The sequence below is a fragment of the Brevundimonas sp. A19_0 genome (genome assembly GCF_017744255.1).
Taxonomy (GTDB): Bacteria; Pseudomonadota; Alphaproteobacteria; order Caulobacterales; family Caulobacteraceae; genus Brevundimonas.
On record NZ_JAGHQP010000006.1, the window covers coordinates 54,108 to 108,973 of the forward strand.

Annotated in this window: 59 protein-coding genes and 1 pseudogene (2 of these 60 cut by a window edge); 23 read left to right on the forward strand and 37 right to left on the reverse strand. The window is 67.9% G+C overall.

From position 1 onward, the window contains the following. The 10 genes in view from J7346_RS07845 to J7346_RS07890 are tightly spaced (at most 11 nt apart) and all read left to right on the forward strand, a layout consistent with a single transcriptional unit that may run on beyond the window. Positions 1-517 carry the 3' portion of a type IV secretion system protein gene (locus J7346_RS07845; protein ID WP_209119354.1) on the forward strand. 209 nt of this gene lie to the left of the window's left edge, so only the last 517 of its 726 coding nucleotides appear in the window; its start codon lies off the left edge, out of view; its stop codon occupies positions 515-517. Further along, positions 514-726, forward strand: coding sequence for a hypothetical protein (locus tag J7346_RS07850; RefSeq protein WP_209119355.1), 213 nt, complete (start codon positions 514-516; stop codon positions 724-726). The genes J7346_RS07845 and J7346_RS07850 overlap by 4 nt, the downstream gene beginning before the upstream one ends. Positions 727-737: 11 nt before the next feature. Then, positions 738-1,661 (forward strand): type IV secretion system protein, encoded by a 924-nt coding sequence (locus tag J7346_RS07855; RefSeq protein ID WP_209119356.1) that lies wholly within the window; start codon positions 738-740, stop codon positions 1,659-1,661. After that, positions 1,661-1,885 carry a hypothetical protein gene (locus J7346_RS07860; protein WP_209119357.1) on the forward strand — a complete coding sequence of 75 codons (225 nt, stop codon included), beginning with the start codon at positions 1,661-1,663 and terminating at the stop codon, positions 1,883-1,885. The genes J7346_RS07855 and J7346_RS07860 overlap by 1 nt, the downstream gene beginning before the upstream one ends. Beyond that, positions 1,882-2,565, forward strand: coding sequence for a virB8 family protein (locus J7346_RS07865; protein ID WP_209119358.1), 684 nt, complete (start codon positions 1,882-1,884; stop codon positions 2,563-2,565). Before J7346_RS07860 ends, J7346_RS07865 begins: the two co-directional genes overlap by 4 nt. Next, on the forward strand, positions 2,562-3,389 hold the full coding sequence (locus J7346_RS07870) for a TrbG/VirB9 family P-type conjugative transfer protein (protein WP_209119359.1): 828 nt from the start codon (positions 2,562-2,564) through the stop codon (positions 3,387-3,389). Before J7346_RS07865 ends, J7346_RS07870 begins: the two co-directional genes overlap by 4 nt. Further along, positions 3,386-4,504: a type IV secretion system protein VirB10 gene (gene virB10, locus J7346_RS07875; RefSeq protein ID WP_209119360.1), complete on the forward strand. Its 1,119-nt coding sequence runs from the start codon at positions 3,386-3,388 to the stop codon at positions 4,502-4,504. The genes J7346_RS07870 and virB10 overlap by 4 nt, the downstream gene beginning before the upstream one ends. Beyond that, a complete protein-coding gene (gene virB11 / locus J7346_RS07880; protein ID WP_209119361.1) occupies positions 4,504-5,511 on the forward strand; it encodes a P-type DNA transfer ATPase VirB11 in 1,008 nt (335 codons plus the stop codon). Before virB10 ends, virB11 begins: the two co-directional genes overlap by 1 nt. Further along, on the forward strand, positions 5,477-7,339 hold the full coding sequence (locus tag J7346_RS07885; protein WP_209119362.1) for a type IV secretory system conjugative DNA transfer family protein: 1,863 nt from the start codon (positions 5,477-5,479) through the stop codon (positions 7,337-7,339). The genes virB11 and J7346_RS07885 overlap by 35 nt, the downstream gene beginning before the upstream one ends. Further along, complete coding sequence (locus tag J7346_RS07890; protein ID WP_209119363.1) at positions 7,336-8,013, forward strand: LPD7 domain-containing protein; 678 nt, start codon at positions 7,336-7,338, stop codon at positions 8,011-8,013. The genes J7346_RS07885 and J7346_RS07890 overlap by 4 nt, the downstream gene beginning before the upstream one ends. 4 nt (positions 8,014-8,017) lie before the next feature. Here the strand turns inward: J7346_RS07890 and J7346_RS07895 are convergent, their stop codons facing one another. From J7346_RS07895 to J7346_RS07920, 6 genes are all read right to left on the reverse strand, one after another. Further along, a complete protein-coding gene (locus J7346_RS07895; RefSeq protein ID WP_209119364.1) occupies positions 8,018-9,043 on the reverse strand; it encodes a nucleotidyl transferase AbiEii/AbiGii toxin family protein in 1,026 nt (341 codons plus the stop codon). Beyond that, positions 9,036-9,632, reverse strand: coding sequence for a DUF6088 family protein (locus tag J7346_RS07900; RefSeq protein ID WP_209119365.1), 597 nt, complete (start codon positions 9,630-9,632; stop codon positions 9,036-9,038). Before J7346_RS07900 ends, J7346_RS07895 begins: the two co-directional genes overlap by 8 nt. A gap of 68 nt (positions 9,633-9,700) precedes the next feature. Further along, a complete protein-coding gene (locus tag J7346_RS07905) occupies positions 9,701-10,717 on the reverse strand; it encodes a relaxase/mobilization nuclease domain-containing protein (RefSeq protein ID WP_209119366.1) in 1,017 nt (338 codons plus the stop codon). Further along, entirely contained in the window at positions 10,714-11,235 is a 522-nt protein-coding gene (locus J7346_RS07910) for a MobC family plasmid mobilization relaxosome protein (RefSeq protein WP_209119367.1), read from the reverse strand. The genes J7346_RS07905 and J7346_RS07910 overlap by 4 nt, the downstream gene beginning before the upstream one ends. Positions 11,236-11,446: 211 nt before the next feature. Then, positions 11,447-12,172, reverse strand: coding sequence for a hypothetical protein (locus tag J7346_RS07915; protein ID WP_209119368.1), 726 nt, complete (start codon positions 12,170-12,172; stop codon positions 11,447-11,449). A 1-nt stretch (position 12,173) separates the two neighbouring features. After that, positions 12,174-12,551, reverse strand: a complete 378-nt coding sequence (locus tag J7346_RS07920) for a hypothetical protein (RefSeq protein ID WP_209119369.1) — start codon at positions 12,549-12,551, stop codon at positions 12,174-12,176. Positions 12,552-12,680: 129 nt separating this feature from the next. Here J7346_RS07920 and J7346_RS07925 point away from each other — a divergent pair, with 129 nt between their 5' ends. After that, the gene (locus J7346_RS07925; protein WP_209119370.1) at positions 12,681-13,376 is read left to right on the forward strand and encodes a hypothetical protein; all 696 of its coding nucleotides are present in this window, start codon (positions 12,681-12,683) and stop codon (positions 13,374-13,376) included. Then, entirely contained in the window at positions 13,373-14,518 is a 1,146-nt protein-coding gene (locus J7346_RS07930; RefSeq protein ID WP_209119371.1) for a hypothetical protein, read from the forward strand. The genes J7346_RS07925 and J7346_RS07930 overlap by 4 nt, the downstream gene beginning before the upstream one ends. A gap of 40 nt (positions 14,519-14,558) precedes the next feature. On the opposite strand, the gene J7346_RS07935 is transcribed toward J7346_RS07930, so the two are convergent. Both J7346_RS07935 and J7346_RS07940 read right to left on the reverse strand, forming a co-directional pair. Further along, positions 14,559-15,446, reverse strand: coding sequence for a zincin-like metallopeptidase domain-containing protein (locus J7346_RS07935; RefSeq protein WP_209119372.1), 888 nt, complete (start codon positions 15,444-15,446; stop codon positions 14,559-14,561). Between the two features lie 68 nt (positions 15,447-15,514). After that, complete coding sequence (locus J7346_RS07940) at positions 15,515-15,811, reverse strand: DUF736 domain-containing protein (RefSeq protein WP_209119373.1); 297 nt, start codon at positions 15,809-15,811, stop codon at positions 15,515-15,517. A gap of 491 nt (positions 15,812-16,302) precedes the next feature. Here J7346_RS07940 and J7346_RS07945 point away from each other — a divergent pair, with 491 nt between their 5' ends. Next, the gene (locus tag J7346_RS07945) at positions 16,303-18,018 is read left to right on the forward strand and encodes a methyltransferase domain-containing protein (protein ID WP_209119374.1); all 1,716 of its coding nucleotides are present in this window, start codon (positions 16,303-16,305) and stop codon (positions 18,016-18,018) included. Here J7346_RS07945 and J7346_RS07950 read toward each other — a convergent pair. The 11 genes from J7346_RS07950 to J7346_RS08000 form a co-directional block, all read right to left on the reverse strand. Further along, on the reverse strand, positions 18,015-19,478 hold the full coding sequence (locus J7346_RS07950) for a Shedu immune nuclease family protein (protein ID WP_209119375.1): 1,464 nt from the start codon (positions 19,476-19,478) through the stop codon (positions 18,015-18,017). The two genes, J7346_RS07945 and J7346_RS07950, sit on opposite strands and share 4 nt — an antisense overlap. A 7-nt stretch (positions 19,479-19,485) precedes the next feature. Then, on the reverse strand, positions 19,486-19,710 hold the full coding sequence (locus J7346_RS07955) for a hypothetical protein (RefSeq protein ID WP_209119376.1): 225 nt from the start codon (positions 19,708-19,710) through the stop codon (positions 19,486-19,488). Next, positions 19,700-20,062: a hypothetical protein gene (locus J7346_RS07960; protein ID WP_209119377.1), complete on the reverse strand. Its 363-nt coding sequence runs from the start codon at positions 20,060-20,062 to the stop codon at positions 19,700-19,702. Before J7346_RS07960 ends, J7346_RS07955 begins: the two co-directional genes overlap by 11 nt. After that, positions 20,052-20,963 (reverse strand): nucleotidyltransferase and HEPN domain-containing protein, encoded by a 912-nt coding sequence (locus J7346_RS07965; protein ID WP_209119378.1) that lies wholly within the window; start codon positions 20,961-20,963, stop codon positions 20,052-20,054. Before J7346_RS07965 ends, J7346_RS07960 begins: the two co-directional genes overlap by 11 nt. 49 nt (positions 20,964-21,012) lie before the next feature. Continuing rightward, positions 21,013-22,527: a hypothetical protein gene (locus J7346_RS07970; RefSeq protein ID WP_209119379.1), complete on the reverse strand. Its 1,515-nt coding sequence runs from the start codon at positions 22,525-22,527 to the stop codon at positions 21,013-21,015. 10 nt (positions 22,528-22,537) lie between these two features. Continuing rightward, positions 22,538-22,789: a hypothetical protein gene (locus J7346_RS07975; RefSeq protein WP_209119380.1), complete on the reverse strand. Its 252-nt coding sequence runs from the start codon at positions 22,787-22,789 to the stop codon at positions 22,538-22,540. A gap of 109 nt (positions 22,790-22,898) precedes the next feature. Further along, positions 22,899-23,570, reverse strand: a complete 672-nt coding sequence (locus tag J7346_RS07980; RefSeq protein ID WP_209119381.1) for a hypothetical protein — start codon at positions 23,568-23,570, stop codon at positions 22,899-22,901. Beyond that, a complete protein-coding gene (locus tag J7346_RS07985) occupies positions 23,554-23,982 on the reverse strand; it encodes a hypothetical protein (RefSeq protein WP_209119382.1) in 429 nt (142 codons plus the stop codon). The genes J7346_RS07980 and J7346_RS07985 overlap by 17 nt, the downstream gene beginning before the upstream one ends. A gap of 90 nt (positions 23,983-24,072) precedes the next feature. Next, on the reverse strand, positions 24,073-24,645 hold the full coding sequence (locus J7346_RS07990) for a hypothetical protein (RefSeq protein WP_209119383.1): 573 nt from the start codon (positions 24,643-24,645) through the stop codon (positions 24,073-24,075). Then, positions 24,642-25,514, reverse strand: a complete 873-nt coding sequence (locus tag J7346_RS07995) for a DUF5677 domain-containing protein (RefSeq protein ID WP_209119384.1) — start codon at positions 25,512-25,514, stop codon at positions 24,642-24,644. Before J7346_RS07995 ends, J7346_RS07990 begins: the two co-directional genes overlap by 4 nt. After that, positions 25,504-26,928, reverse strand: coding sequence for a hypothetical protein (locus J7346_RS08000; RefSeq protein ID WP_209119385.1), 1,425 nt, complete (start codon positions 26,926-26,928; stop codon positions 25,504-25,506). The genes J7346_RS07995 and J7346_RS08000 overlap by 11 nt, the downstream gene beginning before the upstream one ends. A 64-nt stretch (positions 26,929-26,992) precedes the next feature. Here J7346_RS08000 and J7346_RS08005 point away from each other — a divergent pair, with 64 nt between their 5' ends. From J7346_RS08005 to J7346_RS08025, 5 genes are all read left to right on the forward strand, one after another. Next, positions 26,993-27,331: a hypothetical protein gene (locus tag J7346_RS08005; protein ID WP_209119386.1), complete on the forward strand. Its 339-nt coding sequence runs from the start codon at positions 26,993-26,995 to the stop codon at positions 27,329-27,331. A gap of 56 nt (positions 27,332-27,387) precedes the next feature. Beyond that, positions 27,388-27,591: a hypothetical protein gene (locus tag J7346_RS08010; protein WP_209119387.1), complete on the forward strand. Its 204-nt coding sequence runs from the start codon at positions 27,388-27,390 to the stop codon at positions 27,589-27,591. Positions 27,592-27,671: 80 nt separating this feature from the next. Then, the gene (locus J7346_RS08015) at positions 27,672-29,381 is read left to right on the forward strand and encodes a type I restriction enzyme HsdR N-terminal domain-containing protein (protein ID WP_209119388.1); all 1,710 of its coding nucleotides are present in this window, start codon (positions 27,672-27,674) and stop codon (positions 29,379-29,381) included. Between the two features lie 37 nt (positions 29,382-29,418). After that, positions 29,419-29,973, forward strand: coding sequence for a hypothetical protein (locus J7346_RS08020; RefSeq protein ID WP_209119389.1), 555 nt, complete (start codon positions 29,419-29,421; stop codon positions 29,971-29,973). A 408-nt stretch (positions 29,974-30,381) separates the two neighbouring features. Continuing rightward, entirely contained in the window at positions 30,382-31,410 is a 1,029-nt protein-coding gene (locus J7346_RS08025) for a hypothetical protein (protein WP_209119390.1), read from the forward strand. 99 nt (positions 31,411-31,509) lie between these two features. Here the strand turns inward: J7346_RS08025 and J7346_RS08030 are convergent, their stop codons facing one another. The 4 genes from J7346_RS08030 to J7346_RS08045 all read right to left on the reverse strand — a co-directional run bounded on the left by J7346_RS08030 (position 31,510) and on the right by J7346_RS08045 (position 37,214). Further along, a complete protein-coding gene (locus J7346_RS08030; RefSeq protein WP_209119391.1) occupies positions 31,510-33,531 on the reverse strand; it encodes a ParB/RepB/Spo0J family partition protein in 2,022 nt (673 codons plus the stop codon). Between the two features lie 236 nt (positions 33,532-33,767). Continuing rightward, positions 33,768-34,769 carry a plasmid partitioning protein RepB C-terminal domain-containing protein gene (locus J7346_RS08035; RefSeq protein ID WP_209119392.1) on the reverse strand — a complete coding sequence of 334 codons (1,002 nt, stop codon included), beginning with the start codon at positions 34,767-34,769 and terminating at the stop codon, positions 33,768-33,770. 1 nt (position 34,770) lies between these two features. Next, complete coding sequence (locus tag J7346_RS08040) at positions 34,771-35,652, reverse strand: plasmid partitioning protein RepB C-terminal domain-containing protein (protein ID WP_209119393.1); 882 nt, start codon at positions 35,650-35,652, stop codon at positions 34,771-34,773. Then, a complete protein-coding gene (locus tag J7346_RS08045; protein ID WP_209119394.1) occupies positions 35,649-37,214 on the reverse strand; it encodes a recombinase family protein in 1,566 nt (521 codons plus the stop codon). Before J7346_RS08045 ends, J7346_RS08040 begins: the two co-directional genes overlap by 4 nt. Before the next feature lie 77 nt (positions 37,215-37,291). On the opposite strand from J7346_RS08045, the gene J7346_RS08050 reads away from it, so the two are divergent. Then, complete coding sequence (locus J7346_RS08050) at positions 37,292-37,675, forward strand: hypothetical protein (RefSeq protein ID WP_209119395.1); 384 nt, start codon at positions 37,292-37,294, stop codon at positions 37,673-37,675. A gap of 56 nt (positions 37,676-37,731) precedes the next feature. Here J7346_RS08050 and J7346_RS08055 read toward each other — a convergent pair whose 3' ends face one another. The 7 genes from J7346_RS08055 to J7346_RS08085 all read right to left on the reverse strand — a co-directional run bounded on the left by J7346_RS08055 (position 37,732) and on the right by J7346_RS08085 (position 45,487). Next, a complete protein-coding gene (locus J7346_RS08055) occupies positions 37,732-39,093 on the reverse strand; it encodes a hypothetical protein (RefSeq protein WP_209119396.1) in 1,362 nt (453 codons plus the stop codon). 9 nt (positions 39,094-39,102) lie between these two features. Beyond that, positions 39,103-39,621 carry a hypothetical protein gene (locus tag J7346_RS08060; RefSeq protein WP_209119397.1) on the reverse strand — a complete coding sequence of 173 codons (519 nt, stop codon included), beginning with the start codon at positions 39,619-39,621 and terminating at the stop codon, positions 39,103-39,105. Beyond that, positions 39,569-40,006: a hypothetical protein gene (locus J7346_RS08065; protein ID WP_209119398.1), complete on the reverse strand. Its 438-nt coding sequence runs from the start codon at positions 40,004-40,006 to the stop codon at positions 39,569-39,571. Before J7346_RS08065 ends, J7346_RS08060 begins: the two co-directional genes overlap by 53 nt. Positions 40,007-40,038: 32 nt before the next feature. Further along, entirely contained in the window at positions 40,039-40,548 is a 510-nt protein-coding gene (locus J7346_RS08070; RefSeq protein ID WP_209119399.1) for a hypothetical protein, read from the reverse strand. Between the two features lie 106 nt (positions 40,549-40,654). Then, on the reverse strand, positions 40,655-44,083 hold the full coding sequence (locus J7346_RS08075) for an ATP-dependent helicase (protein ID WP_209119400.1): 3,429 nt from the start codon (positions 44,081-44,083) through the stop codon (positions 40,655-40,657). A 4-nt stretch (positions 44,084-44,087) separates the two neighbouring features. Then, on the reverse strand, positions 44,088-44,750 hold the full coding sequence (locus J7346_RS08080) for a hypothetical protein (protein ID WP_209119401.1): 663 nt from the start codon (positions 44,748-44,750) through the stop codon (positions 44,088-44,090). Beyond that, entirely contained in the window at positions 44,747-45,487 is a 741-nt protein-coding gene (locus J7346_RS08085; protein WP_209119402.1) for a hypothetical protein, read from the reverse strand. Before J7346_RS08085 ends, J7346_RS08080 begins: the two co-directional genes overlap by 4 nt. Before the next feature lie 414 nt (positions 45,488-45,901). Between J7346_RS08085 and J7346_RS08090 the strand changes: the two genes are divergently transcribed. The 3 genes and pseudogenes from J7346_RS08090 to J7346_RS08100 all read left to right on the forward strand — a co-directional run bounded on the left by J7346_RS08090 (position 45,902) and on the right by J7346_RS08100 (position 47,162). Then, positions 45,902-46,210, forward strand: a complete 309-nt coding sequence (locus J7346_RS08090; protein ID WP_209119403.1) for a DUF1778 domain-containing protein — start codon at positions 45,902-45,904, stop codon at positions 46,208-46,210. Next, on the forward strand, positions 46,207-46,761 hold the full coding sequence (locus tag J7346_RS08095) for a GNAT family N-acetyltransferase (RefSeq protein WP_209119404.1): 555 nt from the start codon (positions 46,207-46,209) through the stop codon (positions 46,759-46,761). The genes J7346_RS08090 and J7346_RS08095 overlap by 4 nt, the downstream gene beginning before the upstream one ends. 111 nt (positions 46,762-46,872) lie before the next feature. Further along, positions 46,873-47,162: pseudogene (locus J7346_RS08100) on the forward strand (AlpA family phage regulatory protein). On the opposite strand, the gene J7346_RS08105 reads toward J7346_RS08100, so the two are convergent. The 6 genes from J7346_RS08105 to guaB all read right to left on the reverse strand — a co-directional run bounded on the left by J7346_RS08105 (position 47,119) and on the right by guaB (position 54,057). Continuing rightward, positions 47,119-48,372 carry an integrase arm-type DNA-binding domain-containing protein gene (locus J7346_RS08105; protein WP_209119405.1) on the reverse strand — a complete coding sequence of 418 codons (1,254 nt, stop codon included), beginning with the start codon at positions 48,370-48,372 and terminating at the stop codon, positions 47,119-47,121. The pseudogene J7346_RS08100 and the gene J7346_RS08105 sit on opposite strands and share 44 nt — an antisense overlap. A 290-nt stretch (positions 48,373-48,662) precedes the next feature. Beyond that, a complete protein-coding gene (gene guaA, locus J7346_RS08110) occupies positions 48,663-50,222 on the reverse strand; it encodes a glutamine-hydrolyzing GMP synthase (RefSeq protein WP_209119406.1) in 1,560 nt (519 codons plus the stop codon). Continuing rightward, positions 50,219-50,920, reverse strand: a complete 702-nt coding sequence (locus J7346_RS08115) for a 5'-methylthioadenosine/S-adenosylhomocysteine nucleosidase (RefSeq protein WP_209119407.1) — start codon at positions 50,918-50,920, stop codon at positions 50,219-50,221. Before J7346_RS08115 ends, guaA begins: the two co-directional genes overlap by 4 nt. Further along, positions 50,917-52,176, reverse strand: coding sequence for an RsmB/NOP family class I SAM-dependent RNA methyltransferase (locus J7346_RS08120; protein ID WP_209119408.1), 1,260 nt, complete (start codon positions 52,174-52,176; stop codon positions 50,917-50,919). Before J7346_RS08120 ends, J7346_RS08115 begins: the two co-directional genes overlap by 4 nt. Positions 52,177-52,185: 9 nt before the next feature. Next, positions 52,186-52,584, reverse strand: a complete 399-nt coding sequence (locus J7346_RS08125) for an MAPEG family protein (protein ID WP_245157727.1) — start codon at positions 52,582-52,584, stop codon at positions 52,186-52,188. Between the two features lie 15 nt (positions 52,585-52,599). Next, the gene (gene guaB, locus J7346_RS08130; RefSeq protein WP_209119409.1) at positions 52,600-54,057 is read right to left on the reverse strand and encodes an IMP dehydrogenase; all 1,458 of its coding nucleotides are present in this window, start codon (positions 54,055-54,057) and stop codon (positions 52,600-52,602) included. A 175-nt stretch (positions 54,058-54,232) separates the two neighbouring features. Between guaB and J7346_RS08135 the strand changes: the two genes are divergently transcribed. Beyond that, positions 54,233-54,805, forward strand: coding sequence for a DUF2061 domain-containing protein (locus tag J7346_RS08135; RefSeq protein WP_245157728.1), 573 nt, complete (start codon positions 54,233-54,235; stop codon positions 54,803-54,805). Between the two features lie 9 nt (positions 54,806-54,814). Here J7346_RS08135 and J7346_RS08140 read toward each other — a convergent pair whose 3' ends face one another. Further along, positions 54,815-54,866, reverse strand: the 3' end of a protein-coding gene (locus J7346_RS08140; protein ID WP_209119411.1) for a hypothetical protein. Its footprint extends 767 nt past the window's final position; 52 of the gene's 819 nt are visible here — the last part of the coding sequence; its start codon lies beyond the right edge, outside the window; its stop codon occupies positions 54,815-54,817.

Consider the following 54,866-nt stretch of genomic DNA (forward strand, 5'->3'; position numbering starts at 1 on the left):
CAACGCCCTGGCCGGCAGGCTGGGCTTGCCGGAGGTCCGCAACCCCCTGCCGGACATGACCGCCCTGCGGGCCGCCGCCGACGGCGACCTGTCGGCGCTCGGCGCCCTGGCCGGGCGGGCCGAGGCCATCCGCCGCGAGACCCGGCTCTACACGCCGCCGGCCGGCGAAGCCGGCCCGGCCGAGGCCTACTACCGCGACAGTCTCGAGCGCTCGGGCCTGCGCACGGCCCGCGACCTCGCGGTCGGCGAAGCGATCGGCCAGGCCGCCGACGCCCGGCTCGAGGGCCTGGAGACCCTGCGCCGGGCGCTGGATGAGGCCCCCAACGCCCGGGCGGTGATGGACCTCGACGCCCGCCTGGCCGCCGAACAGGCGTTGATCCAGAACGAACAGGTGCGGCTGCAGGGCCTGGCCCTGATGCAGGCCGCCGAGGCGCGCCTGGAGGAGCAACGGGCCCGCGAACGGGCCGAGGCGGCCCGGGCGGCGCGGATGAGCGTCTACGAGCGGGCCTTCAAGTGAGAGCCCTCCCGCTCGCCGTCCTGCTCCTGGGCGCCTGCTCGCCCGCCCCGCGCACGGCCGACGCCTTCGCCGCCGACCCGGTCGCCGCCCGCGCGACCGTGGCCGCCTGCGACGCCGGCGAGCGCCGCGGCGACTGCGCGGCGGCGCGGGCGGGCCTCGCCGAAGCCCGCCGCCGCGAGCGCATGGCCGCCTACCGGCGGGCCTTCTGAAGGAGGCGGCGATGCAGTTCCGGGTCTTCGAGCCGAGCTACGACTTCATCGACGCCCGGCTGAACGACTTCCTCGGCGACCGGCTGGCCTCGGTCATCGCCCAGGTGGAAGGCCCGCTGCGTGTGGCCCTGGTCCTCTACATCGTGCTCTACGGCTACGCCATTTTCCGCGGCGCGATCAGCGAACCGATCATGGATTTCGCGATCCGCGGCATCAAGCTGGTGTTCATCTACCTCTTGGCCACCACCGCCGCCTACGGCGACTTCGTCACCCGGCCGCTGTTCACCGACCTGCCCAACGCCCTGACCGAGGCGATCAGCGGGGCCGGGACGCCCAGCGTCGGCGCGGCCTTCGACCAGTTCTTCGCCTATGCCGCCTACCTCGGCGAGAAGATCAGCCGCGACGCCTCCGCCTTCAATCCGGCCCCCTACGTCGTCTCGGCGGCAGTGTTCATCATCGGCGCCCTGGCCGCCGCGCTCGGCTTCGGGGTGGTGCTGGTCGCCAAGCTGGCCCTGGCCCTGCTGGTCACGCTCGGACCGATCTTCATCGCCTGCGCCCTGTTCGACGCCACCCGCCGCTTCTTCTTCGGCTGGCTGAGCCAGGCGGTGAACTACCTGATCCTGTTCGCCCTGATCATCGTCATCTTCCAGCTGGTGCTGTCGCTGGTGCGCGACCAGTGGGGGGCGATCGAGGGCGGCGACCCTATGATCGGCGGCCTGATCTTCATCGCCCTGTGCCTGCTCGGCGCGATCTTCTTCCTGCAGACCCCGGCCATCGCCGCCGGCATCGCCGGCGGGGCCAGCGCCGGCCTAGCCGACTTCGCCAACGCCGCCGCGCTGGGGACCAGCGGCTCCGGCCGCGCCGTCGGACCGCAGGAGGCCGGCCGCCAGCCGCCGCGCGGCGGCGGATCCATTCGACCCACGGGAGCCCGCTGATGACCATCCCCCGCCTGCTCATCCTCGCCGCCGCCGCCACGGTCCTCGCCGGCTGCGCCAGCCTCGGTCGCGACGACGCCCGGGTCTGCGACGGCCGTCATCGCCGCCCGGCCAACCCGCACGGCTCGACGCTCGTCCCCGCCCCGGCGCCGGCCCAGCCGCAGCCGCCCGCGCCCGCGCCCGCACCCCCACCCTCGGCCTCGCTCGGCGGAGGCTGCGCATGACCGGCGTGCCCGCCCCCGATCTGAAGGCCTATTTCGCCGAGGCCCGGCGCTGGGACCAGGACCGCCTGGCCGAAGCCCTGCGCTCGCGCCGACTGGCCTGGGCGGCGGCCGCGACGGCGGCGGCCCTGGCTGCGATTTCCGTCAGCGCCGTGGCGGAGCTGACGCCGCTGAAGACCACCGAACCGTTCGTGATCCGCGTCGACCAGGCGACCGGCGCCGTCGACGTGGTGCGCGGCCTCGGTCCGGGCGACGGCCCGGCGACCTATGACGAGGCGATCAGCAAATTCTTCCTCGCCCAGTATGTGCGGGCCCGCGAGGGCTATCTCGACGCCGCCGCCGAGGACAGCTTCCGCCTGGTCTCGGTCCTGTCGGGCGGCGCCGAGCAACGGCGCTGGGCCGACCTCTACCGCGGCTCCAATCCGGACAGCCCGCAGAACCTCTACGGCCCCGACGCCGAGGCGATCGTCAACATCCGGGCGATCGGCTTCATCAACGACGGCGTCGCCAACGTCCGCTTCCATCGCACCGTGCGGCGGGCGCAGCAGGTCGTCGAGAGCGACTGGATCGCCACCATCGCCTTCACCTACACCCGCGCCCCGATGTCCGAGGCCGACCGCCTGCGCAACCCGCTCGGTTTCCAGGTCACCTCGTACCGCGCCGATCCGGAGGTCATCCGATGAACCGCCTGTCGACCGCCCTCGCCATCGCCCTGACCCTCCTGGCCGTGCCTGCCGCCGCCTTGGCGGAGGACTCGGCCGACCCGCGCATCCGCATCGTCGACTATGACCCGGACGGCATCTACCGGATCACCGGCGCCTATCGCACCGCCACCCAGGTGGTGTTCGCCCCCGACGAGACCATCCGCCATGTGGCGGTCGGCGACAGCGTCGCCTGGGAGGTCGCCGCCGAGGGCTCGGTGCTGTTCCTCAAGCCCCGCGAGCGGCACCAGGCCACCAACCTGCTGGTGGTCACCGACCGCGGCGGTCAGGCCCGCCACTACGCCTTCGAGCTCGCCGCCGGCGAGGCCCGCGGCCGGACGCCCGCCTATCAGATCCGCTTCCGCTACCCGGCCGACGACCAGGCGCGGGCCCTGCGGGCGGTGGAAACCGCGGCCGCCGCCGTCGAGACCCGGCTGGTCGGCCTCGCCCTACAGCAGGGCGCGCTGGAAGGCCCGCGCAACCTGGCCTATTCCGTCCAGGGCTCGGCCGACCTGCAGCCCAGCGAGGTCTCGGACAACGGGCGGTTCACGGTGCTGCGCTTCCCCGGCGGCCAGGCCGTGCCGGCCATCTTCGCCGTCGCCGAGAACGGCAGCGAGCGGCTGGTCCCGTTCGACGTGCGCGGCGACTACGTGGTCATCCACGGCGTCGAGCGCGGCCTGCGCCTTCGCCGCGGCCGCCAGGTGCTGTGCATCTACAACGAGGCGTTCGACCCAAGGGGCGTCGGCGGCGAGACCGCCACCGCCTCGCCCCAGGTCGAGCGCGCGCCCGCGGGAGGCCGCCCATGACCGTCGAAGACCCCAGACCCCCGGCCGACGACGGCCCGGTCAGAACCGCCCCGGCGGAGGCGGACCGGGCGATCTCGCCGATCGCCGGCCGCTTCGGCGGTCAGCGGCGCTGGATCAGCCTGGCGGCCTTGGCCGCCGGCTGCGGCGTCTTCCTCTTGGCCACCTGGGACCGCGACGGCGCCGCCAAGCCGCCGGCCGAGCCCGATGCGCCGGCCCGCCAGTTGGTCCCGTTCGAACCGGCGCGCCGCGAGCCCCCGCCGCGGCTGGCCGACGCGGCGACCGACCCGCTCGCCCCCGGCCTCGGCGGCGAGCCCGGCCCCGAGGTTCCGGCCCTGGAGCCCCGCACCGCCGGGCCCGGCCCCGCACCGGCCGATCCGCGCCGCACCCTGCTGGAAAGCGCCCAGCGGGCGCCGGTGCTGGCCTACAGCCGCCCGGCCCTGTCGGCGCCGACGCTCACTGGACCGGCGGCGGCCCTCGCGTCGCCGCCGGCCGCATCGCCGACCCCGCTCGACGCCCTGCGTCAGGCCGGCCCGATCGGCCGGGCGCAAGCCGGCCGGCTGCCCGACCGCAACCTGTTGCTGGTCGCCGGCGCCGCCCTGCCCTGCGTGCTGCAGACGGCGATGGACAGCTCGACGCCGGGCTACGTCAGCTGCGTCGTCCCCAAGGACATCTATTCCGACAACGGCGCCGTGGTGCTGATGGAGCGCGGCACCCGGGTGCTGGGCGAATACCGCGGCGGCCTGCAGCGGGGCCGCAGCCGCCTCTTTGTGCTGTGGACCCGGGCGGTGACCCCGACCGGCGTCACCGTCACCCTGGCCTCGCCGGCGGCCGACGCCCTTGGCCGGGCCGGGTTCGACGGCGAGGTCGACACCCACTTCTGGCAGCGCTTCGGGGGCGCCCTGCTGCTCTCGGTCGTCGACGACGGCGTCCACGCCGCCGTCGGCGAGGACGGCCCGGCCGGGACCACCCGCCTGCCCTCCGACGCCGCCGGCGTCGCCCTGCAGGCGTCGGTCGGCATCCCGCCGACCCTGCGCAAGGCGCAGGGGGCGGAGGTGTCGATCTTCGTGGCCCAGGACCTCGACTTCTCACGCGTCTACCGGCTGCGGGCCCGCTGATGGACGACACCGCCGTGCTCGACCACTACGTGGCCCCGATCCGCGCCTTCCTCGAGCCAGACGACGTCACCGAGGTGGTCATCAACCGGCCCGGCGAGGTCGGGGTCGAGCACGCCGGCCGCTGGGTCTGGCACGAGGCGCCGCAGCTCACCGAGGCCTGGCTGCGCACCCTGGCCACCGCGGCGGCGGCCTTCACCAAACAGGACGTCGGCGAGGAGCGGCCGATCTGCTCCACCGTCCTGCCGGGCGACGAGCGTTGTCAGATCGTCCTGCCGCCGGCGACCCCGGCCGGCGCGGTCTCCCTGACCATCCGCAAGCCCTCGCGGCGTCAGCTGGGGCTGGCCGACTTCCAGGCCGCCGGCCTGTTCGACCGGGTGGCCTCGGCGCGGAGCGGCGACCAGGACGGGACCGACGCCGAGTTGGTCCGCCGGCGCGAGGCGGCGGACTGGGCCGGCTTCTTCGACCTGGCGGTCAAGGCCCGGCGCAACATCCTGATCTCGGGCGCGACCGGCTCGGGCAAGACCACCTTCGCCAAGGCCCTGGTGGCGCTAATCCCCGACCAGGAGCGGCTGCTGACCATCGAGGACACCCGCGAACTCGTCGTGCCGCATCGCAACGTCGTCCACCTGATCTATTCCAAGGACGGCCAGGGCCTGGCCAAGGTCACCGCCAAGGCGCTGCTGGAAAGCGCCCTGCGCATGCGGCCCGACCGCATCCTGCTGCAGGAGCTACGCGACGGGACCGCCTTCTTCTACCTGCGCAACGTCAACTCCGGCCATCCCGGCTCGATCACCACGGTGCACGCCGATTCCGCCGCCCTCGCCTTTGAGCAGCTGACCCTGCTGGTGCGCGAGTCCGAAGGCGGCCGCGACCTGCCGCGCGACGACATCCGCGCCCTGCTGCACCTGCTGATCGACGTGGTGGTCCAGATGAAGAAGGTCGACGGCGTCTTCCGGCTGACGGAGGTCTGGCATGAGCCGGCTCGAAAGCGTCAGCCCGGCGGCTAGGGCCGCCCTGATCGCCGCCGCCCTGCTGGCGCTGCTGGCGGCCGCCGCGGTCGGCACAGCGCTGGTCGCCCTCGCCGGCCTTGGCCGCCTGGAGGCGGACGTCGACCTGACCCGCGCCCCGGCCTGGTTCTGGTACTACCGCGAGGACCCGCAGGTGCGGCGCTGGCTGAGCGTCGCCGCCAGCGCCCACGGCCTGCTGCTGCTGGTCGTCGCGGTTGCCGTCATCCTCAACCGTCGCCGCCCCCTGCACGGCGCCGCCCGCTGGTCGACGCCGGGCGAGCAGCGGACGGCCGGTCTGCGGGCCCGCGAAGGCGTCCTGCTCGGCCGCGCCGGCGGCGAGCTGCTGATCTCGGGCGGCCCCGACCATGTGATGCTCTACGCGCCGACCCGCACCGGCAAGGGTGTCGGCGTGGTCATCCCCAACCTGCTGGCCTGGCCGGGCTCGGTGGTGGTGCTCGACATCAAGCGCGAGAATTTCGCCGCCACCGCCGGCTTCCGCGCCACCGCGGGCCAGACGGTGCTGCTGTTCGACCCGCTGGCGCGCGACGGCCGCACGGCCCGCTTCAATCCCCTCGGCCATGTCGATCGCGCCGACCCCGGCGCGGTCCTCGACGAACTGCAGCGGATGGCGGTGATGCTGTTCCCCGGCCACGACCATGCCGATCCGTTCTGGGCGGAGGCGGCCCGCGTCGGCTTCATCGGCGTCGGCGCCTATGTCGCCGAAACCCCGGACCGGCCCTTCACGCTCGGCGAGATCTTCCGCCAGCTGACTCGGGGCGATCCGCGCGCCCGCTTCCCGGCCCTGATCGCGGCGCGCCGGTGCGAGGGCCGGCCGCTGTCGGGGCCCTGCGCCGCTGCCCTCACCGACTTCTGCGCATCCAGCGAAAACACCTTCGCTTCGGTTCGCCAGACGATCACCACGCGGATGGGCCTGTGGCTGAACCCGGCGGTCGACGCCGCCACAGCCGCCAGCGACTTCGACCTGCGCGCCCTGCGCCGGGGCGGGGTCTCGCTCTATCTGGGCGCCACCCCGGATAACATGCAGCGGGTGGCGCCGCTCTACAGCCTGCTGTTCCAGCAGCTGATTGACCTCAGCAGCCGCGCCCTGCCCGGCCCCGGCGACCGTCCGGTGCTGGTGCTGCTCGACGAGTTCGCCCGGCTGGGCCCTGCGCCCGTGCTGGCCCACGCCTTCTCGTTCGTGGCCGGCTACGGCCTGCGGCTGCTGCCGGTGATCCAGAGCCCCTCGCAGCTGCGCGCCCTCTACGGGCCGGACGTCACCGAGGAGATCCTGACCAACTGCGGCGTCGAAGTGGTCTTCGCGCCCAAGGAACTGAAGGTCGCCCAGGAGCTCAGCGAGCGGCTCGGGTCCTACACCTACAGCGCCCGCAGCCGCAGCCGGCCGACCGGCCTCAGCCCCGGCCGGCGCAGCACCACAGCCTCGGACCAGCGCCGGCCGTTGATGCTGCCCCAGGAGCTGATGCAGCTGCCCGCCGACGCCCTGATCGTCCTCAAGGCTGGCCTGCCGCCGACCCGCGGGCGCAAGATCGTCTACTGGCGCGAGCGGGTCTTCACCGACCGCCAGCGCCCCCCGCCGGCGATCCCGATCGCCCCGTGCCTATCGCCAGCCGGGCCGGCCGAGAGCGCTGGGGTCGCGCCTGGTGAGGACGACGCATCGCCGCCGCTGGAGTTCGACGCCATCGTCCGCGCCTTCGCCGAGGAAGGCGTGCCGCCGCCGCAGGCCGGCGCCAGCGAGCAGGAGGTCGGCGACTGGCTGGACCGGATGATCGACGCGGCCGCTGCGCCCGTCCCGCAGGAGCGCGAACCATGAGGCCGCCGTCCCGTCTCGACCAACCCCAGGCCGAGCCCGCCCCGAACCGGCTGGCGCCCTCGGGCCAGCCGGCTGCCATGTCGCGGCTCAAGGGCGATTTGCCGCCCTCGCTCCTCGACCGCTATCTGATCGAGCACGACGGGCGCGGGCGCGCCGAGCGCTTCTTCCGCGACCATCGCGCCGCCGAGCCGGCGTTCCGGGACGCCGGTCGCGCCCTCGTCGCCGCGACAGCCTATCCCGATGTGGTCGCCGACATGCTGAAGATCGCCCGCCATCGCGGCTGGACGGAGGTCCGGGTGCAGGGCGACGCCGCCTTCAAGCGCGAGGTCTGGGTCCAAGCCCAGGCCCTGGACATCACCGTGAAGGGCCACCGGCCAAGCGAGCGCGACCGGCAGGCCGCCGGCCAGCCCGCCCGGACCCCGGACCGGGAGACCGCGCGCGCCCGCGACGGCCAGGAGCCCCGGCGCGCGGCCGATCTGGAGGACCGCCTGCGGCGCGCCGCCGTCGTCGTCCGCGGTCTGATCGCTAATCCGGAGGCTCGGGCGCGCCTGCTCGCGCGAGCCTGGAGCCGCGCCGCGGCGCATCTGGAGCGCGCCGCGCCGGTGCGGACGCGCCCTGGACCACCGGGCCCGATCCGGATCGACGCCGATCGGCGCCGCGAACGCGACCGGTAGGCGCTCAGCCCTCGGTGGGCGCGACCGCGGCGTTGGCCCGGGCGGCCAAGTCGGCGCAGGCCTCCATCAGGGCCTCGAACGGCTCGGCGTCGTTCTGGAGCAGGCCGTCCTCGATCATCCGGCGATAGTCCTCGCCCAGCGTCTCCAGCGAGGCGCCCTCCGGCTTCAGGCGCAGTCGGCCCGAAACAGCCTGGCCGTAGTCGATGACCTGGCCGTCGGCCGTCTCACGGAAGAACATCGCCTTATGGCGCGCGACCGCCGCCGCCAGCCCGCGGTCGGCGATCGCCGTAGCGGCGAAGCCGGCGGCGTCGAGCCGCGCCAGATCGTGCCAGTGCCGGGAGAAGCGGTCGCCGCGCAGACGCCCTTGGGCACAGTAGACGTGGGCCGCGGTGGCCTTCTCCCAGAAGGTCCGCTCGGCCGCCATCACCCGCGGCTTGGCGGCCGGAAAGACCAGCCCGGCCAGGTGCGGGGCGGCGTCACAGGTTACGGCCCGCGGCGCGCTCGGCTCGCCCGTCGCCCGCGCGCCGAACTCCAGCATCACGCTGGGCGAGACATAGCCCGTGCCGGTCCGGGTCGGCGCATAGTCGATGAAGGCCTTGGCGTCCTCCACGCGCACGGTCGCGGCGATCCCGTCGGCGGCCAGGCGCGCCTCCAGCGCCGGCCGGACCTGCGTCTCGACCCACTCGGGCAGGCCTCGCCGGACCGCGTCGGACCAACGCCGTTCCTCGGCGCGACTGGCCGGGAGCGGGTCCTCCCCGGCCTCCGCCAAGGCCGGCAGCAACTGCCGAATATCGTAGGTGAGGTCGACGTCCTCGGAGAAGCGCTGGATGACGTCGTAGGCCTTGGACAGGGAGGTGCCGCCCTTGAAGACGAGGTGGTCCCCGAAGGGCGCCTCGAACAGGGCCTGCAGGGCCCAGACGACCCAGACGTCCTTCTCCAGCAGGTGGGCCGGACGGCCCGAGGCCTCGGCGGCCACGCCCAGGGCGTCGCGCCGCTCCGCCTCGGACAGGCGCAGGAAGAGCTCAGCCATGCGCCGCCGACCGGCTGACGGACCGGGCCAGCCAGGTCGGCAGGCGCGGCCCCACCGCCACCAGTTCCCCGAAGGCCGAGGGGCCCAGCTTGCGCTTGAGCATTTCCAGGGCCGGCTCGACCTTTTCGGGCCCGAGCCAAGCGAGCGCGCGCACCGCCTCGCCGGCGGGGCGGCCGGCGAGCAGGAGTTGCCAGGGCGGCGCGTGCTTGAACTCGACGGTCTGCTTGCCGAGGTTGAGGGTGCGATCGGGTCCGCTGGTCAGATAGACCATGCGGATCGGCACCTGGGTCGTCAGCCCCAGGGCGTTCGCCGCCGCCGCCCCGTTGGCGGCGATCACCTCGCCGCGTTGCGCCCCGACCGCTTGCACCACCTTCTCCACGGCGGGCGGCCGAACCCCGAAGCGGCTTTCCAGCGGACGGACATAGAGGCCGCGGCCGGCGCGCAGCAGCCGCCCGGCGCGCACCAGTCGCGACAGCGCCTGGTCCACGGCGGCGCGGCTGCCCAGGTGCAGCAGCGCCTTGGCGGCGATCGGCGCGCCTTCGGGGAGCGCCTGGGCGCGTTCCATGATCTGTTCGGCGAGGGCTTGCACGGCGATTCTCCTGTCAGAAACATATAGGAGTTTCTGACAGCATTCAAGAACGGCCCGCGCCCCGCAGCTCATCGCCGACGCTCCGGCCCGGCTGCCCCGCCATCCCGGCGCGACTTCTCGCGTCGGACGACCGCCTGCTCGAGCGCCTCCTGGCGGGTCCGCACCGGCGGCATGGCTTTGACGAACGCCTCCAGGTTCCGCGCCAGAGTCTGGTCGGCCGCCGACGGCGAGCGACGCAGCGCCAGGGCCTGGGCGACATAATAGCGTCGGACCTTCGCCTGCCGCTGGCGCAGGGCCTCGGTCCACGGCTCGGCCGCGCCCTCCGCCATCGCCTCGCGCCAGGCGGCGCGATCCCGCTCCGAAGGCGGGCCCGTCCCCGCCTCGAACCGCTCGCGCAGCTTGCGCAGCGGCGTGCGCTCGGCCTTGCGCACCACGCCGCGGGCCCGCCGGGGCGTCGCCTCGGCTTCGATCCCGCGCGCCCGCAAGGCGGCGGCGAAGGTCTCCCGCCATTGCTGCAGATCGGCCTTGCGCGGATTGAGCCGGCGGCCGTCCTCGCCGAGCATCCGGACCGTCAGATGCACATGCGGGTGCCGCTCGTCGGTGTGGCAGGCGAAAACGTAGGGGTGCGTCCCCCCGAAGGTGCGGGCGGCGAAGTCGCGGGCGGCGTCCTGGGTCCGGAACGCCTCCGTCCCGGGTGGCATGCTGAGCACGATCGACAGGCTGACGCTGCTGTCGCGCCGTCGGCCCGGCTCGGCGGCCACCTCCGCCATCCAGTCCTCGGCCAACATCCGGACCGCCGCCCGCCCCTCCAGCCGCTCGCCGTCGGGGCCCTCCAGCGGCAGGGCGCCGTTGCGGGAGATGTAGAGCAGGTGGCTGGAGAGGTGGCCGCCGTCCCGGGTGCGGCCGGTGATCTTGACCACCACCTCCGGGACGCGCCGCGCGATCCGCCCCAGCCGCGCGGCGGGCGACGCCTCTCCGGACCGGAGGCTGACCCGCCCCGTCCGGTCGGTGATACGGGCCCGCCGGGGATCGATCGGCGGCCGCACCGTCTCCTCGAACCCGCGCACCTGGATGAAGTCGCTCATCCCGCCGCGTCCCAATAGCCGAGGTCGCCCTCGAAGGCGGCGCGAAGGCCGCGCAGCTGATCGCGGATCTGATCGGCCAAGCCCTCCATCTGCGCGATCTCCAGGTCGAGCACCCGGCCGGGCAGGACCGCCGCGTTCAGGGCGCGGGCGATCTGGTTGACGTTGACGCCGATGCGCCGCAGTTCGCGCTGCACGCCGATGAAGGCCTGGGCCGACGGCGGCGTCAGCTGCGGCCGGTCATGCAAGCGCCGGCGCAGCAAGGCCACGGCCCACTGCGTGCGGCTGAGCCCCACGCGCCGCGCTTCCCGCTCCAGGGCGGCGCGGTCCGCCTCGGTCAGTCGCAGGGTCAGCTTGGCGCACGTCGGCCCGCCTCGGCGAATGGCCACCCCGTCGCCCGCGCCCGCCGCCGCCTCCTCGATGACCCGGCGCAGCAGCCGCGAGCGCCCGCCCCGGCCGGCGGCGACGGCGTCGAACCGGGCGGCGAGATCGTCGTCGAGCCTGACGCTGAAGTGGGGCAAGGGAGCGGTCTCTGTGTGACATTGCCGGCGCAAAGCCTATCCTGCCCTAGACCGCGATCCCCCTCGCCCCGTAGGTCTCCGGTGCTCCCCGCCCTCCCCTCGGCGACCGCAAAGGCGCCCGCTCGCCCGCCGCCCTGAAGGGCGCCCCCAGCCGGGCGCAAGCACCGATTTCAAAGCCAGACCAACTGAATTCGCGGCGCGCTCTGGGCCATCACGGGTGAGGCCGAAGCCGCTTGAGAGTAACGCGCGTCTCTGGAGTCATTCCGAAAAAGCGCGTGGCCAGATCGGGCGAGATCGTTTGGCTGATCGGCCCTGGAATGACGGACATCAGAAGCTGCAGGGCTGGGTTCAGACGCCGCGCGTCCCAGTCCAGCGCCGCCATCAGATTCGGCACATTGCCGCTATCCAGTTCGAGCGCCTTGGCGGCCAGCGTCGCCGCATCGTCTTGGGGCGACACACCCTTCACCACCGGATCGAACAACGCGAACAGCGGATAGAGCGGCCGCACGCTTCGAACAGGATGACCTGACGCCGCTGTCGTGGAGGCTAATCCAAAGGCGCTGAGTTCTGCGGCGGCATCCTCAAGGTCCCGCACGGAGACATCCGGAAACGCCACACGAATCGCGTCAAACGTCACCGGGTCTTCAAGACCAAACTCTGAGGTTTCCACCAGCCACACCGCCAGGGCCGAGGCCTCGACGGACATCCGGAACTTCGGATTGTGCAGGGCCTCAAGGGCCTGAAGCCGGGCCTCGTGATCATTGCTCGCGTCGGTGACGGCGTCACGCCAAGTTTCGACATCCTTCTGGAACTGAGACGGATGGGTCGTCTGGTAGAGACGGCTCAAGGCGGCGGTGACCGGAGTGAACTGAGTGACGGCCTCAGCCACCGCTCGCCACAGCGCCCGATCGAGGTTTTCCTTCGGCGCGTCGATCATCTCAATCTTCGAGCCTGGCGTCGCCGAAGGTGCGGGTGGTTCCGACCGCCGTGACCGACAGGAAGTCGACCCTCTTCTCGAGCGGTACGCTCAGAAGGGTCAGCAAGGTCGCGCTAGTGCGACGGCTCCTCACCTTCCAGACCGAGGTGGACAGGTGCCACTTGGCGCCGGCGAGCGCCTCAATGCGCTTGAGCAAGGCGTTTCGACGCTCGTCGTAGGTCCCCTTGCCGGGGACATCGGCCGCCTTGATCCGAAAAGTCACCAGGAAGGACTTCGGCTCGCCCGTGAGAAGACGCTCGCTTTCCTGGATCTTCGCCACGACGTCGTCGCGTGGCACGGCGAGCTTACGTTTGAGCGCTTCCTGGAAACGGTCGGTCATCGGGAATCCCTCTCTTGGGTCAACGAGCCGATCACGTTCACCGCTCTACCCCTAGTCGCATATGGGTGCGCCGACGACCGACCGAAACGATGCATTGCGACTCATATTGAAATATGATTTCATTTCGATATGAAGCTGAGCGAACTGCTGCCGATCGTCGCCTCCACCTTGGGGCTGCCCCCCGCGTCCGTGAGGGTGCTAGGCGCCCACCTTCGCAAGCATGGGCTGATCACCCGCGGCGGCAGGGGCCGAGGCGGAGCCGAGATGACGCCGACTGATCTCACCAACCTGCTCCTGGCCGCCATGTCGGGCGGACAGGCGAAGGATGCCCACCTCGCCGTTATCCGGTTGCGGGAGGCTTCGGTCGATCCCCGCTCGGAGCGCCAGGACGAACCGGCGCGTCCGATCGAGGACCACCCGATGTTCATGCGCCCTCATCAACTGGGCGAGGCGTTGGATGCGATCTTTCTGAGCTACGCCGCCGAGGACGAGTTCAACGACGAGGGCTACGGCTTCCCCATCACCAACATGTTCCTGACAGTGCACTCGCCGCACACCCTCTGCTACGAGGCCGATCTCTGGCTGGACAATGGCAGCGAGGATTGGACGTTGCGCTATCATCGCAATCACCCGGACTTCGACGACCTCCCCAGAGACCAGTGGCAGGAAACGGCGCGGGGCCTGGTCGCAGGCAAGGGCGATCTCGCGTTCACGGCCCGTGTGACCTCGAACACCTTCTACGAACTGGCCGAGGCCCTGGGCCAATCCGCAGGAGAAGAGGCCAATCGCCGCCTGGCCGCGGTCCTGGACCGGCGGTCGGCATGACCTCCGATCAATCACCCTTGGGCGCCCGCACAATCGACGTGGACGAGATGCGGAATCCCGTCATCGCGATGCATGACCTGATCAACGTCGATACAGCCTACACCGTCTACTACGACGAGACGAACAACATCCGGCGGCTCCACGTGACGCCGGAGGGGCTGAACGTCGGCGATCCGAAATGCTTTGTCCTTGGTGGCATCGCCTACGACGGTCCGATGCGCGATCTGGGGTTCGACCGCCTGAGCTCAGCGCTCCGGCTCCAGCCCTCCGCCAAGGAGCTGAAGTTCTCCCACTTGGCCAAGGGCGACTTCCTCGATGTGCTGGGCGCCTCCAAGGTCGCAACACTGTTAGAATGGCTGAACGCGGAGGGACTGTTCATCCACTATGAGGCGCTCGATCCGCTCTACTGGTCGACGGTTGATATCGTGGATTCGATCCTGGCTGAGGACGACGAGAACCCGATCCTGATGATGATGGGGCCGGCGCTGAAAAACGATCTGCACGGAGTCCTGCGCGCGGACCTCACGTGCATGATCGACCTCTTCCAGCGCTACACCTATCCGAACGTCGGCCGGGACCGGCGAAAAGCCTTCATCTCAGAACTGCTGGACGCGCTCGAGGCGCATCGCGACGAGATGGAACATTTCAGCTTCCAGATGCTGAAGGGCTTGCTGCAGATCGGCCTCCGGCTGGACCGATTGCCCTTCCTTGAGGAGGAACGACCTAACGTCCTCATCGATGAGTTCAGCACCTTCTACCTTCACCGCCTCTGCTTGCTGAAGAACGCACAGCATGTGCTCGATACGGAGCCGGTCATCATCGATCGGCTGGAGGCGATGCCGCTGACCCTGGCCGGCGCGCCCTTCCGGAACTTCCGCTTTGTGGCCCGATCCGAAGATGAGCCTGGCGTGCAGATTTCCGACGCCATCGTCGACCTGGTCGGAAAATTCTACAGCTGGATCATCGCGGCCGAGATGGGCGACGTGGTGCAGGCGCGAAGGTCGTTGTCTCCTCGACAGGAGGCGGGCCGAAAGAACCTTCGGCGCCTCGTCGATCGCTCGATCGGGCAGACGCCCGCCTTCGCGCACCGCGTGATGAGTCTAGCCGACCAGTACAAGGCTGACCGGTTCCTGGAGGGCTGACGCCGGCCGAAGGCACCCGGCCGGCGTGGGCGCCGTCGCCTCACGGTGACGCAGCAGGCTGCAGCGCCTGAAGCCAGGCCACGCCGCGCTGGGCGTGCGCCGCCGCCGAAACGATGAAGCGCTTGTCGCCGCGCAGCACCTTGAGCCAGTGGTCGAGGTAGGCAGCGTGGTCCTCGCGCGGCTCGAGCGCCAGCCCGAGGTCGGCGCAGAGGAAGGCGGCGCCGAGTTCGGCGACGAGCTCCTCGCGGGCGTAGGCTTGGGTCGACCGGCTGAAGTCGCGGGCGAGACGAGCGGCATGGCCCGTCCAGTGCACGCATTCATGACCCAAAGTGGCGTAGTAGGTCTGCGCGTCGTGGAACTGTTCGAACGCCGGCATCTGCACATGGTCCGTCGATGGGACGTAGAAGGCCGAGCTGCCCCCGTGGCGAATGTCCACGCCAAGCTTCGCAAACCAAGCCTCGACCTGGGCGATCCGGGCGTCCGGATTGACGGCCGGCGCGGGCTCCGGCGCATGGCCTTTGCCCAGACCGTCGATCTGCTCGACGTTGAAGACGGTGTAGGCCTTCAGGAATGGGATGCGGCGCAGCTTTTCCTCGCCGGCGTCGTCGGTCTCCGCGCGCGCCAGGGTGTTGGCGTAGACGACGGTGGCGCCGGTCTCACCCTTGCGGACGTGGGCGCCCAAGGCCAGGGCCTGGCGGAAGGTCATCCAAGTTGAGGCCTGGAAGCCCCGGGCCATGGCCTCGGACCAGAGCAGAAGGACGTTGATGCCGCTGTAGGCCTCGCCGTTGTGGCGGAGTGGCCGGCTGACGCTGGCCGACGATGTCCAAGGCTGGGTCCAGGGGCGAACGCCCGTCTCCAGCTGGGCGATGATCTTGTCGGTGATCCGGGCGTAGAGGTCGGGGCGAGCGGGTTCGTTGGGGCGCAACATGGCGGCCTCCGTGAAAGGATGTTGGGAAGGAGACGGCGGCGCCGGGGTCGGCGCCGCCGCGGCTCAGGTCAGCGGGACCAGATCAGGCTGTGTCCGCCCTCGACCTCGACCAGGGAGGCGTAGATCGGAGCGGGGAAGCTGGGATCGTCGAGCTTGACCGACAGGTATTCGCGGTTCTCGCGGGACGTCTTCTTCCAGGCGGCGCCGAACTCGGTCTGACCGGAGAAGATGCGGAAGTCGGGGGCCTTCTCGTCGGTCTTTTCGTTGGCGCGCAGCTGGGCCGCCTTGACGTTGAGGGTGAGGGTCTTGATCGAACCGCTATAGCTGCCGTCCGCTTGCTGGGTGAAGGTGCCGATGGTGGCCATGGAAGTCTCTCCTTGCTGTCGGGCCACGCCTGCCGCGGCCTCGATGGCGATCGGTGGACCGGAAGCCGGCCGGCCCGCAGGGCGAGCGCAGCGAGCGCCCGCAGCGGAGCGGAGGACCGGGAGAGCGGTTTTCTTGTCTCGCGAGGAAGGCCGCAGGCCGGGGAAGAAAATCGATCGACCGGTTGCGAAGCTGGCCGGGCTTCGGTCAGATCAGGCCATAGAGAGGCCGCGCAGGCGGCGGTGCTGCCAAGAAGAGCTTTGGCCGGCGCGGGAGTTGCCCGAACGCGACGGCTGAGCGGGACGGTTCCAACCCTCGAAGCGAAACCCCCACGCCGGCTCAATCCCGGTAAACGCACAACGAAGACATGCCGCCTCCAGATCGAGGAGATCAGTTCCGATGGCCGCAAGCGGACGACAGCAGCCTGCCCAGGGCTTGAAAGCGAACTGCAGGCGCCCCTAGGCTGACCACCCAGCGGAACTGGTTCGACCTCATGAAAGCGATCGCGGGATACGACGCCCAGGGGGCAGAACTCGCGGCGCGGTACGAGCAACTGCGGGCGGAAGACGTGCACGCCGCCTTTTTGAGTTTCCTACCGACCGGTCCGGACAAGTTGGCCCTCGACATCGGCGCGGGTTCGGGCCGCGACGCGGCCTGGCTCACCCGAATGGGGTTCGACGTCGTTGCGGTCGAGCCCGCACGCGGCATGAGGGATGCGGCCGGAGCCCGCCACGGCAAAGAGAAGATTCGATGGCTCGACGACCGTCTCCCTGCACTCGCGGCGACCCACCGCCTGGGGCTCGCCTTCGACGTCGTGCTTCTCAGCGGCGTGTTCATGCACATTCCGCCGGACGAGCGCCCCCGCGCCTTCCGCAAGATCGTCACGCTATTGAAGCCCGGCGGGCGCCTGCTGATCTCGGTGCGGAATGGCTCCGGGTCGGCTGACCGTCCCATGTGGCCCGTCGCCCGTGGGGAACTCGAATCCTACGCCCGATCCCACGGCCTCGCGATCTTGCAGATCAACGAGGGGCCTGACCTTCAGGCGCGGCAGGACGTCCACTGGACGTCGTACGTTCTCCAACTTCCGGACGACGGCGCCGGCTCCCTCCCGTTGCTTCGAGGGATCATCCTCAACGACGACAAGTCCGCGACCTACAAGCTTGGCTTGCTAAGGGCGATCGCCCGCATCGCCGACACCGCTCCGGCTCTGGCAATCGATCGGGCAGATGCAGACGTCGTGGACCTGCCTCTGGGGGCCGTCGCTCTGAACTGGCTGCGGATGTACCTGCCCCTCGCCGCCGCTGACCTCCCTCAACTTCCCGGCAATCGCGGCGCCGACAGGCTGGGCTTCGCGGGTGCGGCCTTTCGCCAGTTGCTGGCTGATCGTGTCGCCGGACAGGACTTGCGGATCGGCGCCCGTTTCACCGGCGAACGCGCGGCGATCATCGCCAGGGCGTTAGCCGACGCCCGCACGAACATCTGCCGAATGCCGGCGAACTTTATCCGTTACCCGAACTCTGAAACCCGGGTGTTCGACGCGGCGCCGGCGCGTGCGCCCAGAATTCGTGACGACCTCGTGCTGGACATGGAAACGCTGCGCGGATTTGGCACGATCACCGTGCCCGGCCCGGTCTGGCGCACCCTCCAGCGGCTGGGCGCTTGGGTGGAGCCGGTGTTGGTCAGCGAATGGAGTCGCCTGATCGAAGGGTTCGCGCTGCGGTCCGGACGCGTGATCGTCCCCGGCGAAACGGACGCCGCTCTCCGCTGGCTGGACCCGGCGCGCGATACGACCCTGGCCCGGGAAACCGCCCGGCGGCTGATCGCCAACAATCGCCCGGTGCACTGCGTCTGGACGGGCGGACGCCTCTCGCTCGAAGCCCTCGACATTGACCATTGTTTGCCTTGGACCGCCTGGCCCTGCGGCGATCTCTGGAACCTCTTTCCAGCGCGCGCGACCGTGAACCGCAATGCAAAGCGTGATCGCCTGCCCTCCGCCGCCGCCCTGGCTGCGGCGCGCGACGGTCTGCAGCATTGGTGGCGGCAGGCCTGGGAAGCGGACGAAGCGCTTGCGCAACGGTTCTGGCGCGAGGTGGAGGCGGCCCTTCCTGTCGGACGGATCCGCGATCTCGACGATGTCTTCAGCGGCCTTGAATGGCGTCGCCTGCGGCTACGACAGGACCAGCAGGTGCAGGAGTGGGCTGGCGTCTAGGCTCCGGTGGCGGGCGGGCTCACAGACGCTGTTTCTGCATCCGCTTCAGTCACGGCTGGCAAGTCTGACCGCAGAAAATCGAGGATGGTCTTCAACTTGAGCAGCATCTCGTCGAACGTGAGCACCAACACATGCCGCAGATCGCGGCGGAACATCTCGAACGACTTCTTCTCGTCGTCGCCCGCCGGGTTGCGGCCGACGATGACCCGGCATTGAACGGCGTAGACCTCCAGGTCGAACGCGCGCGACTTCAGCCTCTTCGACGCGAAGTCGATCTGCAGTTGGTACTTCTGGTCAAGCACTTGGGTGATCGAACCCGATAGGTCACGCGACGGCGCATAGACGCCCTCGCGGTATGGGACTTTCCCGAGCAGCGCCGTATCGGGCGTCTTGATCTCGATGAGCGCCAGATTGCCACTCAGCGCCGCAGACGCGGTGAAGTCGGTGATCTTCTCGCCCTTGCCGTCGAACCGGCCCCCGCCGACGGAGACCTGATCGCCCATCGCGATGATGGGATAGCCGAACGCGAGCTTGAGCGCGAAGGGATAGGTCTTGAAGAAGGTTTGCCAGGCCGCCTCGCCGCGATCTTCGCCGAGGAGCTTTTCATAGCGCTTGATGAGTTCCTCGAGCGTGATGAGTTCGACTTCCCGCGCTAGGGCCTGCACGGCGGCCGGTTTGCGAGTCACGACATCACGGGCAAGCGGCGCGACCGCGCTCAAGGCCGCTTCGCGATCCTTCCTGGGAAGCACCGTCTCCACGCCGGCGCGGATGGCGGCAAGGATCGCGCCTTTTTCGTGCGAGACCGGAGTTTCGGGAAAGCGTGTACTGTCGGCGGCGGTGAGCAGCGCGTTGTGCGCGAGCCGATGCTTCTCGTCCATCGCGCGATCGAGCGCCCGGCGGTGAATGGTGCGCACGCCCCGGCGCACCTCGTCGAACTGAATGCGAGCGACCGTCAACGTTCCGGCGTCGAAGGTTGGCAGCCCCTTGCGGGGCCCGTTGCGGACTATGAGTGTCGATACCCCTGCCGCCTCCAGTTCGTCGACTATGCTGATCAGTTCATAGTCCAGACCCAAGCCGGCCTCCGGCGTGACGACGAAGCCGGCAGTAAGCCCTTTCAGCGCATACTGAGCGCTCTCCCAATCCTCCGCCCCGAATAGGTTCAGGGCTTCGAAGCGGATCGTCCGAAGGACATCGTACTTCGGTCCGAACAGGCCATGGCCCATCCGCGTGGCGTTCAGCGGATAGGTCTCGATCCAGCCGGCTTCGGTGTCGGCTTTCGCGATAAGGATCGGCCCGCGCGGGGGCGTGTAATCCGGCTCGGCTCGCAAACTTGTTTCGATCGCCTTGGCCTTGGGTGTGTAGCGGACTTCCCAGGCCCGGCCCTTTCGGACCGGCGCAAAAGTGATCTTCCCATTGTCGGGAAGATCGTTGCGCGCTCCGCCCGCCGGCCCCCTCGCCATGCCCGCCTCAGAACCCTGTGATCAGCTGGATCTTGTCCGGCGAAAGACCCGGGCGGACGCTGATGCCCTGGTAGACGACTTCAAGGTCGGCGCCGCTCCCGCCGACTGGGGTCGGCGTCAGCCCCGCCTCGGAACAGAAATCCTCCCAATGGTCGTAGCCAATCGTGACGGCTTGCAGATCGTCGCCGTGATAACCGAGGATGGCGCGATCGACCTCGTCCCTAATGGTCATTGCCTTGTCTTCCTGGAGCAAAATCAACCACCACCTGCGCGTCGCCCGCGAGGATCGGATCGCCTGTCACAACACCGCGGCTACGGGTACAGATCATGTAGAGCGGGTCGGGGTTGAAGGTCTCGAAGATGGCTATGACGGTCTCGCCCTCGGGTTCCCTCTCGCCGACGGTGGAGACATAGTCCCTACCGTTGTGGCGATAGGCGACGCTGTAAATTCGACGCTCGTTCGGCGCGAAGGCTACCTTGCGCATGAAGGCGCGGACCGACTCGTACACTTCTTCGGCGGTTTCCGAAGCGCCGGCAAAAGGTATGAAGAAGCGGGGCAGTTCAGCGGGTGCGTCACACCTCATTCGCTGCCTCCTCCCGCAACTGTGTCAAGCGCTCCTCGCAGACCATGGTAGAGAGCTGGCGCAACACCTCGACCCTCTCCGTCAGCCAAGTCAGTTCCGCGGGTGCGATCTTGTAGTGCGGAGAATAGCGCGCCTTGACGTAGGCCTCGCGCAGCAGCTCGAAACAGCGGCGCTCGAACTTGGTTTCGCGCGGCCAGGCTGCCGTCAACCGGGCGTCAATCCCCTCGCCCTTTTTTCGCAGGAAGGCGAGGTTGTGCGCCTTGCTGCTATATAGCGTCACTACCAAAAGGAGGCAGTGGTAGAGGTGTTCCGCGGCTTGATGGAGTAGAAAAGCCGCCCAATTGGGCTGGTTGTTCTCAATGTAGAACTGAGTCCCTGCTTGTGCACCGGTTGCGCTCCTCATCCATTTCTCGAAATGCTGTTCCGCCTCGGCGAGCGCGACCTTGGCCTTGAGGTCCGCCGGTTTGTGCAGCTTGGCGCCTGGCGTGTCGTAAAGCAGGACCCCATCGCGCAGGATGTCGGCGAAGAAGTAACGCCCCCGGTCCAGTTGGTCGTTCACGTCGTCCAGGCTATGGACGATGATGCTAACGGGCGTCCGGATCTCGCCTTCACCTGGCATTGTACGGTTGGTGGCCTCGTACCAGAACTCCCCGTCGGTGAGGTCTTCGTGGTCGACGATGACCAGCAGGTCAAAATCCGAAAAATATCTTCCGACCGGGTCGTGAACCCAATCGCCCCGGGCGTATGACCCATACAGGATAATCTTAAGGATCTTTCCGTTCTTCAACCGCTCGGCGCGGCGCGTGGAGATTGCGTCTTCGAAGGACGCGCGGATTACCTCGACCACGTGGCGCAGTTCCGCCTGCTTCCGGGGCGGGAGATGATCGAGGTTCTTTTTCACCACTGGAGTCTCGCTGAACACGAAAGTTGCCGCAAGTCGAAGGCATTCATCATCTTTGCGTCACCGTGTCCGGCTTGGGGTATCCCTCGGGACTCCAGTCGCGCGCGTTCGCCTCGGAATAACGCCTTCCCTCGTCGAGCAGCCACGCGAGTTGATGTCGACGCTGATCTGCTTCGATGTGCTCTTCCCAGATCTCCTCAAGCTGAGCCTCGTCCACGTCCGGTTCGCGGTGGAATCGCAAGAGTTGCCGGCGCCGATAAAAGAGGTTGAGGCAGCGCTGGCGATGCCGGTCGTAGTCATCTATGGCCGCCATGATCTCAAAGTTCCGCTTGGCTCTCTGAGCGGCTTCCTGCCGGTCGAATTCAGGCCGCTCGTGTGGAGTCACCGAGATCAGCAAGCTGCGGATATCCTGGATGCTCAGGCAGTCGTCGATGAGGTGCTGACCGGTCTGTTTGGTGTCGGTGACGATCTGCCGGCAGTCCTTGCAGATCCAGACCCACCGATGGTCGCCGTAGGTTAGCCCGTCCTCGTACCAGCCATTGCGTCGTCGCAGCGCGTCCTGCCGCGCCTCAATCGCGAAGATGCGGCGACGATGAGCGCCCGCAGTCCAAAGCCGGCTTTTGGGCGACTTGCGCAGCATCTCGAACCGCGACCGTTCGCAGGTCTCGCATCGCCAGTCCTCGCCGGGACCATGCCAGTCATCGTTGGGCGGACGGGCGGCAGTGAACCGGGCCAGATCGTCCAACGTCGGCACGGTGGTCGGTTTGCGGGCGGCGTTCCTGGTTGAAGACCCGAACCCGTCGCGCTGGATCGAACGCGCATGGATAGCCGCCAGCAGGCCCTCGCCGCGGAACGGCAGGCCGGCGTTCTCAAGTAAGTCGTTAGTGACCGCCGCGAGCGGATGGGGCGGGTAGCTTGAGCCTTCACGGACATGGCGACCATCGGCGATCCGCCGTGCCATGATCTCCATGAACGCCAAGCGATCGGCGACATCCTCCGCGACCTCGGTCCAGATCGTCCGCGCCACGTCGTCATCGATCTCATGGGCTCTGTTGGGCGCGACGCGGATGAAGCGGGCGATCTCCGATGGCGCGAAACTGAACTGCGGATGGACAACCCCTTCGAGGGCGGCCTTGGCGGCCCCATCCGCGGCATTGCAATCGTTGCAAACCAGGGTCGGGTGAAAACGCTCCGCGAGCGCTCGGCAGGCCAGGACCGCGCTGCCGACGGCGTCGCGCCGCGCCCGGTCGGCGTGCTTGACCTGACTGCGGAAGAGGATGGCGGCGCCTTCTTCGTCGAGATGGTCATGGTGCCGGTCGAGTTGGCAGAGCAGGACGCCCGCCGAGGTGAGCCTGGCGATCTGCGGCTTGCGCCGCAGACAGACCGGGCAGAACCAGTCGACTGGCGTCGAGGCCCAGCTGGCGTTGAGCTCTAGCAGCGTCGTCCCGGCTTGGGCCAACAACCCTCGGGTCTGCGCGCTCCAGCGGCCGTCGAGCGATGGCAGCGTCCGCTCTATCGTCGCGTCGTCGGCGAAGGCGAAGTCCGGAAGCTCTAAGCGCCACATCACCAGCGCCTCAGAACAAATCGATTTCGCCGGGGCGGGCGTCGCGCTCGTCGACCACCAGGACCACGTAGTCGTCATGGCCCCTGGTCTTGAAGAACCGCGCCTTTACTTCCCACAGCGTTCCGGAATCTCCCTTCACGGAGGCGACGATGTGGTCGCCGACGACCGGACAGACGCCGGCGCATTCGGACAGGTCGATGTCATGCTGCATATCTTCCAGGCGGCCATCGGGACTGCGGCTATAGAGGCGAAGAATGGTCATGGTCGTCTCCCTGTGCGACTCGCGCGCCCTATCCTATCGCCGTATGCGTCAAATTCGGTCGTAGGGCCTGCCGCTGAGGCCCGGTGTTCCAGCAGTGCCCCGCTGTCCCTCAAGCGGTGGGGATCCAATGCTCCAGCCGCACCTCGAAGATCGCCGGGCTTTGCGCGTATTGGTCGCCTGCGGGATCGATATAGGCGAGGTAATATTCCGATGGAGGCGACGCCATGAGGCCCGTCCCGAAGACCGTGGTATCCGGCTGATAGAAGCTGAGTTCTCGACGTCGCCCGAGAACCTCCCGGACAAACGCCTTTTCGAAGTCGGCGACGGCCTTGCATTCCATGCCCAGGAGCACTTCAGCGGGTCGAGGCCGTGGGTGATGCGGATCCCGCAACACCACGATATCGATCTCATGATAGGCGCTTAGGTCGTTGATCGCCGAGCCGTTCAAGAGAGCAACCTCTGCCCCCAGGGTCATGACCTCGATGTCCGTATAAAGCCGCCCGACAAGGACTCCGGCGTCGAACAGCATGAAGTGCGACGCCGTCGGATCGGCAAAGCCGCCGCTTGCTTTGAGCTTAAGCGGCCCAACTCCGGTGTAGACCGGCATGAGACCGTGGTCGCTATGCAGCTTGGCGAGCAGCCGGCCGACGCAATAGACCTCGTACAGCTTCCCACGCGCGGCGTGGACCGCATGAACAATCTGCATCGGCGTCAGCGCCGTGACCTGGCCGAAGATATCCATGATCTCATCGGCGCAGGCTGCTTCATCCAAGGCCGGCATCGTTGTCCTCCAGGATGCGGCCCCGCAGTTCGCGGATGCGCCGAAGCGGTTCGGACAAATCGGGCAGGTCGGCCAGGTCGAACTCGACGATGCCCTCCGCCGTCGCCGAGGGCAGCACGGCGATCGCGGTCGACGGCATGTTGACGGCTTCTACCTCGTGACCACCGACCTCAAGCATGCCGCGAATCTTGGCCATCGCCTCGTCGTAGACCCCGCGGTGCAGGAGGAGAATGTGCCGTTCCAGCGCTTCCAGCCGGCGGATCAGCCGTTCCCGGGGACGAAGCCTCCGTCGGACACCGTCCACGGATCGCTCATCGGAATAGATCGAACTCTCTCCCAAGTCCGGAGCGCCCAAGCGCATGGCTTGAGCCTGGATCAGGGTCTCGATCCGCAGGCAGGCTTGCTCGTTCATACCCAGCGACTAGGACTGGTTCGCCAACCTTGCAACCTTTGCGTGGGCGCGGCCAGATCGCCAGCCGACGGTTTGACGCCGTGTGGTTGATCAGGGCTCCTGGTCCACTCTGGTCGCCTCCAACTCACAACGGATGATTTCGTCGATCTCGCGCTGGTGCTGCTCCGGATCGATGCCGAGCCTGGGAATGACCGGCGCCATGGCCTGCCGTACGGCCTCGTCGGTTCGGGTGAACAGATCATGGTCCCGAACGAGCTCCGCAATCATCGCGCGGCGGCCGGCGCCGTGGGCGAACGCGACCGCACTTTCCCGGAAGAAGCCGTGCACAATGTAGTTCCGCCGGCTCAGCGCCTCGGCCAGCAGCGCGTCAAGCGCCGGCTCAACCTTGTGAAGGCTCCGGAAACGATCGATGAGGGTTCCGAGCGGCAGTAGCTCCTGCTTCGCCATATAGGCGTCGAACATCGCTTCCCACTCTGTGCGACTGGGCGCCTTACGCTCCCGCCGCGCGCGACCGTGCACCTGCGACATGAGTTCGATCTGCATCAGCGCGATGGTCATGCCCGTCTCCACGCAGCTCGCGGCATAGACGGTTCGGCCGTAGTGGGCGAACACCTCGCGGACCTCAAACTCGGCGGCCTCGTCTTCTTCGTCTTCGGTCGTCACTCGCTCGCCTCGGTCGTTTGCGGCTCGCCGTCGACCCGAACCCCGGCCAGTCGAAGATGCTCCTCCAGCAAGTCCTGAACAGCATTCGCCCCGTCACCAAGAGGCCAGGTTCCATTGAAGGCGGCCAGACAGGCCAGCAGGGCATGAGACGCCAAGGTCAAAGCGCGCGCGATGCCATCACCGTCGGGCCCCGTGACGTGCCCCGACCAACTCCCGTCCGGGTTCATCTCCAGATGCCGGGCCAGTGAATGAAACGATGGATGCGCCGAGCCCGAGGAGAGCATCTTGTAGAACATGTAGAAGTCGTCGGACTGGCCCTCAGCCGCCAACGCCTCGATTCCGAGCCGCGGCTGACCACGCAGTTCCCGATCCGCGGTCGCCACCCGAGCCTCAAGAAACGGCACCAAGGTCGGATCGGAGGCACCCGAACGCGCCATCTGGGCCAGCAGCGCTCGATCACGTCTACGTTGGCTGCGAAGCTCGTCAATCCGAAGCGCCTCGACCGCAGCGATCGGGGCCGTGTGGAGATAGCTCAACCAAAGGCTGTTCTCGTAGAGACCGCGAACCAGCGTCTCCGTCTCCAGCGTCATGCCTCGTTCGGCGAGAAGTACGGCGGCCTGAAACCCGGACAGGGTCCGGATCAGGAACCGTGTGGCGATGCAGATCGGCTCGTGGGTGCTGTGACCGATGCAGGCGGCCTCCGCGCTATTCATGATGCGCTGGCCCACGCCGTTGATTCGGTCGGCGAAGTCGAACCACTGCTGATTCAGTTCCCGCAGGCGCGGCACCATTCGCGCGATGGCCTCGGACAGGAAGCCGTCGCGTCGGATCGAAAGGATCGCCGGGTGGGTCTCGAGCTCAGGGTTCATCGGGGCCAGGTTCGATCTCGTCGTCCCTGCTTTGCGCGGGAAGGAAATCCCCCAGCCTCGGCATGGGCGCATCTGCGTCCTGGATCAGGGTCTGGGACCAGAGGATGGCGTGCGGATAGTGGGCACGACACATCATCTCGCCGTCCTGGTCGAACCAATGCGTCGCCTCCGGCAGGAGTTCGAAGGGAACAGGGTGACGCGCGAACGGATTGTGGAACACTTCCATCTCCGCCGACCACGGCTCGTAGCTTTGAGGCCAGAGCGACCGGTACGCCTCGCTGGCCACGTCGAGACAGAAGGGAATGCCTTCGAGGGCGCCGGGGGTTCGGTCGAAGAACCGGCCGATGCGGACATAGCGCAGACCGTCCGGCGGACCTGCCGCCGAAGCCATCACCCGATTGAGCTTGGCCATCGAGCAGGCGTTGGAGAAGATGACCGCCGACAACTCGGCGTGCCGATCATCCGTGAAGAGGCCCGCCGGAAACGCCGACGGTCCGAGAAGGTGGGAGGCCAACACCGGTTTGGGAACGGGTCGACCATCGACCTCGACCACCTCCGCGCCTTGACCGTACAGGTAGCCGATCAGGCCCTCCCGGCTCCAAGTCATCGAGGCAGGGGCCTGGAAGTCCGCCAAGGCGATCATGAAGGGCTTGCCGGCTACGTGCGGCAGGGCGTGATAGTTCCGCTCCAACTTGTTCCCGAGCGTCTTGGCGAACCGCACCGCGGCAGGTCCGAAGAACAGCTCTTCACGCGCCTGCGGCGGCTGGCCGCGCGGCGCATTGACATGCTCATAGAGGACGGCCGGATTGGCAGTGACGGCTTCGACCCAGGCCTCGTCCCCTTTCCGGTTCTCGATGTGGAAGTCCGGCGACTCATGAGGCTGGGTCACCAGCAACCCCTGCTCCCGAAACGAGGCGAGCAGCTGAGCTTCCCATAGCCGCGTATGGAAGTTCACGGTCTGGCAGTCGCCGGCCCAGGTCTTGTCGGGGTTTGGGAGCGCCAGATAGAGCTGATTGAGAATCCACCCCGCCCGCTGATGCGTCCGGGCTCGCAGCAGATCGAAGGCTTGGCTGGGAACGCGCCCCTTCAAATCATGCAGGGCGGGTCGGGCGGCTGTGTTGGCCGGAAGCGGCTCTAACGGCTCGCCCTCCCGCAACAGGAGCTTGATCCGCGCCTTGGTCTCTTCAAGCGATGCGAAGCCGTGCTCATCGGCGACCACAGTCCAGACATGATCGACGCGGCGCCGCATGACGAGCACACCGAACACGCCGGTGATGTCGTCGCACCTCGCGATACCGCAAGCCGTCCCGTCGGCGTCGCGCCAAGCGCCTACAGGCGGACGGTCGCCAAACCCATGTCCGCGCGGCAGCGCGAGGGCGTAGACGTCGAACAGGCTCTGCGGAAGCTCTTCCATCACGCCTATGTAGAAAGCTTGGCGGCAGGTGTCGCAACCTCTCTCAGCCAGCGGAGCGCAGACCATGGACTTCACCGAGATCCTGAACCGTCCGTTCCGCTGGCCGAAGGCGGGCGACAAGCTGTTCAGCGCCTCGTCCCGCTGGGACGGGAACGCCCATCTGGAGCCGCACGGCCATGGCCGGCTGGTGATGATGATGAACGGCTACAAGTGCGGCGCGGACATGATGGTCCAGCAGGCGACCGCTAACCGCTTCGACCAGGAAGCGCTCGTCTATCCGATCATCTTCAACTACCGCCAGTACATCGAACTCTCTTTGAAATACCTGATCGCCAGCTACGGGCGGTCGGTTGGGGTCGAGGCGAACTGGAAGACCCATTCGCTGACGGTGCTCTGGGCCTGACCATCGAGACGGTCAGCCGATACGGCGATCAGGACGACGACGGAGGGAGCGAGGCGGTGGCCGCCATTGTGGCGGAGTTCGCCAAGGTCGATCCCGGCTCCTTCTCCTATCGCTATCCCGTCGACACCAAGGGAAAACTGATCGAGCTGGCCCACGACCGCCTCGATCTGGGGGCCCTGGCGGATGTGATGAACGCTGTCGACGGATACTTCAGCGGCTGCGATGGCTACCTCGACCACCTACAGAGCGCCGGCCCCTGATCGGTCCCCTGCCATCGCTCGGCCGAAGGCTTGACGACAGCGGCTGGACAGCAGAACCGTCGTGATCGTACGCCCTCAAGATGGCCCCTAGCTCTCCAAAACCTCGCGCCGCGCCGACGCTGAACCTGAGCGACCTTCTGCTCCACAGCAAAGCTCTGGAGCCGCTTTCCGCCGTCGATCAGCAACGCCTCACCGAACTCCAGGCCCTCGACATCGCCGGCTGGAACGAAGCCGACGTCAGGGGCGAGATCATCGACCCTGTCGTGCGGCTCCTCGGCTACCGCAAGGGAGACGTGTTCTCGGTGGATCGCGAGCGTCCGGTCGAGTTCCGCGACGGTCACCGCCGGATCGACTACGCGGCCACGGTCTGGTCCGAGAATTTCTGGCTCATCGAAGCCAAACGCCCCAAACCCCGCTCGCGCGGATTTTTGCAGGCCGACCTCGACCAGGCGCTTCACTATGCGATCCATCCGGAGATCAACGCCGCGCTGGTGGTGCTGACGGACGGCGACCTCTGGGAGGTATACGACCGGGAGACCAGCGTCGCTCGTCCGATCCTTCGTTTCCGCCGCCGCGATCTGGCGGCCTCGTTCGACGACCTGCGCGCGCTCCTCGGCCCTTGGCAGGCGTGGTTTCTGGAACGGCGACGGATCGTGCGGCTGGTGGACCGGGTCTTCGATCACGAGGTCAATCTCGGCCGGGTGGAGGAGTTTCGCGACCTGATCGACCGGCGGGTCCAGAAGAAGCGAGGACGCATCCTCGACAACTTCCGCGCCTCGGTGTCGTCGACCAAGGAAGCCGCCGCGCGAAGGGATTACCTCGCAAGCCGGGACATCGCCGAACTCGTCGATATCCGTCTCTTCCAGCCTCTGTCCTTCGGCGACCTGGAGATCATCGCCCAGCGCCTGACGGCTCTGGGCGGGCGCGGCGCCTTTCCCGTCCTGCACCGGCTTCTCGACGACCTGCCTCGCGATGCGAACCACCTCTATTGGCCCCATGCGGTTTGGGTGCTGATCACCCTGGAGGACGCGGGGATCGAACCAAGTTGGCTGCCGGCCTGGCTCGGCGTGGGCCAGTCCAGCGTGCCGCTTGCCCCGGCGATCGCGAAGCTGATTGACCTGTGCCTGACCTATTTCGCCGCTTCGCCCGGTCATCAGGCGGTGCTGCTCTGGTCGGCCGCCGCCTGCCGTCAGTTCAAGATTCTAGCCCACGTCGCACCGGAGATCGAGGAGCACGCCCGGGCGCTGCACGCCCTGAACCGCTACCTCGGCGAGGAGCTGTCCTTCCAGCAAATCGTCACCTCCCCGGAAGGTCAGATGCTGAACGAAATCTCACGCCTGACCCTGAGGGCCACGGCCAGCTTCGTCGCCGGCTGTCGCGACGGGCACAATCGGTTCCGGGTCGAACAGGCCAGGGAGCAGGTGCGCCGGATGTGGACTCGTGAGCTGCAACTGCTCGACCGCACGCCGAACTACTGGGCGCTGAGGCGGGATCGCGACCTGGGCGACCTCTCAAGCGTCGAGGCTGCGGCCGTGACCTGGGACGAACTCGCGCACAACCTGCTGTGCGTCGTCGCGCACTCGCCGCGATGGCGAGAGTATGTCTTGTCCCAGCATCTGGAGACGGTCGAACGAATGGCGGCTCACGGATATTGGTCCGCGCGAAAGCTGCTCGGATGGCCGACCGAAGGCAAGGCCGATCCGGCGCCGGAGGGATGGGCGGCCGAGCGCTTCTTCTTCGGAGACACGACCACCGCCGCACGGCTGGCGACGGCCTACCGTCGAGTTTAGCTGTCCGGATGACGGTCAGGCGCGATATGGTTTGCCCATGACCTATTGGGCGACTGTTTTCAAACGCGCCGCGCGCGAGACCCTGGCGCTGACGCCGTGGGCATCACCGGCCAAGGCCGTCTTCAGTGTCATTCCCACCCTCGTCGCGGCCGTCGCCGCCTACGCCCTGACCAGCAGTCCGGTGCAGACCGGATTGATCACCCTCGCCGTAACCCTGGCGTTGGCGACAAGCGCCTTCGTCTGGAAAATGGCAACCGTTCCGCCCGCCATGGCCCGCGAAGCCGAACAGGCGCTGGCCGCGTTGACTCCATCGGAAGATGCGAAGGCGGCGGCCGAGAAACGCCGCCGACGCGGTGTCATCGACGATCTGGTGAGACTCTATCCGCTCGTCGCGGATTCGATGCCGCCTGAGATCGCGGCCGGCATCGAACTGCCTCCCATGGAGTGGCTCAACGAAGAACTCGCCCGCCGCGACGAGGACTGGCAGATCATCGAAACGCGCGGTCGCGAATATTGGACGCTGGAGGTTCGCGCCATGACGCCGGAGGAGAAGATCACTGTGGCGGCACGATCCGGGCAGAGCGCGCTCTGAAAGCGCGCCATCGGAGAGCGGCGCCACGGAGGCCTTGCGGGCGCGGCGGTAGACAGCCCGCCCCTACCCACGGATCGCAGGCGATCAGAACGACCGCGTCCTGGACGACCAGATCGCGACGAGGCCGGCCTTGCGCCCACAGCCTTCGAGGCCCATCTTGATTTCGCCGTCAACGTCGGCACGCCCGCTGCTGTGGCGAAGGTCTCTCGGGATCAGCGTCTTTTTGGACTCCCCCTCTTCACGCCTTTCCTTTGATCGGGCCATGAAGCGAGCAGCGCGTTTCGACAGGCCCAGACAGAGGACGGCATGTACACCTCAATTTCCGGCGCCAAGAAGCGCGCCGCATCTCTTCACAGAGCGCTGCAAGACAGCGCCTTCGTTGTCCCCCATGGTCACTGCCTTGAGGCCATGGCCCGCGCCGGGGGCTATGCTTCCTGGCACGAACTGAACCAGGTTGCCGCGCCCGATGCGACCGGCGATCCGGCCACAGCGCGACGGCGTCTGCTGAACTTCCTTCCCAAACCCTGCCACGCCGCCACGCGCGCTTGGCTGAACCGCGAGCCGGCGGCGCCCGACACCGCCGTCCCGGACATTCCGCCCCGCTGGTATTCCGATGTCGCCCCGTACTGGATGGCGTCGATGGGTCTGCATCGCCGGCACACGGCGCTGGTGCGGCGCGGCTCGGGTCCCGGACAGAGACTCCGCGAAGACCTGGTGATCGGCCTCCTCGTCAATCAGCACGGCGGCCCGTCGCCGACGCCATGGCTGGACCCCCGCAGCCTCGCCCTCGTCTATCGCGGCGACCTGCGCACCCTCTATCGCGCCACCATCGACCATCCGAACTTCGAGACCGAGTTCGCCAACCTTGTGAACGCCGGCGTTCTGGATTGGCGTCCGGACGGGCGAGATGGCCCGTCGTTATGGGTATGCGCGCCCCAGGGGCTCCAGGCCGCCGTCGAGGAGGACGCCGTTGGCATGGCCCTGCACTGGATCGAGGGCGCCCCCGAATCCGGTGAAGGTGAGGTCAGGCTGACCCAGGCGCTCGCCGTGCTGGGCGTTGATCACCCCGCCGCGGTCTCCTCCGCCCTGCTTCGTCGTAACGCCGGCGCTTATACGGGGCCTGGCGGCGAAATGCTGTCGGTGTTGACGGACCTCGCGGTAGCGGGGTCCTTGCGGTCGTTCGCTCTGGCCTACGATCTCTTCGTGCGCATGCGACCGGAGGCGCGCGACTATGTCCGCGCCCGCCTGCCCGCCAAGATCGTGTCGGGGTATCTCCCGGGTCTCGGCTATTCGGCTGAAGTCCTGCACCGCTGGCTCACAGATCATCCCGATTGGGCCGAAGCCCTCAAGGTCGCGGCGGAAACGCCCGAGACCCTGATCCGTGAGGTCAGCGCGATGGAGGCGAGCCTTTCGAACGCCCGGCCGGCCGCCGCCTGACGGCGACGGCGTTTCCCGTCCTTCGTCGGTACGATGCCATCGGCGCAAAAGAAAGCCGCGCGCCCCCAAAGGGCGCGCGGCGAGTTTTTCCGCTTGCGGCTACTCCGCCGCGAACGGATAGGCGTCGTCCTCCGGCGGCGCTTCGGCCGCATCCGGCGCGGCCTCGACCGCCGCCGTCCGCAGCAGGGGCGGCAGCCAGCCCTTCCCGGCGATCAGCGTCTCCGCCGCCTCGGCCATGTCCGCCTTCTCCATCCCGGCGATGCGGTCAGCGTCGGACTGGCCGACGCCTTCCGTCACCGCCTCCAGCACCCGCGCCTTGGACGCCCGGCCGAAGTATGACGTGGCGGTCGCCGTCCAGGTCGTCGTCATATCCAGCCCCATCGCCGTCGCCAGCGTGTCGGCATGGCCCCACGCCCCGGGCCTGCGGTCGTGCGGGTCGCGGAGGGCGTTGACCGCCAGCGAGGCGCAATGGGCCAGCAGATCCAGCAGGTCCGAGGGCGGCATGGCCGCCAGCGCCGACCAGAGGTCCCGGGCCGCGTTGGGCAGACGCGCCGCCCACGCCTCGCCGCGTTCGGCGATCCGCCGTCCGGCAGGGCCTTCGCCGACGCCGGGCGCGTACCGCTCCAGCCCCATGACGCCCAGCCGGACCTGCAGCACGGTCGGCTGGTCATAGGGCGGATAGAAGACCTGCAGGGCGAAGGCGTGGACCACCACCACGAGGGCCATGTTCGCATCCGCCGCCAGCGCGTCGCGCAGGCCCGCCGTGCGATGGGCGGTCAGGTCGAGCACCAGCTTCTCGGAGAGCGGCGCCAGCCCCTCGTCCGCGCCCGGTTCGGCGCCCTCCCCGTCCCCAACCGGGGCGTTGTCCTCCACCTCGCCGCCGCCTTCGTCGTCGGGCTGCGCCGTCTCCTCCGGCTCCGGCAGGGCGTCCTCCAACCGGACCAGACCGCGCTCGAAGCGGGCCACGCCGTCATGACCGAGGGTGACGATCACGCCCGCCCGCGCCAGATTGTCGGGCCGATAGGCGAAGTCCGGGCCGAAGGCCTGCAAGGCCTTGTCGATCTCCTCCAGCCGGGCGTCCACCTCCGGCGGCAACATCTCGGCGGCGTCCGTCTCCGAGACGAGCCGGTCATACTCCTCCGACAGGGCGGCGACCGCCGCCACGTCCTCCTCCGACCGCGCGACCGCCTCCGGATAGGCCCGGCCCAAGCCGAGGCCGTAGGGGAAGTCCACATGGGCCTCGGCCCACTTCCAGCCCTCCTGAGCCCGGACCTCCTCGGCTAGCCCGGTCAGCTTGTCGGCGACCAGCCGGTCGAGCAGGACCACGTCCTCCAGCCAGCCGCCGCCGTCCTCGGTGAAGGGGTCGCGCAGCACCGCGCCGCCCTGCTCGGCGTAGACCTCGACGCCGACAAACCGGACCCGCCGGTCCCCGACCTGAACCTTGGCCTCGGTCATGGCGCGGCGGATGGCGTAGGCGGGCGTATGCGGCCCGATCTGCTCGAACACCTGCCGCTGGCGCTCGTGGTCCTCGCTGACGGCGAAGGCCATGAGCTGGTCCAGGGTCACGCCGCCGCCGCGATAGGCGCCGATGAGGTCCGGGGCGACCGCCCCCAGCCGCAGCCGCTGGCGCACGACATGGGCCGACACCCCGAACCGGGCGGCGATTTCCTCCGGCCCGTAGCCCCGCTCCTCGGCCAGCCGCCGGAAGGCCTCGAACTGGTCGGCGGGATGCATGGCCTCGCGGGTGACGTTCTCGTCGAGGCTGATCTCGTGGGCGTCGTTGTCGGCGTCCACGATGACCCGCACCGGATGGGTGCGCTTGACCTGCTTGCGCTTGGCCAGCAGCCGCAACGCCTGACGGCGCCCCTCGCCGATGGTGACGAGGTAGGCGCCGGTGGGCGCGCCCTCCCCGTCCCGCTCGATCTCGACCACGGGCGGCTGCAACACCCCCTTGGCGTTGATGGAGGCGGCTAGCGCCTCAAGGGTGGCGGGCGCATGCGGGGTCTTCCGCGCGTTCCTCGGCGAGGCCTTGAGCCGGTTGAGCGGCACGGTGATCTCCGCGCCGTGCTGCGGCGCGGTGGCTTCCGCTGTCTGGGCGGTTTCGATGGGTTGAGCGTTCATGTCTGCCTCCTTTGGGCATGGGTTGCAGGCACGCGAGGCGCGCGCCTGAAACCCTGCCCGTCGGCGAGACCGGGGTAGCAAAGGCCAGGGCGGACCGGCCGGAGGGGGATCGCCCGGCCTGCACAAGCCTGACGGCCATGACGATGCTGAGCCTCCTCGCCGGCGCGGAAGGTCGGGGAGACCGGCCGGTCCGGCGGCGCAGCCGCTTCACCCTGGCCTGCGCGAGGGCGGAGCCCTTAGCCTCTTTCGCCCTCGGAGGGCTCGCGGCCGGCCCGCATGGGCTCAGGGGCCGCATCGTCCAACGTGACGGGGGGCCGGGCGCGGATCGGTCCTTCGCCCGATCGCGCCGCGTCGCCGCCGTCGTCGAGGGAGGCGGCGCTGATGATCGCCCGAAACTCGTCGACCAGTTCGGGATGCCGGGTGGTCAGGTAACGCTCGATGTGGGCGTTGGCCAACAGTCGGTTGAGGTAGCCGCTGGCGACGACGAGATGCAGGACGTCGTCCCCGTAGGACGCCTCGATCGCCCGGAAGTCCTGCGTCAACGACGCCATCTCCCGCTCCATGCGCGCCATCTGCTCAGAGGTCATGCCGCCGACGCGCTTGGGCTTGTCCTGGCGCACGAGGTCGGCCTGACGGGTCGCGGCCAGCAGCGCCTTGGCGTAGGCGGAGGTGAAGTTGTTCGCCGACAGCATCAGCTCGGCCGCCTCCACCTGTCGCATCGGCCGCATCTTGCGCAGTACGTCGAAGGTCACCGGATTGACCGTATGGTTTTTCAGCAGCTCGACGACCTCGGGCGCAACGCCCTCCAGCAGGCTGCGGCGGCGCTTGATCGCCTTGACGTCCACATCGAGGGCCTTGGCCAGCTTCTCCTCGGACACCCCGCGCTCAAGGGCGCGGACGATCATGTAGTGTTCCTGGATGGTCGCCAGCCGGTTGACCCGCCGGTTGTAGGTGAAGGCCTCGTCGTCGTCGGCGACCAGACAGCGGGTCTCGGTCTCGCCCAGGTCTTTCAGGATCGCCAGCCGGACATGCCCGTCGAGCAGCATCCAGGCGCCGGGTGATTTGGGTCGCGCCACCACGAGCGGCTCGATGATCCCGACCTCGGCCACCGACCGGGCTATGCGGCGATACTTGACCGAGCGGATGACCTCGTCGGCGAGCCGTCGCAGCGGCAGGATGTCCGAAAGGCGGAGGGTCTCGAGGCGGGTCTCGAACGCCGCCCTGACGGTCTCCGTCATGTCAGCGGCCCGCGGCGCCGAGGCGCTCGGCGAGCGGCCGCGGCAGGGTGTGCATGGACTCGGCGCGCAGCAGGGTGACGAAATGGTCGTCGTCGAGCAGTCGGCGCAGGGCGTTGACGACGAAGACCAGGCGGCTCTGGGTCAGGGCGGCCTTCTTGACGAGCAGTTTCTGCCGGTCCGCCTCCTTGCGGTAGGCCCGCACCAGGGCGTCGGCGGTCACGCGGACCCGCGGCCCGCCGCCTTCCCGGGCCCCGGAGCGTCCCGCCTTGCCGCTGGTCTTGCGCTGTTCGATGATCTTGCGGATGGCCAGCACCTGGTTGCCGGGCAAGGCCTTGCGCTCATAGGCCTCCGCCAGGGCCTCCTGGACCTCGCGGTCGCCGGCCCTGGCGATCTCCATGGCGACGGTATGGGGGATGACGCCGCGCTCGACGGCCGCGATCAACCGATCCTCGCCATTGTCGAGCAGGAAGCAGATCGCCCAGATGTATTCGGCGCTGAAGTCGGTCTTGGTCGCGATCTCCTGGGTCGAGTAGCCCCGGTCCTTAAGGGCCCCGATCTCCCGGACCAGCTCCAGCGGCCGATGCTGCCGCCGGGCGAGGTTCTCGACCAGACTCATCACGAAGCAGTCCTCCGCGGAGGCCAGCGTGACCACGGCGGGGATCTCCGCCTGCCCCAGGGCCACGAAGGCCTCCAGCCGGCCCTGCCCGCAGATCAGGTCGTAGCCGCCGTCGGGACGGGCGCTGACGGTGATCGGTTTCTTCAGGCCGAGGTTGGCGATGCTGGTGACCAGTTCCTGGAATACCCGCTTGTTGCGCGAGCGCGGGTTCAACACGGTGATCGCCGCCACCGGGATGCTGCGGATCTCAGGCGCGGCGTCGGTCATGCCGCCACGCGGATCGCGGCCCGCCGGGTGAGATCGAAGAAGGGCTCGAGGCCGTCGAAGCGGAAGGCGTCGAGGAAGACGCCGTTCGCCTCGCCCATGCGCACCTTGCCCATCGGCCCGACGTCGAGCCAGGGCAGCAGGTAGTAATCCCGCACGTCGGCGTTGGCCGCGTCCATGCGCACGGCGATGGTGATATCCGGCTTGAGGCTGGAGTCCAGCCGGACTTTCCAGCGCAGTCCGCCGGCGGAGGTCCGCGAACAGCGGATGACGGTGATGGAGACGCTGAACTCCTGGTTCACGGTGAGCAGGTCGGTGGCGGGATCGACCACCACCGAGCCGCCCAGGCGCTCGATCTGGGCGATGGCGCCGGCGACCACCTCGGGGTGCAGCGCCCGTAGGACGCGGTTGGTTTCGAGGAACCGGTAGTCGCGGTCCGGCGAATAGCCGACCAGCGCATAAGCCCGCAGCAGCGTCCCGAAGCGCTGGCGGTAGGTCGAGCTCGACGGCATGTCCTCGACCTCGTCGATCAGCAGCCCGGACAGGCAGCCCTTCTCGCCGAGGAGCACCGTCAGCCGGTCCAGCAGCTGCTCGTCGGTGAACCGGCGCGTGCGGTCGGCGATGATCCGCTGGGCGGCGGCGAAGAACTCGGGATCTACGATGCCGTCGAAGACGCCGTCCGCCCGCACCCACATGTCGGGCGCGTTGAGCACCCGCTTCTTCTTCAGCTTGAAGGAGACGCGGTTGTAGACGTTGTTGCCGATGTATTTCTCGTTGGTCAGGACCTGGTGCACGGTCCCGCGCGTCCACGGCCGGCCCAGGTCGGTCAGGACGCCCTCACCGTTGAGCAGGACGGCGATCTCGCGCTCGGAGCGCCGCTGCAGCACGAACATCCGGTAGATTCGCTGGACGACGTCGATCTCCTCCTGCGGGCCGGCGGTGAGGATGACGCGATCGGTCTGCAGGCTCTTGTGTTCGCCGCGATCGAGCAGGGCCTTGGGCCGGCGCTGCTCGTCGACGAGCTGACGGCGCAGTCCGAATCCGGCCGGCCCGCCCTGGCGGTAGCCGAGGCTGATCAGACGACACTGGCCCGTGAACACCTTGGCCGACAGCTCGCGGCTGTATTCGCCGGCCATGGCCCGCTTCATGCCCTTGATGATGGTGGCCGTCAGGCTGCCGTCGTTCTCGAACTGCTCGGCGCAATAGTGGATGCTGATCCCGGCCTCGCGGCACAGGTACTCGTAGTAGGCGCTCTCGTCGGCGTCCTGGAAGCGGCCCCAGCGGCTCACGTCGTAGACCAGGATGACCTTGTAGTCGGCGCGCCCCGCCTGGACGTCGGCGAGCAGTTGCTTGAGCGCCTCGCGGCCGTCGATCCGGAGGCCGCTCTTGCCTTGGTCGGCGTAGGTCCGGACGATCTCGAAGCCGCGCCGCTCGGCGTAGGCCTGGATGATGTCGGCCTGGTTCTCGGTCGAGTATTTCTGATGCTCGGTCGACATACGGACGTATTGCGCCGCGCGTACAGGGGCGCGGTCGGCGACGTTCGGATCGGACTCCCAACGGCTCATTAGGGGTTCTTCTCCCTCCAAACGTCTCACCTCCACCAAGCGGCGACGTCGCGACCAATAGGGGGGAGAGGCGCTGAATGTCGCCTACGCAGAAGGACCGAAAAGTTCGGTCGGAATCCGGAAGAAGTCTTCTTCAGCGGCCAGTTCCGGAGCCGGAGCCGAGCTTCGCCGAGGCCATCGCCGACGCGCTTCGGCGCGAGTTCGGCGGCACGCCGGGCGCTGTGAAGAAGGTCGTTCGGCTGACCCGCGCCAACGAGCGCGCCGTCCGCAACTGGTTCGAAGCCAAGAACGCGCCGAGCGGCGAGAACCTGGTGATCCTGATGCGCCACTCCGACGAAGTCCTTGAGGCCGTCCTGCGGCTCGCCGACCGCCAGGACCTGGTCGCCGCGCGAAAGCTGTCAGCGGCCCGTGAGAAGCTTCAGGAGATGCTGGCGATGATCGACGACATCGAGACCGGATGAGGCGCCCGCTCGATCCTGAAGGGATGCCCGCCCGAACTGGCAGTCGGTAGACGCGTTCACGCCGCCGCAGTGAAACCGGGGTTCAGGCGGCGGAAAGCGTCGCCGTGGGGCGAGGCGAGTCGGTGATCCACACCGAGCAGGTCCAGATCGATCAATCGATGCACAGGCCCCCCGTGCAGGAGCCGCAGCACCTCGGACAGGGCGAGAGTGGCGGCCACCGCTCCGACGAACGGCGCGCCAACCGCCTTGCCGGCCAGGAGCGTCATGCCGCACCGATCGAGATCCCCATCGGTCAGGAGCTTCGTATAGGCCGGGCGGTCCTCGAGCGATTCAACCGCGCCCGCCGCTTTCCACATCTCGGCAGTGGGCCGCGCCCCCGGCAGGGTATGCAGCCGCATAGTGCGGTAGTCCCGGTGGCCCCGTCCCAGTCCCGCCTCCACGATCATGTCGAAGCCGACCTGATCGAGGGCCCGCCGGCCCGCCGCGTTGTCCAGCCCGCAGAGCGCGATCGCCGGCTCTCCGGGTTGACGGCTGAAGCCGGCGTCGAAGAACCGCTCCTGGATGGAGGTCTGGAACCCCCGCCGTTCAGCCCAGGCCGCCATGGCCCGCGTCTTCTTCTGCCCCACCATGGCCGCGTCCGTCAGGATCGAGGTGCTTTCGGTCGACGGCGTGATCGTATCGATGTCCTGGAGGACCAGCGAGACTTCGGCAGGGGACCGGTAGGGCAACAGACCGAGGCCCCACAGATAAGCCTGCCCCAAGTGTCCCAGGCCGATCAGCCAGAGCTGCGACGGCAGATAGGTCAGGGGCGGTTCTTGGGAGTCGGTGGGCAGCCAATCCACATCAGCGCCCGGCCGCCACAGGGAGAGACCGACGATCCGGCGTCCTGCCGCCTCCACGGCGCTGACATGCAGAAAGGCTTCGTTGACGGCGAGCGCCGCCGCCAGCATGCCGGCCAGCGGGTTCGCCGGTCCCGCCTCCGGCGTCTGGGAGGCATGCAGGGGCGCGATCCCGCCGCGCCAGCCGGCCGCCGCCGTGCGAATGCAAAACCCCTCACGACGCACTCCGCGCGGCCCGACCACGACGACCGGCGCGCCCGGAGCGCCATCTTCGACGCGACCGCCGAGAGACCGGACCGCTTCGGCCAAGGTGCAGCCGAGCGGCAGGGGCGCGGTCAGGGACGTCTCCAGCGCGCCGCTGACCGAAACGCCGCCGAGGAAGACGCGACGACCCAGTGCGACGAGCGTCAGCAGAGTCGCTTGGCTGATCGGATCGCTGGGCTCGTCGGGACGGAATTCGACGGTGAGGCGAAAGCCCTGAAAGAGGGCCTCGGCTTCGGCGATGCTTTCGGCCGCACCGCTGTCGATCGCCTGTTTCACCAGACGGTGCAAAGACTCGGCGGGGACGTACTGGGTCATCACGCGCTCCTAGAGGCCGATGTGGAAGAAGGTGGAACGGGCTTCGGGGGCGACCGTCGCCCACCGCTTCGCCCCCAGATACCGGTAGATGCCGATGTCGCGTCGGGGCTGGGGCGATGAGGCGAAACGCGGCAGGATCAGTGCGATATGTCCGGCCCGCGAGATCATCGGATGGTCGCGATCGGAGGTGCTTTGCCCCGAACCGCCCGGATGAACATGAACGTCAGCGACCACCGACAGACCGCGGGCTTTGCACAGCCGCCAGAGTTCACCGAAATACCGGCCGTCAAATCGGACGATGCCGCTGTCGAGACAGTGGGGATCCAGGTCGTCGTAGAGGACGAAGTCGACGACGCGCCGCCGCCCGTCCACCTGACGACCGAGCAGGAAGGCGCCGCTTTCGCGGCTGCTGTTCCGGCCACGCTGCCGCAACGCCCGGCGCAGGCGTCCCCACAGGAACCAGGAACAGGACAGTTCATGCCGCGGCGCGAAGAGGCGGCGCATAGTCTCGGCAATGGAGAAGTTCATGGACGAGCTCCAGATACTGAACGACGCCGGTGGCCGGGCGCCAGATTTTCGAGGGCATCTCATGACGCCAGTTGTCGTGGCCGGCGAAGCTTTCGCGGTCACAGGGCAGGTACAGGGCGGTGCCGTTCTTCCAGTCCGTCCGGAACACAGCCGAGACGCGCCCTCCCTGCCCGCGGGGCCAAAGATCGAACGCAAGGATCTGGTCGCGTTCGATGTCCCAAGGCCCCCCCGTCGGCGCTGTCTGCGGGTAGCCTGAGCAGTTCAGCCGGAGCACGTACTCGCGTCCGTCCATGGCCGTCACGCCGATGAAGGCGTGCGGCCAGCGGACCTCGATCAACCGCCACCGCCCCTCGGCCTGGCCGAGGCGGAACGTGGCTCGCGCCACGTCCGCCTCGAACGCCCGTTGGTCCGGCCCGATCACCGCTCCCATCCGGGCGCGCCGTTGACCCGCTCGTCGGCGACGAGGTCGAAGGCGAGCGCGCAGGTCTTGCGGTTCGTCAGCGAGCCGATGTGGGTTCCCGGCGCCGGCCGCTCGTGCGTGCCCGAGATCTGGAGCACGTGTTCACCCGCCTCCTCGGCGGTCATGCCGAACTTGCGTTCCGCCGCCCACCGCTTGACGCGCGCCACCGTCGCGCCGGGGGCGAACTTCCGATCGGCGGTTTCGCCGTTGAAGGTCACGCTGACCTCGACGTGGCGGCAGCGGTTCAGGTGGACCTTGAGCCCCTTGTCGCTGGCGCGCTCCTTGATCTTTGCCTCGTCGTCGAGCGGGTCGTCCTCGTCTTCGACGAACAGCAGGGCGTCCGGTCCGATCCCGTGCTTCTCGGCGAGCAGGGCCTTGAGGGTGGCGAAGGTGGCCTCGGCGTCGATCTCGAGGTGCTCGATCTCGCCGACCCCTTCGCCCTGGTAGAACAGATCGATGGTCTTCATGGGTTCACACTCCGGGGATCGAGGTGTGAGGCCCTATTGCCCCGCTTTCGTCCCTTACCTCCCTGATCGGAGGCCGGGCGCGAATCCGGAAAGCCGAGGCGGCGATCTAGCTCAGATCGAGCTTCCCTCGCGGCGTGGCGGCGCAGATGAAGAAATGGGGACAGCGCGGACAAGTGACCACGTCGGTCTCGATCGGAAAGTCCCCGGCGGCGATCCCCGCCAGCATGGTTTCGCTCTTTGTCTTGCGGTTGCTGAGCTTGGTGGGCGAGATCGCGACCGGCTCAGCCGCCTCGTCGGTCAGGTGCAGCGCCTGGACGACAACGCCGGCGCCGAACTGAGCCTCGGCCGCCAACTGATAGAGCGTGTATTCGAGGCGATCGTATTCATCGCTTCGTTTGTGGCCGGTGCGGACCCGGCGAACAACGACCGTACCGTCCGACAGTTCCGCCAACTCGTTCGGCTCGACCAGAACCCGACCGTTCGCGAAATCGATCGCCAGCGGTTCGGATTCGCGGAATCGGCGCCCCGCGCCGGCATTGACCAGGGCCGCGATCAAGCGGGTCGCCAGCCGTCGATAATCAGCGGCGAAGGCGTGATCGACGGGCCCGCGCACCGTCCATATGGCCGCAAAAGCCGCTTCCGCTTCAGCGAGCGTCGGGCTCGAGGTCCGCCGCGCGTCAGCCAACCAGCGAAGGAGTTCGTACAGACAATCGTGGGTGCGCGAGAAGGCGGTGGGTTTGCGCGCCCCGCCCAGACCGAGGACATGCGTATAGAAGAACCGTCGAGGACACTTCTCATAGGCTCCAAGCCGACTGTCGGTCAGCGTCCAGTCCTCGGGCCAGGTGACGCGGATCGACGACGGGCCTAGCGCCCCGCCCGGCGGGGGCGACACCGCGGGCCGGGCGACCTCTTGCACCAAGCCCTTGGGCAGCCAGTCCAGGTAAGGCGACGCCGACCGGTTGTTGCCGTTCGGCTGCCTGCGGGCGAGATAGAGCCGCAGATGTGTCCGCGCTCTGGAGAGGCCGACGAAGAACAGGCACTGCTCCTCGTGCTCATGGGCCCGTTTCGCCTCGTCTGCGGGTGACAAGGCCTCCGTCCCCTCGATCATCCCGATCGGCGCCGGACAGCGTTGGCCGCGGTTGGAGGCCGGAAAGCTGGAGACTGTAAGACCTGGCAGATGGACGGCCTCGAACTCCAGACCCTTGCTGCCATGGACGGTCATAAGCCGGACCGCATTCAAGTGCAGCGCAGCCGCCGGCACCTGCCGAAGATCCCGCTCCTCAGCCAAGAGCACCAACTGGCGCACACGGTCGAGCGTCCGCTGAATCGGCAGTCCGCCGCCGACCGGGCTCTGCTCGCGCACGAAGTTGAGGAACTGCCATATCGCGACCGCACGCATCCGTTGGGTGACGCTCATCGCGGCGCCCAGGCGACGGCCCAAGTCCGTTCGGTCGAGAATATAGGTGGAGAGAAACGCCCACGCAGACGTGTTGGTCGTCAAACCTGCCAAATCGGCCGCCAGCCGGGTGATCGCCTCACGGCCAGCCGGCGAAAGGCCGGTCGCGCCGGCCGCGTCGCCAAGGCCCGTCAGCGCCGGCCGGCCGGCCGCCCGAAGATGACGTGAGACCACGGATACGTCCTGAAGGCTGAGGTCATACCGCGGCATGGCGCCGACGCGCACCAAGGCGTCGCCGAAGGGATCGATCGCCAGGCTGAGCAGCGCCAACAGATCGCGCACATCTTCACGTTCGAAAAGGCTTCCAAGGTGAAGGACGGGGATATCGCGGGCTTCGAGCGCGGCGGCGATGTCATTGAGCCGATTGTTGGAGCGGCAAAGCACCGCTTGATCGCGCAGCGGCACGCCCGCAGCCTCGAGTTCTCGAATGCCGGCGGCGACGCCCGCAGCCTCGTCGTCGAGCGTCTCGAACCGCCTCACTTCGGGATGGCTTGTCCCCTCACCCCGGTCCGCCTCCAGCGCCAAAGGCAACATGCCTGCCGAGGCGCCCATGCGCGGCGCAGTCGCGACGAACGTCTGTACGATCTGCTCGGTGGAGCGGTAATTGACGCCGAGCTGATCGACGACAGCCTTTGGATAGTCTTCCCCGAAACGCGCCATGTTGGCCGAGGAGGCCCCTCGAAATCTGTAGATCGATTGCCGGGAGTCGCCCACCACCCAGAGACGCTCGCCGTCACCCGCCACGGCTTTCAGAAGACGCGCGCTGGCCCGGTTGACGTCCTGGTATTCATCTACGAGCACATGACGATGGCGCAGTTGAACCGCCATCCGCAGCGCCGTGTCTTCCTCCAGCAAACGGGCTGGGCGCATGATCAGATCGCCGAAATCCACGCCTCCATGCTGGGTTTTGGCCGCCTCATAGAGATCGTAGATGTCGGCGATCTCCAGACATTTGGAAGCAGCCGTCTGGGCGGCCTCGTCGTCGCCGGCCGCCTCCCGCATCGCGGTCGCCAAGGCGCGATAGCGTGTCGGGTCCGCCATCTCGTCCTTGGCGCGCGAGATGGCCGCGACCACATCGCGCAGCACCATCGCCGGGTCCCACAAGTTCCGATAGTGAACCAACGGCAGGGTCGGGAGGATCTCTTCGAGCAACGCGATTGCATCGCTTCGATCAAACAGGGCCGGATCAGGAGACAAGCCTAGGCGATCGTGATGCCGCCGCAACAGGTCGAGCCCGAAGGCGTGAAAGGTGCCGATCCACAGACGCGGTGCAGCGTCCGGCATAGCCATCGTCAGGCGTTCGGAGAGTTCGCCCGCCGCACGGTTCGAAAACGTCAATATGAGCGTGGCTGCGGGATCGATGCCATCGGCCAGGAGCGACGTCACGCGTTTAACCAGTGTTCTCGTCTTGCCCGTGCCTGGCCCGGCCTGAAGTTGGAAGGGCGAGCCTCGGTGAGCCGCGGCCCGGTCCTGGGAGGGGTCAGGGCGCGGAACGTGGGTCGATGCCGGCGCCGCGTCCGCCGACTCGAATGGGGGAAGCAGAAGTGCGTCAAAGAGCTGCTGGCGAACCAGAGCAAGCGGAAGGCCCGTGCGGGTCGCGATGTCCGTCGCGCCGAGACCATCGATGACATGCAGGCGTCTGGCGAGGGGGCGCGACAGGACGAATTCGCGCGCAAAGACGTTTGCCTGGAGCTCACGCCGTTCTCGCGCTCCATAGTCTTCGACACGCTGAAGGCCGACCGGCGCGGCCTCTGTGGACCGGGTCGCATCGATGTCGGACGAGGCGCACGTCGCGGACCCTGCATGCAGACGGGCGTGGCCGATCTCATGAGCCACCAGTAGGGCGCGTGCGACCTCGTCGCCGGCCGTCTCGCAACAGATCGTGCCGCTCTGGTCGTCATACAGCGCACGGGCCCCCTTCAGCGCGGGGTCGCCGGCAGCGAGCCACACCAGTTCCAAGTCGAGAGCCTTAGCCCCGGCTTGCACGAAGGCGAACGGGTCGAGCGGATCGGCGCCCGTCTCCACCAGCACATCGTGAAGCGCTGCGGCATCGGACCGAATTGGATCGAACGGGTCCATCGACCTATAGCGCCAAAAGGGCGCGTTGCTGGTCCTCGGTCAGTCCCGAGCTTCGCACTGCGTCTTTGAACGTCTGTCGCCCACCATCGGTAGGCTTCCCGTCGGCCTTGAAGAACTGCGAACGCGCGCCAACGCCCTGAGCGGCCGCGAAATGTGCGACCACAACCTCCAGCGGCGCATGTAGATCATTGGCGACGCGTTGCCGAAATCCGGATGTGAGCGTGTCGGGGTCAATCTGCCGATCGCGCAATTTGGCGACGAACACGCTGTTAACGTCGAGCCGTCTCGCAAATCCACGAAACTCCTCGCGGCTGAGCGCCGAGAAAGGATTGACTGCGGCGGTGGACGGACGGTCAGTCGCTACCGCGGAGGCACGTCCCATCGTCTCGGCGTGTAGTCGGTTCTGGTAGCGGCTCATAGCGCGGGCGACCGCTGGGCTTACGGTCGTGGGGTCTAGCGCGGCCTCTGCCGCCTCGAGTACGCATTCACCGCGCAATGCATCAATCGCGATCGCGATCGCATAGTCCGTAAGTTCGTCGCCGAACTGCGGAAAACGGCGCACAAGATCGTCGAGAAGATTGGCGTTCGGCACGGTCTCCGCGGTCGACAGCGCATAGAGCGCATCGCGCAAGCCAGGTGGTGGGTTGGCGGTAAGTGTGGGGGTCATAGGTCCTCCTTAAATCGGGAGAGCTTCGCCGCCGCCCGTTTCAGTCGGTTGCGGATCGTTCGTCCCGTGCAGTTGCAGCGCGTTGCAGCGGTCTCTTCATCCGGATCATCCGACTCCTCCTGGTAGCCGAGGGCGTGGACCAGAATGACTGCGTCGCGCTCGTCCGTGGGCAAGGCTAGGATCGCATCTTCCAGTTCAGACCGGAAAGCGATGCTCTCCTGTGTCGCCGGCGACTGGAACGCTTCGGAAACGCGTGCGAACACATCTTCCCGCGGGTCAGCGTCCTCTTCGTCAGTCGGTTGGGGCAGATCGACCGCTGGCTTCAGGCGAGCGATCTCCTGGCGAACGATATCAATCCGGAAAAATCGGAAAGCTCGGTTGAACTTGCATTCGTAGAAGTCGAGTTCGTCGGGCGCGGCGCCGTGATCGTCGCTGGCGAAGAGTTCGCTGAACTGCCCTAGAATCTCTTCACGAACGCTGGCCGCTTCAGGGAGTTGGCCGTCTGGAACCTTCACGAGCAGATTGGCTTCACAGCGCCCGAGCAAAACGGGCAATGCCGCCCCGATCAGAACCTGATCGCCGACCCGCCGGGCGTGTCGAACGAGATGGACCAGGGTTTCGGAGCGCAGATGCTGGGGATGCTGACGGTCAGTGATAACCAACCGGACCCGAAGGGCCGACAGATCGAGAGCGATGGCTTCATCAATCTGCGCCTCGATGGCCTTCGGTCGGATCAAGGGGCCCTTGTCACCCGATTTCGTTAGCGGTCGAGCCATCCTGCCCCTTGCCTCATGCAGCGCCGGTTATGAGCGTCCGTGAAGCCCGCTCGTCGTCGCTGATCGCGTCGGGGCAGAAAATCCGGAAAGTCGATTTTTGCTTTTCTTGTTTTTCTACGCTAACGCCGATTCCGCCCTCGGCGAGAGTCGTTCACCGATCATACTCATGCCAAGAGCGCTCGGATAGATTGCAGGACCGGCGACAAGAAACCGCGCGCCCCCAAAAGGGCGCGCGGCTAATGCTTCGACCTGTAGAAAGGGGGATGGCCGGGGAGCGCGCGCGTCTCGAAGGGCCGCCCGGAGTCAACCGATCCTTGACTTGTACGCCACTGCGGCGTACATACGCTTCACGTTTGAGGAGTACCGGAGGCAGCCATGCTCGCTTTCAATGACCAGATCAGCCCGCTCGATGAGCGCAGCACGGAACGGATGAACTTCCGGACCAAGCCGCACATCAAGCAAACCATTCAGCGCGCCGCGGCCTTGGCCGGCGTGGACGACTCCGTGTTCACGATGAACGCGGCCTACCAGTCGGCCCGCGAGACCATCGAAGCGCATGAGCGCACGATCCTGGCTCCGCTGGACCATGCGGCGTTCTTCGCCGCCATGGACGCGCCCCCGGCTCCCACGGACAAACTCCGTGCGGCCTTCGCCCGTCACCGTGAGACGGTCGCCAGTCGGTGAGCGCTGGCGAAGCTGACGCCCTGAACATCGTTGAGCCGTTCGATCCTGAGACCCATGATCGGACGGCTTTTTCCTGCGGCATCGAACAGGTCGACAACTTCTTCAAGAAGACGGCGAACAAGCTGTCCAAGGCCGACAATCTGCGCGTCTGGGTAATGACCGACCCCAAGGGCGCTCTGATCGGCTTCTACGCCACCAACGCCCACAGCGTCGATTACCAGGACCTCCCGCCCAAATACGCGCGGACCCGCCCGGGCCACGGCCAAATTCCCGCCGCCTATATTTCGATGATCGGGGTGGATCAGCGCTTTCAAGGCCAAGGCTATGGCGGCGACCTGCTGATCGATTGCCTGCGCCGCCTCGCCCAGGCCAGCGAGGCGCTCGGCGTCGCCGTGGTGATGCTGGACGTGCTGGACTGCGGCGACCCCAAACAGGTCGAGCGGCGGTTGGCGCTCTATAAGGGATACGGGTTCGAACCCCTTCCCACCAACCCGCTGCGCCTGTTCCTGCCCATGGCGACAGTGAAGACGCTGATCGCTGAAGAGACGTAGGAATCGCCGACGCCGGACGGAACCCCGCGACCTTACGGACGAAAGGCTGACGGCTGGTCCTGTCGGAGGCTTTCGCGTTCGATTCCCTCGACACGAGCGTGGAGAGAACCGATGGTTCAAGCCGACCCGCCCCTTCGCCGGACGATCAAGAAGACCCAGCTCCGCCAGATGGTGCCGCTGGCTGACAGCACCATCTGGGAAATGGAGCGGCGCGGCCAGTTCCCAAGCGCTTCCTCCTAACGCCGCGCTGCGTGGTCTGGGATCTCGCCGAGGTCGAGACCTGGCTGGCCTTGCGCCGGGCGCAGCCCATCCCCCGCGCCGCGCCCCCCGACGTCCACAAGCGGCTGGCGCGGCCCGTCAGAGGCGCGGATCGAAGCGAGGGCCCGCCGCTTCCGGGATGACCAGGACGGGCGTGTAAGCCCTACCCTCTTCCCAGGCCTCGACGGCGTTCGACCACTCCTGGGCCATGTGCCGACGCTGCGCTTCGAACTCAGCCTTGTTGTAGACGCCGCGCGAGGAGCGCTCCTCGTGGGCCAGGCACTTCTCGATCCAGTCCGAGTTGAAGCTCATCTCGTGAAGCAGGGTCGAGGCCGTCCGGCGAAGGTCGTGCACCGTGAAGGGCTCCAGCGGCAGACTCTTCTCCCGCGCCCGCTCGGCGATGGCGGTGGTCACCCGGTTGAAGGTCGCCCGCGACATCGGCGCGTCGGCGTCGTAGCGCGAAGGCAGGATGTAGCGGGAGTTGCCGGCGCAGGTCTTCAGCGCGATCAGGATGTCCAGCATCTGGGTCGACAGATAGACGTTGTGCGGCCGGGAGCGCTTCATCCGCGCCTTCGGGATCGACCAGACGGCGTTCTCGAAGTCGACCTCGTCCCAGGTTCCGTCCTGAAGCTCGCTCTTGCGCACCATGCTGAGCAGGATGAACTTCAGCCCCAACCGGATGGTCGGCAGTGTGGCGACGTCACCGAGCAGGCCCAGCATGATGCGGATCTCGGCCGGCGACAGCGACCGGTCCCGCGGACGGAAGGTCGCGATCGACGCCGGGCCGACCCCATCGGCCGGATTGTCGATCTTCTCGCCATGCAGGATGGCCCAGGCGTAGATCTGCTTGACGATGTCGCGGACGTGGATGGCGGTCGCCGGCGCCCCGCGGTCGACGATGGTCTTGCAGTGCGCCCGCAGGTCGTCGGGCGTGATCTCGCTCAGCAGCCGGCTCCGCCAGGTCGGCAGCACCTCGCGATTGAAAATGGCGCGCCGCATGTTGCGGGTGCTGTCCGCCATAGGCGCATGATCCATCCACTTCTGCGCCACGATGCCGAAGCTCCGCGCCTCCTTCAGGCGGCGTTTGGCGCGCTGCTTCTCCAGGGCCGGAGACACCCCGTCGGCGATCAGTCGCTTCGCTTCGATCACCTTTTCCCGCGCCTTTGCGAGCGACAAACCGGCAGGCCCATAGGAGCCGAAGGTCACGGTCTCCCGCCGGCCATTGAAGCGGTAGTCGTAGCGAAATGCGATCCCGCCGGCGGGCGAAACCAGCACGTACAAACCGTCCCTGTCGGTCATTTTGTAAGGCTTTGATTTCCCGCGGATATTCCGCAACGCAGCGTCCGTAAGCATGGCAAACTCCCACCAAAATACCGTCAGGCCGTTTCGGGGGTTCTTGGACTCAATTTTCCTTTTGAAATCAGGAACTTGGTCCGAAAAAATACCGTCAGGCCCGGTTCATCGGGGTGACGGTATGAGCGCGAGGCCGTACGGACAACGGGGAGCCATACCGTCAGAATTGACGGCATCACGGTTTCGAGACCCTCCGAAAGGCTCCGAAGGGTATCGAGAGAATTCACTTTTTTGTCAGTGGCTTAGTGGGTTATTCGGAAGCGATCTCGAAAGGCCCCGAAAGGCCCGGACTATTCCCACTCGATGGTGCCCGGCGGCTTGGACGTCACGTCGTAGACCACGCGGTTCACGCCGCGCACCTCGTTGATGATGCGGGTGGCGGTCCGGCCAAGCACTTCCCAAGGGAACTGATAAAAGTCCGCCGTCATGCCGTCGGTCGAGGTCACGGCGCGCAGGGCCAGCACCTTTTCATAGGTCCGGGCATCACCCATCACGCCGACGGTCTTGACCGGCAGCAGCACGGCAAACGCCTGCCAGATGTCGTCGTACAGGCCGGCCTTGCGGATTTCCTCAAGGTAGATGGCATCCGCCTCCTGCAGGGTCGCCACAGCATCCGGCGTGATCTCGCCGGGGATGCGGATGGCCAGGCCCGGCCCCGGGAAGGGATGGCGTCCGACAAAGGCGTCGGTCAGGCCCAGCTCGCGGCCCAGCGCGCGCACCTCGTCCTTGAACAGTTCGCGCAGCGGCTCGACCAGCTTCAGCTTCATATAGTCGGGCAGGCCCCCGACATTGTGGTGGCTCTTGATCACATGGGCCTTGCCGCTGGACGACGAGACGCTCTCGATCACATCGGGGTACAGCGTCCCCTGGGCCAGGAATTCGGCGCCGTCGATCTTGCCGGCCTCGCGGTCGAACACCTCGATGAAGACCCGGCCGATAGTCTTGCGCTTGGTCTCGGGGTCCGACTGGCCGGCAAGTTCGCCGAGGAATTCCTTCGATGCATCAACGTGGATCAGCGGGATGTTATAGTGATCCCGGAACAGGGTCGTGACCTGTTTCGCCTCATCCTTGCGCAACAGGCCGGTGTCGACGAACACACAGGTCAGCTGGTCGCCGATGGCTTCGTGGATCAGCACCGCGGCGACCGAGCTGTCGACCCCGCCCGACAGGCCGCAGATCACTTTCGCGTCGCCCACCTGTTCGCGGATCTGGGCGATCTTCTCCTCGCGATAGGCGGCCATGGTCCAGTCGCCCTTCAGCCCGGCGATGCCGTGGGTGAAGTTCTTCAGCATCCGGTCGCCGCGCGGCGTGTGCATGACCTCGGGGTGGAACTGGATGCCGTAGAAGCGCCGTGTCTCGTCCCCGATCACCGCATAGGGCGACCCGGGCGAGGTGGCGATGACGTCAAAGCCCTCGGGGATGGCAACGATCTTGTCACCGTGGCTCATCCACACCGGCTCGTCCTCGCCGACGCCGGCCAGGCCCTCCAGCAGGGGCGAGGCCTTCTGCACCGTGATCTCGGCCCGGCCGAACTCGCGATGGTGCCCCCCCTCGACCTTGCCGCCCAGCTGCTCGCACATGGTCATCTCGCCGTAGCAGATGCCCAGCACCGGCACGCCCGCCTCGAACACGGCCTGCGGTGCGCGGGGGCTGCCTTCCTCGTGCACGCTCTCGGGCCCACCCGACAGGATGATCGCCGCCGGGTTCATCGCCGCCATGGCGGCCTCGGCCTTCTGGAAGGGATGTATCTCGCAATAGACCTTCGCCTCGCGCAGGCGCCGCGCGATCAGCTGGGTCACCTGGCTGCCGAAATCGACGATCAGGACTTTCTGGTGTTCGGGCTGGCTCATGCGATCGGTTCCGGGGAGGCGGGCTGGGACATATCCGGGCGGGCGGAGGGGGCGCGGTCGAGGGCGGCGAGGCCCTCGGCCTCCAGCACGTCCATCAGCCGATCCCACGCCGTGGCGAGGTGTTCGTCAATCCGATGCAGGGTGCCGGTCCAGTCCTCCAGCGCCGTCAGCTCCGTCCGACCGTCGGACACGCCGCGCAGGGCGACCAGCGGCACGTCAAACGTCTGCGCGGCCCGCACCAGCGCCCAGGTTTCCATGTCCACCATGTCGGCGTCGATCGCGTCATAGGCCGCCCCGGAAACGACATTGGCTCCGGTCGACAGGCTGGCGCACGGCAGGCCCGGGATGGGACACGGCAGCGGCAGCACGGCCGGCAGGTCCGACAGCGGCGTCACGCCCTTCGGGAATCCCAGCGCACTGGCATCCATGTCGCGATAGCCGACCGAGGCCACCTGATAGACCGCAGCATGATCCAGCGTGCGCGAGCCACAGGATCCCAGCGAGACGATCAGGTCGGGCCGTCCGTCCCTCCCCTGCAGGCGGGCCAGGGCGGCAGCCAGCGAAACCGCCGCCTCGACCGGGCCCACGCCGGTGATCAGCGGGTCGATGCGAGCCTTCAGATGCGCGCCGTATTCGGCCGGTGCAGCCATGACCGGCAACACCGTCACTCCGCCCCGGCGCTCCAGTCGTCCTGTCATGCCGCCCGCTCATAGAGGGCAAGGAAGAAGCCGTCGGTGTCGGTCGCGCCGGGCGACAGGCGGACCCGCGTCATCGGCCCGTCGGCCCACGGCGGCGTCACGGCGACCGGGCGCATATCCGGGTGCGCCGCCTCAAAGGCATCGGCGCTGGCCTCGTTCTCGCGCGTCAGCACCGAACAGGTCACATAGGCCAGCCGGCCGCCGGGTTTCACCAGCTTTGCGGCCTGATCCAGAATGCGGACCTGCAGGGCATGAAGGCGCTCAACCTCGTCGGGCTTGAGGCGCCACGCCGCCTCGGGGTGACGCCGCAAGGTCCCCGACCCCGAACAGGGCGCATCGACGAACACCAGGTCGGCCTGACCGTTCAGATCCTCCAGCCCCCCGCCGTTCTGACCGATGAGGCGCAGGTCAGCTTCGACGCCCGCGCGTTCCAGTCGGGGCTGGATGTTGCCCAGCCGCTTCTGCACCACATCCGAGGCGATCAGTCGCCCCTCGCCCTGAAGCGCGGCTGCCAGCCCGAGAGTCTTGCCCCCGCCCCCGGCGCAATAGTCGACAACGGTCATGCCGGGCCGGGCCCCGGCAAGGGCACAGACGACCTGACTGCCCTCGTCCTGAATCTCGATGCGCCCCTCGCGGAAGGCATCCAGCGTCTGGATGTTCGGCGGCGGCTCGGCCGTCAGTCTCAGGCCGACCGGCGACCAAGGCGTGCGCTCGGGCGACAGTCCGGCGGCGCGCAGCTCACCCTCGACCGCCTCGAGGCTGGCCCGTCCGGTATTGACCCGCAGGTCGATCGGCGCGCGCGGCGCCATCAGGGCCCGGGCTTCGGCGGCCCACTGATCGCCAAAGGTCTCCTTCAGGTCCTCGACCACGAACTCCGGCAGCCCCGCCTCGACCCAGCCGGGCAGTTCGCTGTCCTTGACCGCCAGTCGCCCGCGCTCATGCTTCGACAGAGGGCCGGGGCCATAGCCCTCGCCCGTGTGAAGGGCCTCGATCTCCTCGAGGGACAGGCCGTCCAGCACGCCCAGCGACCCGATCACCAGCGCCCGGCCGTCCTCGCGCCCGCCCATGATCCAAGACAGCCGGCCCCGGGCCCGCAGCACCTTGTAGACCCGGTCGGCGATCGCGCGCCGGTCCTTGGAGCCCGCGTAGCGGTTCTGCTGCCCCCAAGCCTTGATGACGACCTCGGCCGGGTGGCGACCCTGCGCGATGGAGTCGAGGATGGAAGCGGCGGCAGCCAGTCGGGCAGCAGGGGTCATTCAGGGCTTTCAGACAAACAGGGCCACGATCACCATGATCAGGCCGGCCAGGGCGGCCATCCACACAAGGCTGCGGACATAGGGCACACCCAAGGCGTAGAGCGGCACGTAGACGATGCGACCCAGCAGGTACAGCCAGGCGCCCCACTGCGTCAGCGCGCCGGACTTGTCCGCAACCACGGCCATCAGCACAGCGGCGATGAACAGCGGCAGGGTCTCGAACAGATTGTCCTGCGCCCGCCTGAGGCGTCCGGCCAGCGGTCCGGGCGGGGGCGGATTGCCGTCCCGCGGACCGGCATTCCATTTGGCGCCCAGCTCGGCCGTGCGTGCCGCACCCGCCGCCAGGATCTGGACCAGCGCCAGCACGAGCGTTCCGGCCAGGGCGATGAATTCCGGTGTCATGTCCATGGCCGGTTCTCTCCCCTAGCCCTGCCGATAGTTGGGCGCCTCGCGCGTGATCATCACATCGTGCACATGGCTTTCGCGCAGGCCCGCATTGGTGATGCGCACGAACCGGGCGCGTTCCTGATACTCCGGAATGGTGGCGGCCCCGACATAGCCCATAGCAGCCCTGAGGCCCCCGACCATCTGGTGGATGACCGGCGAGATCGGCCCCTTGTAGGGCGTCTGTCCCTCGATCCCTTCCGGCACCAGCTTCTCGGACGAGACTTCCTTCTGGAAGTAGCGATCGGCCGAGCCGCGGGCCATGGCCCCGACCGAGCCCATGCCGCGGTACGACTTGTAGGACCGGCCCTGGTACAGGAAGACCTCGCCCGGGCTTTCGTCGGTGCCGGCGAACATCGAGCCCATCATGGCCACGCTCGCCCCGGCTGCGATGGCCTTGGCCAGATCGCCCGAATATTTGATGCCACCGTCGGCGATCACCGGCACGCCGCTGTCGCGGGCCGCGCGGGCCGCGTCCATTACGGCGGTCAACTGAGGTACGCCCACGCCCGCCACGATGCGGGTGGTGCAGATGCTGCCCGGCCCGATGCCGACCTTGACCGCATCGGCCCCGGCGTCGATCAGGGCGCGCGCCGCATCATAGGTCGCGACATTTCCGGCCACGATCTGCACCCGGTTGGTCTCGCGCTTGATGCGCTCGACGGCCTTCGACACCTGCACCGAGTGTCCGTGCGCCGTGTCGATCACGATCACATCGACGCCCGCGTCCGCCAGCGCCAGCGACCGCTCATAGCCGCTGTCTCCGACCGTCGAGGCCGCGCCGACCAGCAGGCGCCCCTGATCGTCCTTGGCGGCGTAGGGGTGGGCCTGGGCCTTTTCGATGTCCTTCATGGTGATCAGGCCGGTGGCGCGCATGTCACCGTCCACCACGATCACCCGTTCGATCTTGCGCTCGCGCAGGATGGCGATCGCCTCGTCGCGCCCGGCCCCCTCGGGCACCGTGTAGAGCGGATCGCGCGTCATCAACTCAGCGGCCTTGCGATCCGGCGAGGTATCAAACCGCATGTCCCGGTTGGTCAGCATGCCGACCAGACGGCCGGTCTCGCGGTCCACCACGGGGAAGCCCGAGATCTTCTTGCGGGCCACGATGTCGCGCACCTCGCCCAGGGTCGTGTCAGGGTGGATGGTCACCGGATTGATGACCATGCCGCTCTCGTAGCGCTTCACCACGCGGACCTGCTCGGCCTGTTCGTCGACCGTCAGATTGCGGTGCAGCACGCCCAGCCCGCCGGCCTGCGCCATGGCAATCGCCAGCCGGCTTTCCGTCACCGTGTCCATCGCCGAGGACACGAGCGGTATGTTCAGCTTCAGGCTTCGGGTCAGTTGGGTCGAGACGTCTGTCTCGGCGGGCATGACCTCCGACTTGCCGGGTTCGAGCAAAACATCATCGAAGGTAAGGCCTTCGCGTATCTCCATAGGGGAGTCTCCGTTTTGCGGGCCGCGTATAACGGCGGCGGCGCCGAGTCGGCAAGGGGCAATCGCCCCCGCGACGCGCATTCCCGCGCAACTGTCACCCGGGCTTATGGCCAAGATAGAAATTCTGACGTTGCAACCCTCTCACTTCCCGCCCATTTTCGATCCGATGGTGCGAATGATCCTCAGAACCGCGCGCAGCCTGGCGCTCAAGATCGCCAGCTATGGCGTCATGCACCTGGTGGTCGCCATTCTGGTAGCCTTTGCCCTGACCCGCGACTGGCGCATGGCGCTGGCGGTCGGCATGGTCGAGCCCTTCTTCCAGACCATCGCCTATTCCATCCACGACCGCATCTGGCACCGGATCGAGCGCCGCAAGCGCCTGACCCGGGTCGAGGAAACCGCCGAGGCCTTCACCGCCCGCCTCGAACTGATGGACGCCCGCGAGCAGGCCCGCTCGCACGGGCATGCGGGCCACAGTCACGCCCTGCCCACCTCGTTCAAACAGGTGGCGCTCAAGACCGTCACCTACGGCCTGATGCACTTCACCGTAGCCGTCATCGTCGCCTTCGCCATCACGCGCGACATTCGCATCGCCCTGGCCATCGGCATCGTCGAGCCCCTGGTACAGACGCTCTTCTTCACCGTGCACGACCGCATCTGGACCCGGATCGAGGCGCGCCGCGAAGCCCGGCGTGCCGCGCCCACCTCGCCCACCTACGGCAGCCTTGCCGACGACCCCCAGCCCTGAGGCCGGGCGTCAGGGACGGATATCGTCCGGATTGTAGCGACAGCCGCTGCCGATCTTGCGC

Bases quoted from the DNA above. Each gene is read 5' to 3' on its own strand.
- J7346_RS07855 (WP_209119356.1), top strand. From the start codon at position 738: ATGCAGTTCCGGGTCTTCGAGCCGAGCTACGACTTCATCGACGCCCGG.
- J7346_RS07860 (WP_209119357.1), top strand. From the start codon at position 1,661: ATGACCATCCCCCGCCTGCTCATCCTCGCCGCCGCCGCCACGGTCCTC.
- J7346_RS07865 (WP_209119358.1), top strand. From the start codon at position 1,882: ATGACCGGCGTGCCCGCCCCCGATCTGAAGGCCTATTTCGCCGAGGCC.
- J7346_RS07870 (WP_209119359.1), top strand. From the start codon at position 2,562: ATGAACCGCCTGTCGACCGCCCTCGCCATCGCCCTGACCCTCCTGGCC.
- virB10 (WP_209119360.1), top strand. From the start codon at position 3,386: ATGACCGTCGAAGACCCCAGACCCCCGGCCGACGACGGCCCGGTCAGA.
- virB11 (WP_209119361.1), top strand. From the start codon at position 4,504: ATGGACGACACCGCCGTGCTCGACCACTACGTGGCCCCGATCCGCGCC.
- J7346_RS07885 (WP_209119362.1), top strand. From the start codon at position 5,477: ATGAGCCGGCTCGAAAGCGTCAGCCCGGCGGCTAGGGCCGCCCTGATC.
- J7346_RS07890 (WP_209119363.1), top strand. From the start codon at position 7,336: ATGAGGCCGCCGTCCCGTCTCGACCAACCCCAGGCCGAGCCCGCCCCG.
- J7346_RS07895 (WP_209119364.1), bottom strand. From the start codon at position 9,043: ATGGCTGAGCTCTTCCTGCGCCTGTCCGAGGCGGAGCGGCGCGACGCC.
- J7346_RS07905 (WP_209119366.1), bottom strand. From the start codon at position 10,717: ATGAGCGACTTCATCCAGGTGCGCGGGTTCGAGGAGACGGTGCGGCCG.
- J7346_RS07915 (WP_209119368.1), bottom strand. From the start codon at position 12,172: ATGATCGACGCGCCGAAGGAAAACCTCGATCGGGCGCTGTGGCGAGCG.
- J7346_RS07920 (WP_209119369.1), bottom strand. From the start codon at position 12,551: ATGACCGACCGTTTCCAGGAAGCGCTCAAACGTAAGCTCGCCGTGCCA.
- J7346_RS07925 (WP_209119370.1), top strand. From the start codon at position 12,681: ATGAAGCTGAGCGAACTGCTGCCGATCGTCGCCTCCACCTTGGGGCTG.
- J7346_RS07930 (WP_209119371.1), top strand. From the start codon at position 13,373: ATGACCTCCGATCAATCACCCTTGGGCGCCCGCACAATCGACGTGGAC.
- J7346_RS07935 (WP_209119372.1), bottom strand. From the start codon at position 15,446: ATGTTGCGCCCCAACGAACCCGCTCGCCCCGACCTCTACGCCCGGATC.
- J7346_RS07940 (WP_209119373.1), bottom strand. From the start codon at position 15,811: ATGGCCACCATCGGCACCTTCACCCAGCAAGCGGACGGCAGCTATAGC.
- J7346_RS07945 (WP_209119374.1), top strand. From the start codon at position 16,303: ATGAAAGCGATCGCGGGATACGACGCCCAGGGGGCAGAACTCGCGGCG.
- J7346_RS07950 (WP_209119375.1), bottom strand. From the start codon at position 19,478: ATGGCGAGGGGGCCGGCGGGCGGAGCGCGCAACGATCTTCCCGACAAT.
- J7346_RS07955 (WP_209119376.1), bottom strand. From the start codon at position 19,710: ATGACCATTAGGGACGAGGTCGATCGCGCCATCCTCGGTTATCACGGC.
- J7346_RS07960 (WP_209119377.1), bottom strand. From the start codon at position 20,062: ATGAGGTGTGACGCACCCGCTGAACTGCCCCGCTTCTTCATACCTTTT.
- J7346_RS07970 (WP_209119379.1), bottom strand. From the start codon at position 22,527: ATGTGGCGCTTAGAGCTTCCGGACTTCGCCTTCGCCGACGACGCGACG.
- J7346_RS07975 (WP_209119380.1), bottom strand. From the start codon at position 22,789: ATGACCATTCTTCGCCTCTATAGCCGCAGTCCCGATGGCCGCCTGGAA.
- J7346_RS07980 (WP_209119381.1), bottom strand. From the start codon at position 23,570: ATGCCGGCCTTGGATGAAGCAGCCTGCGCCGATGAGATCATGGATATC.
- J7346_RS07985 (WP_209119382.1), bottom strand. From the start codon at position 23,982: ATGAACGAGCAAGCCTGCCTGCGGATCGAGACCCTGATCCAGGCTCAA.
- J7346_RS07995 (WP_209119384.1), bottom strand. From the start codon at position 25,514: ATGAACCCTGAGCTCGAGACCCACCCGGCGATCCTTTCGATCCGACGC.
- J7346_RS08000 (WP_209119385.1), bottom strand. From the start codon at position 26,928: ATGGAAGAGCTTCCGCAGAGCCTGTTCGACGTCTACGCCCTCGCGCTG.
- J7346_RS08005 (WP_209119386.1), top strand. From the start codon at position 26,993: ATGGACTTCACCGAGATCCTGAACCGTCCGTTCCGCTGGCCGAAGGCG.
- J7346_RS08015 (WP_209119388.1), top strand. From the start codon at position 27,672: ATGGCCCCTAGCTCTCCAAAACCTCGCGCCGCGCCGACGCTGAACCTG.
- J7346_RS08020 (WP_209119389.1), top strand. From the start codon at position 29,419: ATGACCTATTGGGCGACTGTTTTCAAACGCGCCGCGCGCGAGACCCTG.
- J7346_RS08025 (WP_209119390.1), top strand. From the start codon at position 30,382: ATGGCCCGCGCCGGGGGCTATGCTTCCTGGCACGAACTGAACCAGGTT.
- J7346_RS08030 (WP_209119391.1), bottom strand. From the start codon at position 33,531: ATGAACGCTCAACCCATCGAAACCGCCCAGACAGCGGAAGCCACCGCG.
- J7346_RS08035 (WP_209119392.1), bottom strand. From the start codon at position 34,769: ATGACGGAGACCGTCAGGGCGGCGTTCGAGACCCGCCTCGAGACCCTC.
- J7346_RS08040 (WP_209119393.1), bottom strand. From the start codon at position 35,652: ATGACCGACGCCGCGCCTGAGATCCGCAGCATCCCGGTGGCGGCGATC.
- J7346_RS08045 (WP_209119394.1), bottom strand. From the start codon at position 37,214: ATGAGCCGTTGGGAGTCCGATCCGAACGTCGCCGACCGCGCCCCTGTA.
- J7346_RS08050 (WP_209119395.1), top strand. From the start codon at position 37,292: ATGTCGCCTACGCAGAAGGACCGAAAAGTTCGGTCGGAATCCGGAAGA.
- J7346_RS08055 (WP_209119396.1), bottom strand. From the start codon at position 39,093: ATGACCCAGTACGTCCCCGCCGAGTCTTTGCACCGTCTGGTGAAACAG.
- J7346_RS08060 (WP_209119397.1), bottom strand. From the start codon at position 39,621: ATGAACTTCTCCATTGCCGAGACTATGCGCCGCCTCTTCGCGCCGCGG.
- J7346_RS08070 (WP_209119399.1), bottom strand. From the start codon at position 40,548: ATGAAGACCATCGATCTGTTCTACCAGGGCGAAGGGGTCGGCGAGATC.
- J7346_RS08075 (WP_209119400.1), bottom strand. From the start codon at position 44,083: ATGGACCCGTTCGATCCAATTCGGTCCGATGCCGCAGCGCTTCACGAT.
- J7346_RS08080 (WP_209119401.1), bottom strand. From the start codon at position 44,750: ATGACCCCCACACTTACCGCCAACCCACCACCTGGCTTGCGCGATGCG.
- J7346_RS08090 (WP_209119403.1), top strand. From the start codon at position 45,902: ATGCTCGCTTTCAATGACCAGATCAGCCCGCTCGATGAGCGCAGCACG.
- J7346_RS08105 (WP_209119405.1), bottom strand. From the start codon at position 48,372: ATGCTTACGGACGCTGCGTTGCGGAATATCCGCGGGAAATCAAAGCCT.
- guaA (WP_209119406.1), bottom strand. From the start codon at position 50,222: ATGAGCCAGCCCGAACACCAGAAAGTCCTGATCGTCGATTTCGGCAGC.
- J7346_RS08115 (WP_209119407.1), bottom strand. From the start codon at position 50,920: ATGACAGGACGACTGGAGCGCCGGGGCGGAGTGACGGTGTTGCCGGTC.
- J7346_RS08120 (WP_209119408.1), bottom strand. From the start codon at position 52,176: ATGACCCCTGCTGCCCGACTGGCTGCCGCCGCTTCCATCCTCGACTCC.
- J7346_RS08125 (WP_245157727.1), bottom strand. From the start codon at position 52,584: ATGGACATGACACCGGAATTCATCGCCCTGGCCGGAACGCTCGTGCTG.
- guaB (WP_209119409.1), bottom strand. From the start codon at position 54,057: ATGGAGATACGCGAAGGCCTTACCTTCGATGATGTTTTGCTCGAACCC.
- J7346_RS08135 (WP_245157728.1), top strand. From the start codon at position 54,233: ATGATCCTCAGAACCGCGCGCAGCCTGGCGCTCAAGATCGCCAGCTAT.